Source organism: Thermohalobaculum xanthum (assembly GCF_016623495.1).
GTDB lineage: Bacteria > Pseudomonadota > Alphaproteobacteria > Rhodobacterales > Rhodobacteraceae > Thermohalobaculum > Thermohalobaculum xanthum.
On record NZ_JAEHHL010000008.1, the window covers coordinates 168403 to 224462 of the forward strand.

The 56060-nt window shown below is 70.6% G+C and carries 51 protein-coding genes and 1 riboswitch (1 of these 52 running past the window's edge); of the genes, 20 read left to right on the forward strand and 31 right to left on the reverse strand.

The genetic code is table 11. From position 1 onward, the window contains the following. Positions 1–131 precede the first annotated feature (131 nt). A complete protein-coding gene (locus tag H0I76_RS14070; RefSeq protein WP_200610944.1) occupies positions 132–884 on the forward strand; it encodes a DUF1028 domain-containing protein in 753 nt (250 codons plus the stop codon). A 16-nt stretch (positions 885–900) separates the two neighbouring features. On the opposite strand, the gene H0I76_RS14075 is transcribed toward H0I76_RS14070, so the two are convergent. From H0I76_RS14075 to H0I76_RS14115, 9 genes are all read right to left on the reverse strand, one after another. After that, positions 901–1656, reverse strand: coding sequence for an ABC transporter permease (locus tag H0I76_RS14075; RefSeq protein ID WP_200610947.1), 756 nt, complete (start codon positions 1654–1656; stop codon positions 901–903). Continuing rightward, positions 1653–2399, reverse strand: a complete 747-nt coding sequence (locus H0I76_RS14080) for an ABC transporter ATP-binding protein (protein ID WP_407704273.1) — start codon at positions 2397–2399, stop codon at positions 1653–1655. The genes H0I76_RS14075 and H0I76_RS14080 overlap by 4 nt, the downstream gene beginning before the upstream one ends. Next, positions 2396–3082 (reverse strand): thiaminase II, encoded by a 687-nt coding sequence (tenA, locus tag H0I76_RS14085; protein WP_200610949.1) that lies wholly within the window; start codon positions 3080–3082, stop codon positions 2396–2398. The genes H0I76_RS14080 and tenA overlap by 4 nt, the downstream gene beginning before the upstream one ends. Beyond that, complete coding sequence (locus tag H0I76_RS14090) at positions 3079–4014, reverse strand: ABC transporter substrate-binding protein (RefSeq protein WP_200610952.1); 936 nt, start codon at positions 4012–4014, stop codon at positions 3079–3081. The genes tenA and H0I76_RS14090 overlap by 4 nt, the downstream gene beginning before the upstream one ends. An 11-nt stretch (positions 4015–4025) precedes the next feature. Then, on the reverse strand, positions 4026–4649 hold the full coding sequence (locus tag H0I76_RS14095) for a thiamine phosphate synthase (protein WP_200611248.1): 624 nt from the start codon (positions 4647–4649) through the stop codon (positions 4026–4028). A gap of 11 nt (positions 4650–4660) precedes the next feature. Next, positions 4661–5434, reverse strand: a complete 774-nt coding sequence (locus H0I76_RS14100) for a thiazole synthase (protein ID WP_200610956.1) — start codon at positions 5432–5434, stop codon at positions 4661–4663. 4 nt (positions 5435–5438) lie between these two features. Beyond that, positions 5439–5636, reverse strand: coding sequence for a sulfur carrier protein ThiS (gene thiS / locus H0I76_RS14105; RefSeq protein WP_200610957.1), 198 nt, complete (start codon positions 5634–5636; stop codon positions 5439–5441). Continuing rightward, positions 5614–6660, reverse strand: coding sequence for an FAD-dependent oxidoreductase (locus H0I76_RS14110; RefSeq protein WP_200610959.1), 1047 nt, complete (start codon positions 6658–6660; stop codon positions 5614–5616). Before H0I76_RS14110 ends, thiS begins: the two co-directional genes overlap by 23 nt. A 54-nt stretch (positions 6661–6714) precedes the next feature. Next, positions 6715–6815: riboswitch (TPP riboswitch) on the reverse strand. A gap of 136 nt (positions 6816–6951) precedes the next feature. Continuing rightward, positions 6952–8919 (reverse strand): elongation factor G, encoded by a 1968-nt coding sequence (locus tag H0I76_RS14115; RefSeq protein WP_200610962.1) that lies wholly within the window; start codon positions 8917–8919, stop codon positions 6952–6954. Positions 8920–9237: 318 nt separating this feature from the next. Here H0I76_RS14115 and H0I76_RS14120 point away from each other — a divergent pair, with 318 nt between their 5' ends. After that, positions 9238–10713, forward strand: coding sequence for an NAD-dependent succinate-semialdehyde dehydrogenase (locus tag H0I76_RS14120; protein ID WP_200610965.1), 1476 nt, complete (start codon positions 9238–9240; stop codon positions 10711–10713). 48 nt (positions 10714–10761) lie between these two features. Here the strand turns inward: H0I76_RS14120 and H0I76_RS14125 are convergent, their stop codons facing one another. Both H0I76_RS14125 and H0I76_RS14130 read right to left on the reverse strand, forming a co-directional pair. Beyond that, complete coding sequence (locus H0I76_RS14125; protein WP_200610967.1) at positions 10762–11634, reverse strand: class I SAM-dependent methyltransferase; 873 nt, start codon at positions 11632–11634, stop codon at positions 10762–10764. A gap of 57 nt (positions 11635–11691) precedes the next feature. Further along, on the reverse strand, positions 11692–12300 hold the full coding sequence (locus tag H0I76_RS14130) for a hypothetical protein (protein WP_200610970.1): 609 nt from the start codon (positions 12298–12300) through the stop codon (positions 11692–11694). A gap of 47 nt (positions 12301–12347) precedes the next feature. Between H0I76_RS14130 and H0I76_RS14135 the strand changes: the two genes are divergently transcribed. Further along, positions 12348–12812, forward strand: coding sequence for a VOC family protein (locus H0I76_RS14135; RefSeq protein ID WP_200610973.1), 465 nt, complete (start codon positions 12348–12350; stop codon positions 12810–12812). A 26-nt stretch (positions 12813–12838) separates the two neighbouring features. Here H0I76_RS14135 and H0I76_RS14140 read toward each other — a convergent pair whose 3' ends face one another. From H0I76_RS14140 to H0I76_RS14150, 3 genes are all read right to left on the reverse strand, one after another. After that, complete coding sequence (locus tag H0I76_RS14140; RefSeq protein ID WP_200610976.1) at positions 12839–13687, reverse strand: mechanosensitive ion channel family protein; 849 nt, start codon at positions 13685–13687, stop codon at positions 12839–12841. 5 nt (positions 13688–13692) lie between these two features. Then, positions 13693–14910 carry a 23S rRNA (adenine(2503)-C(2))-methyltransferase RlmN gene (gene rlmN / locus H0I76_RS14145; RefSeq protein WP_407704274.1) on the reverse strand — a complete coding sequence of 406 codons (1218 nt, stop codon included), beginning with the start codon at positions 14908–14910 and terminating at the stop codon, positions 13693–13695. 134 nt (positions 14911–15044) lie between these two features. Further along, positions 15045–15578 (reverse strand): invasion associated locus B family protein, encoded by a 534-nt coding sequence (locus H0I76_RS14150; RefSeq protein WP_234455321.1) that lies wholly within the window; start codon positions 15576–15578, stop codon positions 15045–15047. Positions 15579–15797: 219 nt separating this feature from the next. Here H0I76_RS14150 and H0I76_RS14155 point away from each other — a divergent pair, with 219 nt between their 5' ends. Then, the gene (locus H0I76_RS14155) at positions 15798–16436 is read left to right on the forward strand and encodes a sigma-70 family RNA polymerase sigma factor (protein WP_325166456.1); all 639 of its coding nucleotides are present in this window, start codon (positions 15798–15800) and stop codon (positions 16434–16436) included. A gap of 58 nt (positions 16437–16494) precedes the next feature. Further along, entirely contained in the window at positions 16495–17496 is a 1002-nt protein-coding gene (locus H0I76_RS14160) for an asparaginase (RefSeq protein WP_200611257.1), read from the forward strand. Between the two features lie 184 nt (positions 17497–17680). Here H0I76_RS14160 and H0I76_RS14165 read toward each other — a convergent pair whose 3' ends face one another. From H0I76_RS14165 to H0I76_RS14185, 5 genes are all read right to left on the reverse strand, one after another. Continuing rightward, positions 17681–18601: a DMT family transporter gene (locus H0I76_RS14165; protein WP_325166457.1), complete on the reverse strand. Its 921-nt coding sequence runs from the start codon at positions 18599–18601 to the stop codon at positions 17681–17683. Then, a complete protein-coding gene (locus H0I76_RS14170; protein WP_200610981.1) occupies positions 18598–19773 on the reverse strand; it encodes a CaiB/BaiF CoA transferase family protein in 1176 nt (391 codons plus the stop codon). The genes H0I76_RS14165 and H0I76_RS14170 overlap by 4 nt, the downstream gene beginning before the upstream one ends. Positions 19774–19783: 10 nt before the next feature. Further along, positions 19784–21436, reverse strand: a complete 1653-nt coding sequence (locus H0I76_RS14175; RefSeq protein ID WP_325166458.1) for a flavin monoamine oxidase family protein — start codon at positions 21434–21436, stop codon at positions 19784–19786. Further along, complete coding sequence (locus tag H0I76_RS14180) at positions 21433–22224, reverse strand: carbon-nitrogen hydrolase family protein (protein ID WP_200610983.1); 792 nt, start codon at positions 22222–22224, stop codon at positions 21433–21435. The genes H0I76_RS14175 and H0I76_RS14180 overlap by 4 nt, the downstream gene beginning before the upstream one ends. A gap of 70 nt (positions 22225–22294) precedes the next feature. Continuing rightward, the gene (locus H0I76_RS14185; RefSeq protein ID WP_200610984.1) at positions 22295–23506 is read right to left on the reverse strand and encodes an acyl-CoA dehydrogenase; all 1212 of its coding nucleotides are present in this window, start codon (positions 23504–23506) and stop codon (positions 22295–22297) included. A 143-nt stretch (positions 23507–23649) separates the two neighbouring features. On the opposite strand from H0I76_RS14185, the gene H0I76_RS14190 reads away from it, so the two are divergent. Then, positions 23650–24087, forward strand: coding sequence for a hypothetical protein (locus H0I76_RS14190; RefSeq protein ID WP_200610986.1), 438 nt, complete (start codon positions 23650–23652; stop codon positions 24085–24087). On the opposite strand, the gene H0I76_RS14195 is transcribed toward H0I76_RS14190, so the two are convergent. Together H0I76_RS14195 and H0I76_RS14200 are read right to left on the reverse strand one after the other, a co-directional pair. Continuing rightward, complete coding sequence (locus H0I76_RS14195) at positions 24074–24622, reverse strand: hypothetical protein (RefSeq protein WP_200610988.1); 549 nt, start codon at positions 24620–24622, stop codon at positions 24074–24076. The two genes, H0I76_RS14190 and H0I76_RS14195, sit on opposite strands and share 14 nt — an antisense overlap. Continuing rightward, positions 24619–25356 carry a 16S rRNA (uracil(1498)-N(3))-methyltransferase gene (locus H0I76_RS14200; RefSeq protein ID WP_234455322.1) on the reverse strand — a complete coding sequence of 246 codons (738 nt, stop codon included), beginning with the start codon at positions 25354–25356 and terminating at the stop codon, positions 24619–24621. Before H0I76_RS14200 ends, H0I76_RS14195 begins: the two co-directional genes overlap by 4 nt. A 10-nt stretch (positions 25357–25366) precedes the next feature. Here H0I76_RS14200 and ubiA point away from each other — a divergent pair, with 10 nt between their 5' ends. Both ubiA and H0I76_RS14210 read left to right on the forward strand, forming a co-directional pair. After that, positions 25367–26317, forward strand: coding sequence for a 4-hydroxybenzoate octaprenyltransferase (gene ubiA, locus H0I76_RS14205; RefSeq protein WP_200610992.1), 951 nt, complete (start codon positions 25367–25369; stop codon positions 26315–26317). 9 nt (positions 26318–26326) lie between these two features. Then, entirely contained in the window at positions 26327–27340 is a 1014-nt protein-coding gene (locus tag H0I76_RS14210; protein WP_200610994.1) for a TIGR00341 family protein, read from the forward strand. A gap of 48 nt (positions 27341–27388) precedes the next feature. Here H0I76_RS14210 and H0I76_RS14215 read toward each other — a convergent pair whose 3' ends face one another. The 3 genes from H0I76_RS14215 to H0I76_RS14225 all read right to left on the reverse strand — a co-directional run bounded on the left by H0I76_RS14215 (position 27389) and on the right by H0I76_RS14225 (position 31568). After that, positions 27389–28705, reverse strand: coding sequence for a DUF3422 family protein (locus tag H0I76_RS14215; protein WP_200610997.1), 1317 nt, complete (start codon positions 28703–28705; stop codon positions 27389–27391). 90 nt (positions 28706–28795) lie between these two features. Then, positions 28796–29620 (reverse strand): methyltransferase domain-containing protein, encoded by an 825-nt coding sequence (locus tag H0I76_RS14220; RefSeq protein ID WP_200611008.1) that lies wholly within the window; start codon positions 29618–29620, stop codon positions 28796–28798. 259 nt (positions 29621–29879) lie between these two features. Next, on the reverse strand, positions 29880–31568 hold the full coding sequence (locus tag H0I76_RS14225; protein WP_200611009.1) for an electron transfer flavoprotein-ubiquinone oxidoreductase: 1689 nt from the start codon (positions 31566–31568) through the stop codon (positions 29880–29882). A gap of 173 nt (positions 31569–31741) precedes the next feature. Here H0I76_RS14225 and H0I76_RS14230 point away from each other — a divergent pair, with 173 nt between their 5' ends. The 12 genes from H0I76_RS14230 (at position 31742) to H0I76_RS14285 (ending at position 45966) form a co-directional block, all read left to right on the forward strand. Next, complete coding sequence (locus H0I76_RS14230; RefSeq protein ID WP_200611010.1) at positions 31742–33388, forward strand: B12-binding domain-containing radical SAM protein; 1647 nt, start codon at positions 31742–31744, stop codon at positions 33386–33388. A gap of 102 nt (positions 33389–33490) precedes the next feature. Continuing rightward, on the forward strand, positions 33491–34915 hold the full coding sequence (locus H0I76_RS14235) for an amidase (protein WP_200611011.1): 1425 nt from the start codon (positions 33491–33493) through the stop codon (positions 34913–34915). 62 nt (positions 34916–34977) lie between these two features. Next, positions 34978–35868: a uracil-DNA glycosylase gene (locus H0I76_RS14240; RefSeq protein WP_200611012.1), complete on the forward strand. Its 891-nt coding sequence runs from the start codon at positions 34978–34980 to the stop codon at positions 35866–35868. A 30-nt stretch (positions 35869–35898) separates the two neighbouring features. Then, the gene (gene moaB, locus H0I76_RS14245) at positions 35899–36441 is read left to right on the forward strand and encodes a molybdenum cofactor biosynthesis protein B (RefSeq protein WP_200611013.1); all 543 of its coding nucleotides are present in this window, start codon (positions 35899–35901) and stop codon (positions 36439–36441) included. Positions 36442–36591: 150 nt separating this feature from the next. Next, a complete protein-coding gene (locus H0I76_RS14250) occupies positions 36592–36993 on the forward strand; it encodes a hypothetical protein (RefSeq protein ID WP_200611015.1) in 402 nt (133 codons plus the stop codon). Positions 36994–37232: 239 nt separating this feature from the next. Next, a complete protein-coding gene (locus tag H0I76_RS14255; protein ID WP_200611018.1) occupies positions 37233–38657 on the forward strand; it encodes a leucyl aminopeptidase family protein in 1425 nt (474 codons plus the stop codon). Further along, entirely contained in the window at positions 38654–39532 is an 879-nt protein-coding gene (locus H0I76_RS14260; RefSeq protein WP_200611022.1) for a C40 family peptidase, read from the forward strand. The genes H0I76_RS14255 and H0I76_RS14260 overlap by 4 nt, the downstream gene beginning before the upstream one ends. A gap of 37 nt (positions 39533–39569) precedes the next feature. Beyond that, a complete protein-coding gene (locus H0I76_RS14265; protein ID WP_200611025.1) occupies positions 39570–40844 on the forward strand; it encodes a lytic murein transglycosylase in 1275 nt (424 codons plus the stop codon). Between the two features lie 7 nt (positions 40845–40851). Further along, positions 40852–41733 (forward strand): cation diffusion facilitator family transporter, encoded by an 882-nt coding sequence (locus tag H0I76_RS14270; RefSeq protein ID WP_200611028.1) that lies wholly within the window; start codon positions 40852–40854, stop codon positions 41731–41733. 178 nt (positions 41734–41911) lie between these two features. Next, positions 41912–42319 (forward strand): hypothetical protein, encoded by a 408-nt coding sequence (locus H0I76_RS14275; RefSeq protein WP_200611030.1) that lies wholly within the window; start codon positions 41912–41914, stop codon positions 42317–42319. A 244-nt stretch (positions 42320–42563) separates the two neighbouring features. After that, positions 42564–45056, forward strand: coding sequence for a GcvT family protein (locus tag H0I76_RS14280; protein ID WP_200611032.1), 2493 nt, complete (start codon positions 42564–42566; stop codon positions 45054–45056). Positions 45057–45126: 70 nt separating this feature from the next. Beyond that, on the forward strand, positions 45127–45966 hold the full coding sequence (locus H0I76_RS14285; protein ID WP_200611035.1) for an META domain-containing protein: 840 nt from the start codon (positions 45127–45129) through the stop codon (positions 45964–45966). An 8-nt stretch (positions 45967–45974) separates the two neighbouring features. On the opposite strand, the gene H0I76_RS14290 is transcribed toward H0I76_RS14285, so the two are convergent. The 7 genes from H0I76_RS14290 to H0I76_RS14320 all read right to left on the reverse strand — a co-directional run. Then, on the reverse strand, positions 45975–46352 hold the full coding sequence (locus H0I76_RS14290; protein ID WP_200611037.1) for a YybH family protein: 378 nt from the start codon (positions 46350–46352) through the stop codon (positions 45975–45977). A 158-nt stretch (positions 46353–46510) separates the two neighbouring features. Then, positions 46511–48658: a polyribonucleotide nucleotidyltransferase gene (gene pnp, locus H0I76_RS14295; protein ID WP_200611039.1), complete on the reverse strand. Its 2148-nt coding sequence runs from the start codon at positions 48656–48658 to the stop codon at positions 46511–46513. Positions 48659–49014: 356 nt separating this feature from the next. Beyond that, positions 49015–49284, reverse strand: coding sequence for a 30S ribosomal protein S15 (gene rpsO / locus H0I76_RS14300; RefSeq protein WP_200611045.1), 270 nt, complete (start codon positions 49282–49284; stop codon positions 49015–49017). 280 nt (positions 49285–49564) lie between these two features. Then, positions 49565–50521, reverse strand: a complete 957-nt coding sequence (gene truB, locus H0I76_RS14305; RefSeq protein WP_200611048.1) for a tRNA pseudouridine(55) synthase TruB — start codon at positions 50519–50521, stop codon at positions 49565–49567. A 101-nt stretch (positions 50522–50622) separates the two neighbouring features. Next, positions 50623–52710 (reverse strand): hypothetical protein, encoded by a 2088-nt coding sequence (locus H0I76_RS14310; protein ID WP_200611051.1) that lies wholly within the window; start codon positions 52708–52710, stop codon positions 50623–50625. Positions 52711–52722: 12 nt separating this feature from the next. Further along, a complete protein-coding gene (locus tag H0I76_RS14315; protein WP_200611054.1) occupies positions 52723–55608 on the reverse strand; it encodes a DUF4159 domain-containing protein in 2886 nt (961 codons plus the stop codon). Next, positions 55605–56060: the 3' portion of a DUF58 domain-containing protein gene (locus tag H0I76_RS14320; RefSeq protein ID WP_200611057.1), read on the reverse strand. The gene runs 456 nt beyond the window's last position; 456 of the gene's 912 nt are visible here — the last part of the coding sequence; its start codon lies off the right edge, out of view; the stop codon is at positions 55605–55607. The genes H0I76_RS14315 and H0I76_RS14320 overlap by 4 nt, the downstream gene beginning before the upstream one ends.

Here is a 56060-nt window from a genome sequence, read left to right on the forward strand (position 1 = left end):
GGCCCGGACGGAAGCCCCCGAAATCCCTGCACCCCCGCGGTTGCGCAAGCCTCGCGCCCCTTTCCAAGACCCGCGCGATGATGGCAGTCTGCCCCCCGGTCGCGGTCGGCCGGCATGCGAGGGAGGCCCCGATGACATTCTCGATCGTTGCGCGCGACCCGGTCTCGGGCCAGTTCGGCGTCGCCGTGGCCAGCCGATTCTTTGCGGTCGGCGCCTTGGTCCCGCATATCCGGCCCGGCCGGGCCGCGGTCGCGACGCAGGCCTTCATCAGCCCGTTCTGGGGGATCGAGGCCGCCGACCGGGTCGCCGCGGGCGAGGCGCCCGGGCCCGTGCTCGCCGATCTCGCGGCGCGCGACGCGGGCGCCGAGAACCGCCAGATCCACGCCATCGACGCCGACGGCCGGACCGCGCAGTTCACCGGCGGCAAATGCGTCGACTGGGCCGGGCACATGGCGGGCGAGAACGTCTCGGTCGCGGGCAACATGCTGGCGGGCCCGCAGGTCCTGGCCGCCATGCTCGCTGCGTGGCGCGATGCGGCCGCCCTGCCCCTCCCCGAGCGCCTCTTGGCGTCGATGGAAGCGGCGGAGGCCGCTGGCGGCGACAAGCGGGGCCGCCAGTCTGCGGCGCTCAGGATCCACCGCGCCGAGGTCTATCCCTGGATCGACCTGCGCGCCGACGACCACCCCGACCCGCTGGCCGAGCTGCGCCGCCTGTGGGACGTCGCGCACGAGCGTTTCCTGCACTTCGCCGAGAACATGCCGACCGCCGCGAATTTCTCGGGAACCACCGACCGCACCGACCTCGACCGCCGCATCATCGAGGAGGAAAGGCGCCGCGCCGCCGACGGGATCCCTTCGCGATCGTTCGCGACCCCGCTGGTCTGACGCCCCCGGCGCGGGGTCAGACCGCCTCCCGACGCCCCGCCGCGTAAGCGTCGAGCCGCCGGCCCAGCGCGCCCACGCCCGCATGCAGCGCGACCGTCATCAGCGCCAGCACGATCAGGGCGGCGAACATCAGGTCGGTCTTGGCCCGGCCATTTGCCAGCAGCATCAGGTAGCCCAGGCCCTGCGAGGCCCCGACCCACTCGCCGATCACCGCCCCGATCGGCGCATAGACCGCCGCAAGCCGCAGGCCCGAGGCAAAGGCCGGCAGCGCCGCAGGCAGCCGGAGGAACAAAAGCGTGCGCCCGCGCCCCGCCCCCATCGTCCGCGCGAGATCGAGCAGCCCGGGATCGGTGCGCCCGAGCCCGTCGAGAAAGGCCGAGGCCACCGGGAAATAGATGATCAGCAAGGTCATCGCGATCTTCGACCACACGCCGTAGCCCAGCCACAGCGTCAGCAGCGGCGCCAGCGCGAAGACCGGCACCGCCTGCGTGAAGACGAGAAGCGGCATCACCGCACGGCCCAGCCGCGGCGCCGCGACCAACTGCACCGCCGTCAGCGCGCCAAGGACCGAACCCAGCGCAATCCCCGCCAAGACCTCGGCCGCAGTCACCACGAAATGCTGCGCAAGCAGAGCCCGGGCCTCCCACAGGGCGGTGGCGACCCGGCCCGGGCCGGGCAGGATGAAGGGCGGCACGCCGGTCGCCCAGACCAAGACCTGCCAGAAGGCGATGGCGCAGGCCACGACCACCGCGACGCTGGCCACGCGGGTCATGACACGCCCTCAATCACGGCGCCAGGCGCGCGCAGCGCCGCCAGCAGCGCGGCCTGCGCCTCGAGCGTCTCGCGCGCGCCGGCCGGCCTGATCGGCGGCGCCGCGGGCGCGGGAAACGGGCTCAGCCCAATCTCGGTCATGACGTGGATCTGGTGGCCCAGCCGCGCCGCCTCGGCCGGGTCGTGGGTCACGATCAGCACGGTCCGCCCGGCCAGCACCCGGAAGGCAAGCTCCTGCATCTCGGCCCGGGTGCGGGCGTCGAGGGCCGAGAACGGCTCGTCCAGCAGCGCCACCGGCCGGTCCTCCATCAGCGTGCGCGCCAGCGCCACGCGCTGGCGCATGCCGCCCGACAGCGCCGGCGGCCGCTTGGCCTTGTGGCCCGCAAGCCCGACCTCGGCGATCAGACCCTCGATCCGAGCGGGATCTGCTCTCTCACCCCGCAGCCGGGCGCCGAGCCCCACATTGCCCGCGACGTCGAGCCAGGGGGCGAGCAGGTCGCTCTGCCCCATCCAGGCGATCCGCCCGGCCAGCGCGCGCCCGTCGCTCGCCGCGATCTCGCCCTCGAGCGCGCCGCCCGCGTCGAGCCCCGCGATCAGCCGCAGCAGCGTCGACTTGCCGACGCCCGACGGCCCCAGCAGGCAGGTCCACTGCCCCGCGGGCACGTCGAGATCGAGCCCGGGGATGCGATAGCCGTCCCCGAAGTCCAGCGTGCCGCGGATGCGGATGCCCGGTGCCGGCGTCACGCCCCGCCCCTCAGCCCCATGTCCCAGAAGCCGACCTCGAGCCGCGTCGCCGTGGCGAAGCGGCGGCAGAGCCTGTCCCAGCGGGGCGAGCGCTCGGGCTCGGCGCCCAGCCGCGCGGCCGCGGCCGCGTCGATCAGCCCGCCCACCTCGGCGCAGACCCCTTGATACTCCTCGCCCGCATAGGTGCCGATCCAGTCGGCGTAGACGTCCGAGGTGGCCTCGCGACCCAGCCGCGCGCCGATCTCGCCATAGCCCAGCACGCACGGCGCGAGCGCCGCCATCAGGTCGAGGAAATCACCCGACAGCCCCGCGTCCATCACGTAGCGGGTATAGGCGAGGTTCTCGGGCTCCTCGGCCGCGGAATAAAGCGCCGCCTCGGTGATGCCGGCCTTGGCGCAGACCTCGACGTGCAGCCGCATCTCGTGGTTCACCAGCGCGTCCACCGTGGCCGCGGCGGTGCGCATCTCGGCCAGGCTCTCGGCCTTGACCACGCCCATCGCCCAGGCCCGCGAGAAATGCACGAGGAAGACGTAGTCCTGCACCAGGTAGTGCAGGAAGGCCGGGCGCGGCAGTTGGCCCGTGCGCATCCCCTCGACGAAGGCGTGGCGTGTATAGGCGTCCCACGCGGGCGCGGCCGCGCGCCAGCCCGCGAAGACGCGGCTGCCAAAGTCGGGCGGGCTCACGGCGCACCCACGTCGATCGCGATCTCAGCGACCGGGCGCGCGTCCTCGATCAGCCCGGCCTCCAGCAAGAACGCCTCGAAGCGCGCATAGCGCCCGGCGTCGAGCGCCGCCGGCCGCAGGGCGAAGCGCGGCAGCGTGTCGATCCAGGCGCGGCGGTTCAGCTCGTCGTCGAGTTCGGCGGCGGTGCCCTTGAAGATCTCCCACGACGCCTCCGGGTTGTTGATGATGTACTGCGTCGCCAGCTCGGTCGCGGCCAGGAAGCGGGCCATCAGCTCGCGGTCGAGACCTTCAGCGCGGGCGACGTAGATCAGTTCGTCATAGGCCGGCACGCCCTCCTCCTCGATGAAGAAGCAGCGGCCCGCAACACCCTCGATATCCATCTGGTTGAGCTCAAAATTGCGGTAGGCGCCGATCACCGCATCCACCTGCCCCGACATCAGCGAGGGCGAGAGCGACCAGTTGACGTTGACCAGCTCGATATCCGCCGTGCTCAGCCCATGGCGGCCGAGCACCGCGCCCAGAAGCGCCTCCTCGACCCCGGCGACCGAGAAGCCGATCTTGCCGCCCTTGAGATCGGCGATCGACTTGACCGGGCCGTCCGCCAGCACCAGCAGGCAGTTGAGCGGCGTCGCCACCAGCGTGCCCACGCGCACCAGGCCCAGCCCCTCGTGCACCTGCAGGTGCAGCTGCGGCTGGTACGAGACCGCAATGTCAGCCTTGCCCGCCGCCACCAGCTTGGGCGGATCCGAGGGGTCGGCCGGCGGAATGATCTCGACCTCGAGGCCCTGTGCGGCGAAGAAGCCCTTCTCCTGCGCCACGATGATCGGACCGTGATCAGGGTTCACGAACCAGTCGAGGATCAGCGTCACCTTGTCCGCCGCCGCGGCGGGCGTGGCGATCAGAAGGGCGGCGATCAGGGGTATCAGGCGCATGCGTGTCTCCGTCATGTTGCGGCGTGGCGGGTGGCTGCAGGGCGGGTGGCGGCGACCCACTCGCGGGTGCGCGCCTCGGGATCGGGGTTGAGCAGGATGTCGGTGACGACCGAGACGACGTCGGCACCCGCGGCCAGCACGCCGGGCGCGCGCGCGACCGTGAGCCCGCCGATGGCGACCAGCGGGACCGCGCCCACGCGGCGCTTCCACTCGGCGACGCGGTCGAGCCCCTGCTCGGCCCATTTCATCTTCTTGAGGATGGTGGGGTAGACCGGCCCCAGCGCCACGTAGTCGGGCGCCAGCGCCAGCGCGCGCTCGAGCTCGGCATCGTCATGGGTCGACACGCCAAGCCGCATCCCGGCGCGGCGGATCGCGGGCACGTCGGCCGTGTCGAGATCCTCCTGCCCCAGATGGACGAAGTCGCAGCCCGCCTCGATCGCCAGCTGCCAGTAATCGTTCACGACCAGCGTGCAGCCCGCGGCCCGGCACAGGTCGCGCGCGGTGGCGATCTGCTGGCGCAGCTCGTCCTCGGGCCGGTCCTTCACCCGCAGCTGCACAAGCCGCACGCCCTGCGGCAGCAGCCGCGGCAGCCAGCCCGCGTCGTCGACGATCGGGTAGAACGGGTCGAGGGTCATGGCCTGCGCGCTCATCCCAGGAACGCCTTTCCCATCACCGGGGTCGAGGGCGCGGCCATGTCGCGCGGCTCCATCGGGTCGGCCTCGAAGGCGACCCGCCCGGCCTCGACGGCCAGCGCGAAGGCCCGCGCCATGGCCGCGGGATCACCCGCCTTGGCGACGGCGGTGTTGAGCAGCACCGCGTCGTAACCCATCTCCATCGCGCGGGCGGCATGCGAGGGCACGCCGATGCCCGCATCGACCACCAGCGTCACGTCCGGGAAATGCGACCGCATCGCGCGCAGGCCATAAGGGTTAACCAGCCCCTGCCCCGAGCCGATCGGCGCGCCCCAGGGCATCAGCACCTCGCAGCCGGCATCCACCAGCCTGCCGGCGGCGACCAGGTCCTCGGTGGTGTAGGGAAAGACCTTGAAGCCCTCGGCGACCAGGATCCGCGCGGCCTCGATCAGCCCGAACAGGTCGGGCTGCAGCGTGTCGTCCTCGCCGATCACCTCGAGCTTGATCCAGTCGGTGCCGAAGACCTCGCGCGCCATCTGCGCCGTGGTCACCGCCTCGCGCACCGTGTGGCAGCCGGCGGTGTTCGGCAATACCTGCGCGCCGAGTCCACGGATCATCTCCCAGAAGGCCTGGCCTGATCGCCCCTCGGCCGACTCGCGGCGCAGCGAGACAGTGACGATGCCCGCGCCCGACGCGCTGACCGCCTCGGCCATGACCGCGGGCGAAGGGTAGAGCGCGGTGCCCAGCAGCAGCCGGCTCGCGACCTCGGTGCCGTAGAAATTGACCATGGTTTCAGCCTCCCTGAAGGGGTGCGAGAACTTCCAGCCGGTCGCCGTCGTTGAGTTCGACGCCCGCCCGAGCGCCGCGCGGCACGAAGTCGCCGTTCACGGCGGTGGCGACATGCGCGCCGCCATAGCCAAGCTCGGCCAGCGCCGCGTCGAGCGCGCGCGCCGCGATCTCGCGCGGCTCACCGTTGAGAATGATCGTCATCGATCCACTCCGATCCGTGGTTCGCGCCCATCGCGGCCGCCGCGGCCTCGGCCCCGACCGTGGGCCCCAGCAGGAAGCCGTGGCGGTAGAGCCCGTTGACGTGCAGCCGGCCGTCGCGGCGGACGACGCGGGGCAGATTGTCGGCGAAGGCCGGACGCGCATCGACGCCGATCTCCAGCACCTCGGCCTCGGCGAAGGCGGGATGCAGCGCATAGGCCGCGCCAAGAAGCTCGAGCATCGAGCGCGCGGTGATCCGGTTGCGGTCGTCGCTCTCGATCATCGTCGCGCCCAGCATGTAGACGCCATCGCCGCGCGGCACGATGTAGATCGGCCAGCGCGGATGCAGGAGCCGCACGGGACGCGACAGGCGCAACTCGCGGCTGCGGATCACCAGCATCTCGCCCTTGACGCCGCGCAACCCCGGCAGCGTGTCGGCGGCGGCGAGGCCGCGGCAGTCGATCACCTGTCCGGCGGAAGGCGCGTCCTCCATCGAGGTGCCCCACAGGACCCGCGCGCCCCCCGCCTCGAGCCAGCCGAGCAATGCCGCGGTCGCCGCGCGCGGGTCGAGATGCGCCTCGTCGGGGAAAAACAGGCCGCGGCCGAAGCGGCCCTCGAGATCAGGTTCGAGCTCGGTAATCCGCGCGCCCGTCACCTCCTCGAAGCCTGACGTGCGACGCGCGAAACGCGCAAGCTCGGCCCGGTCGCGCCCGGGCGCGACCACCAGGGTGCCCGCGCGCGTGACACCGCCCGCGTGGCGCTCCCACCAGTCGGCGGCGAGGCGGCCGAAGCGCAGCACCGGCTCCTCGGCGCTCTCGCGCTCGCAATAGGGCGCGAGCATTCCCCCCGCCCACCACGAGCACGAGGCAGGCCCCGGTCCCGGCGCGCGGTCGACAACCGTCACGCGCGCCCCGCGCGCCATCAGCTCGGTCGCCGTGCACAGCCCGGCAACGCCCGCGCCGACGACCAGCACGTCGCCATGGCCGTCTACGGGGCCGTCGCTCGCGATCGTTCCTGCCTGCGCCATGCGCGTATTCGCCCTTCGCCTCCGGCGCCACGGGAGCGGGCAATGCCACGAGACTGTCTGGCGAAACCCGTTCCCTACGCCGGTCTTATCCGGATCAGGTTCGATGGGTTCGCGCGTTTCCGCGCATCTCAGCCGAAGCACCCCAACGGTAAGGCCCGATTATCATCGCGCGGCGGGTGGACGCAAGGGCAACGGGCGGCGACGCGCAGGATCGCCGCCCGGTTTTCAGGCACGCTGAAGAGGTGAGGCCCCGCCAATTCGGCGAAGCCCGAAAGGCGCTCGGCGTCGGCCTCAGTGGGCCGCGCGCGCCTCGGCACGCTCGGCGCTGATCTTGTCTGCCTCCTTGCCGTAAAGCTCCTGGTAGTGGTCGAAGCTGTGGTCGAAATGCCCGACCCCCTGCGTGACCGACCTGAGCTGCCCGGCCAGGTCCCCCAGCGCCGCGCCGGGCAGCAGGGCGCGGAACACGTCCCAGCCCTTGGCCCCGGGATCGCGGTCGAAGCCCAGCACCTGCCCCTTGAGCGAGGAGACCACCGGCACCAGCGCCCCCGAGAAGATCGAGGGCACGTGGAAGCGCACCTCGTGGAACGGTTGCAGCAGCACCGGCACCCCGTCGGCCAGCCCCTCGGCCACGCCCGCGCGGCCGGCGATGCGGAAGGCCATGTCCGAGCTGTCGACCGAGTGGTGCTGGCCGTCGGTCAAGGTCACCCGGACATCGACCACCGGGAAGCCCAGCGGCCCGCGCGCGGTAGCATCTTCTGCCCCCGCCGCCACGGCGGGGATGTAGTTGCGCGGCACGGCGCCGCCCTTGACCACCTCGTCGAAGGCGAAGCCCGCGCCGCGGGCGTTGGGTTCGATCACCAGTTTCACATCGGCGAACTGCCCCGCCCCGCCGGTCTGCTTGCGGTGGCGGTGATGCACCTCGGCGCGCCGCGTGATGGTCTCGCGATAGACCGGGGGCACGGGCTGCTCGACCGTCTCGACGCCGAAAACCCCGGCCAGCGTCTCGCGCAGGCAGCGCAGATGGATCGGCCCCTGCGACTCGACCCGCTGCCCGCCGCTCTCGGCGTCCTGGGAGACATGGACCGACCGGTCGTCCGCGGCGATCCGGCCCAGCGCCGTCGACAGCTTGACGTCGTCGCGGTCGCTCGTGGGCGCCAGGATGCAGAAAATCTGCCCCGGCGAGGGCGCCGACCAGGCCGGCGCGGGAAGGATCTCGTCCCGCGTCAGCATTCCGGCGGCCGGCAGGTGATCGGACTTGACCGCGGCGGCCAGCCCGCCGGCGGGCACCTCGGATACCGCTCCGGCCTTGTCCGACCCCGCATCGACCAGCGAGCCCAGCGCGTGCCCGCCCAGCATGGCCGAGCCCTTGAGCCCCTCGTCCAGCGCGCGCAGCCAGATGGTGCGGCCGACATGGCGGCGATGGCGGGCATGGAAGGCCGCGGCCATGAGCGGGGCCTTCGCCCCCGACGCCTCGGCCAGCCGCTCGCGCAGCGCCCCGACGGGCGGCGCCTCGTGGCGCAGGGCCTTGGCCAGGCGCACCATCCCATTGCCATGCCCGGCCGAGCCGAACAGGCAGGGGATCACCTTGTTCTCGGCCAGGACCCGCGCGGCGATGCCGAAGACCGGCCCGCCCTCGGGCTCGTGATCCTCGATGATCTGCTCGAGCAGCCAGTCGTCGAAATCGGCCAGGTGCTCGAGAAGCTCGCCGCGCGCCTCGTGCTCGCGCTCCTCGACATCGGGCGGCAGCGCGATCAGCGCCGAGGGCTCGCCCTCGCGATACTTCCACGCCCGCTCCGAGATCAGATCGACCGCGCCCACGACCTTGTCGCCGTCGCGGATCGGCACCTGCCGCAGGCAGATGACGTGGTTGGCGTAGTCCTGCAGCGCGGCAACGATCTCGCGCACCCGCGCGGACGCCTCGTCCATCCGGTTGATGAACAGGATCGCGGGCGTACCCGACGCCTCGACGGCGCGAAGGTAGGGCGCGGCCAGCACCGCCTGCGCCGGATCGGGCGAGACGCAGACGATCGCGGCATCCGCGACCGTCAGGGCGTTCACGCTCTCCTGCAGGAACTCGATCGAGCCGGGGCAGTCGATCGCCCACCAGGGCTCGTCCGACCAGGTGAAACCGACGATGCGCGGGTCGGCCGGCGAGGCCGCGGCGCCAGGCGGGCTCTGGCCCTCGAGCCGGCAGAAGCGATCGACCAATGTCGACTTGCCGGTGCCGGGCGCACCGATGACCGCTACGCATCGCGCCATGACGTCTCCCCCTGTCTTGTCTGTTTTGTTTGTTGTGCTTGTCCGGTGTCTTGGTCGTGCAGGCCCCGTCCGATTACCCCATTGCTCGCCGCGCCGAAGCCCGGTCGGGAAACCAGTAAAGCGCGGCCTGCGGCGGTTGAACACCCCCATTGGCGGCCGAGCCCGCTTGATCCCGGCCCGGTGCCGGGTCTATGTCCTGAGTGGACGGCGGGCGCGCTCCGTGATGGATCGCCCGCAGCCCGGCACGCGCGCCCGCCGGGGCCGGCGGGCGGCGCGGACCGGACCGACCCCACATCGAAAACCCACGAGGAGACCTCCATGCTGGACCGCACAGACCTCAAGCAGTCGCTCGGCGACCCATCGCTGCTGACCGACAAGGCGTTCGTCGCGGGCGAATGGGTCGGCGCGGGATCGGGTCCGACCTTCCCGGTCCACAATCCCTCGACCGGCGCGAAGATCGTCGACCTGCCCGACCTCGGCTTCGCCGATGCGCGCCGCGCGATCGACGCGGCCGAGGAGGCGCAGAAGGCCTGGGCCGCCAGGACCGGCAAGGAGCGCGCCGCCGTGCTGCGCAAGTGGTACGACCTGATGATCGCCCATGCCGACGACCTGGCCGCGATCCTGACCGCCGAGATGGGCAAGCCCTTCGCCGAGGCCAAGGGCGAGATCATGTACGGCGCGAGCTTCATCGAGTGGTTCGCCGAGGAGGCCAAGCGCGTCTACGGCGACGTGATCCCCGGCCACCAGCCCGACAAGCGCATCGTGGTGGTCAAGCAGCCGGTGGGCGTCGTCGCCTCGATCACGCCGTGGAACTTCCCCAATGCGATGATCGCGCGCAAAGTCGGCCCCGCGCTGGCGGTGGGCTGCGCCTTCGTCTCGAAGCCGGCCAAGCAGACGCCGCTCTCGGCGCTGGCCATGGCCGTGCTGGCCGAGCGCGCGGGCGTGCCCAAGGGCGTCCTGTCGGTGGTGACCTCGGCCTCGTCTTCGAAGATCGGCGAGGAGTTCTGCTCGAACCCCAAGGTGCGCAAGATCACCTTCACCGGCTCGACCGAGGTGGGCCGCATCCTGATGCGCCAGTCGGCCGAGCAGATCAAGAAGACCTCGATGGAGCTGGGCGGCAACGCACCCTTCATCGTCTTCGACGACGCCGATCTCGACGCCGCGGTCGAGGGCGCAATGATGTCCAAGTACCGCAACAACGGCCAGACCTGCGTCTGCGCCAACCGCATCTACGTCCAGGCCGGCGTCTATGACGCCTTCGCCGAGAAGCTGGTGGCGGCGGTGAACAAGATGAAGGTCGGCGACGGCTTCGAGGACGGCGTGACCACCGGCCCGCTGATCGACATGGCCGCGGTCGAGAAGGTCGAGGAGCACATCGCCGACGCAACCGGCAAGGGCGCCAAAATCGCCACCGGCGGCAAGCGTCACGCGCTGGGCGGCACCTTCTTCGAGCCGACCGTGCTGACCGGCGTCACCCCCGCCATGGCCGTGACGCAGGAGGAGACCTTCGGCCCGGTCGCCCCCCTCTTCCGCTTCGAGGACGAGGCTGACGTGATCGCCCAGGCCAACGACACGATCTTCGGTCTCGCCTCGTATTTCTATGCAAAGGACATGGGCCGCGTCTGGCGCGTGGCCGAGGCGCTGGAATACGGCATCGTCGGCATCAACACCGGCATCATCTCGACCGAGGTCGCGCCGTTCGGCGGCGTCAAGCAGTCGGGCACGGGCCGCGAGGGCTCGAAATACGGCTGCGACGACTACCTCGAGATCAAGTACATGTGCATGTCGATCTGATCGACGCACCGAAGACCGCCGGCCGCCCCACGGGGCGGCCGCTTTCCCTCAGCCCGGGTTGCGGGCCGAAATCACCCACGAGCTCGAGCCCATCCACACCCCGTCCCCGGTGACGTGGGGGCGCAGCAGCTCCCGCAGGTCGGCCCGGATGGCGCCGTCTCGCTGCACCGCCAGTTCGCCCGCCTCTCGCACCACCTCGCCCGCCGGGCCGAGCGCGATCTGGAAGCCGATCGAATCCTCGACATCGTTGCCCATGCGCACCTCGGCATCGACCCGTTCGAAGGTGATGTCGTCGAAGCCCGCGGCGCGCATCTGACCCTCGACCAGCTCGCGGCTGGCCATCGAGAAGGGGCCCGGCCCGCAGGTCTCGGCATCCTCGCCCGGCGCCGGCAGGTGGCGCAGCACCACGTCCTTGGCGGCCGAGAGCCACGGGTTGTCGGCCCGGTCGCGCCAGACGATATGCGTGAGCCGCCCGCCCGGCTTCAGCGCCCGGCGCATGTTCTTCAATGCTGCCACCGGGTTCGAGAAGAACATCGTCCCGAAGCGCGAGAACACGAGGTCGAAATCGCCCTCGAAGGGGTGACGCTCGACATCCGCTACCACGAAATCGATGTTCGCAAGCCCGCGCCTCGCGGCATCCTTGCGCCCGAAATCGAGGAAGGCGTCGCAGCAATCCATCGCCACCACGCGCCCCTCCGGGCCGACGCGCTCGGCCAGCATGCAGGCGGTGTCGCCAAAGCCCGCGCCGGCATCCAGCACGCGCTCGCCCGGCCGCACGTCGAGCCGTGGAAAGATCGCATCCGAATGCTGCGAGAGGCCGCCCACCAGAACGTGTTTCCACGCGATGAACTTGGGAACAAGGACGCTGTTCCAGAACTTCACGAACTCGGAATCGTCTTGAGTTTCATGCGTCAAGGTCATGCCGGCCCCCCTGTTCGCGGTCATGGCGCCGCAGTGGGCCCGAGGTCCCGGATCGAGTCAACCCCTGGTTGAAAAGGCTGGGGATAACTCGTATCCCGCACGTAAAACAGCAACCACCGGCACGGGCGTCAGCACCTCGACCATGCCGTCGGGCAGTGGTGCGGGGGCGCCATAGCCACCGTCCCAGGGGATGGCCGCGCCACGCCAGGCCAGCGCCACGACCCCGTCCGCGCGAATGAACGCGCCATCGGGCACCTTGCCCGCCTCGGCCCGGTGCGTGACCTGCCGCCGGTCGCGCGTCACCCGCGCGCGGTGCAGCACGCGGTCGCGCTCGACCAGCCCCCTGCCCGGCAGACCAGCCGCCTCCCACGCCGCCATGAAGCGGCGGTAATCCGCGTGGCGGCACTCGCCGCAGGGCCGATGGCCCGCGGCCAGGGCCGCGGCCTCGTCCCAGAAGAACAGCGCGGTCCAGCGCCCCGGCGGCATGATCGGCCGCCACCGCCCGCGGAACGCCGTGAGGCAACACACCCAGTTCTGGTGGCGCCAGCGCACGGCGCCCAGCCGGCCCCCGGCATCGTGCAGGCAGCCGCGGTTGCCGGTGAAGGCGCCGCGCCAGGGGGCAGCGACGATCTCGCCGGTCGGCAGGACGCGGTTCTGGTGGGGCATCGCCGTCTCCGCTAGGCTCGCGCGGCCCGAGCCTAGGAGATCACCCCATGCCCGAAAAGTCCCCGCGCGGCTTCCGCGTCCGCACCCTTGGCGAGATTGCCATCCGCTGCGCCGACCTCGACGCGATGACGCGCTTCTACCGCGACATGATCGGGCTGCCGCTGCTGCCCGGCGGGCACCGCGGGGGGATCGTGTTCTTCGACCTTGGCGAAAGCTACGGCGGCCACACCGCCGTACTCGCCCTGTTCCGCGAGGACGCGGCAGCGCGCGCCCTGACGCCGGCCGAGGCGGGACCGCCCGTCGCCGGCGCGCGCTCGGCCCTGCATCACTTCGCCCTCGCGATCGACGCGACCGAGCAGGAGGCCGCGATCGCCTGGCTACGCGGCCAGGGCTTGCCCGTCACGATCCAGGATTTCGGCTGGATCGGCTGGCGCGGCGTCTTCACCACCGACCCCGAGGGCAACACGGTCGAGCTGGTCGCCCGCGTGGCCGACCCCGACCCGCAGGCCTGACCGGCATCCGGCGCCGACCGCGCCGCTCAGCCCCCGGCGGCGCGTGCGCCGCCCGCCGCCAGGTAGGCGCCGGTCGCGATCTGCTCCATCTCGACCGCCCGCTCCCGCGGGCAGAACAACGCGCAGCGATAGGCGATGTTGCCCAGGTCGGTCGTCCCGATCCAGACCTTGGGCTCGACCTCAGGCAATTGCAGGCCGGTGCGCTTGCCGATCATCGCGGCATAGCGATGCGCGGTCTCGGCGAAGTCCGCGGTCGCCGTGGTCAGTGCCGCGCAGATCGCGTCGCGCACCCGCTCGGCCTCCGGGTTGGGCTGCGAGTAGAGCGTGAATTCATGAAACAGGTAGCGCTTGCGGAAGTTCTCGTTGACGACCGTGTTGGTCAGGAGCAGCGCGTTCGGCACGGCGATGCTGCGGCCGGTGTAGCGCATGTTGACGGGGTCGATCTCCTGGAGCTGGGTGACCAGCATGGTCTCGTCGATCACCTCGCCGGAATGGGGCCCGATCCGCACCCAGTCACCGACGTCGAAGGCCCGCGTCGCGGCACGCCACGCGGCCCCCGAGAAGCACAGCAGCAGCTCCTTCGTGCCGATCACCAGCGCGACCGCGAAGGCCGTGATCGAGAGCGCGAACTCCTCGATCTCGAGCGACCAGAGGCCGATCAGACCAATCAGGATGACGGCCGTCGCCGAGTTGCGGACCGAGCTGATCCACCACCGCTGGCTGTCGGTCAGGACGTCCGACTGGCGCCGGATCATGCGCACCAGCAGCCAGCGCGCCAGCATCACGCCGGCGATGAAGGCCAGCGAGATGACGACCCTGATCTCGAACGCCCAGCGGTCGAGATCCCGTGTGATGCCGATATCCTCGGGGAGCATCGCGCTCAGCCCAGCCCCGCCTCCGCCGCGATGGCGGCACGCGACTTGCGCGCCCGCTCGGTCGCCGACTTGAGCTGGCCGCAGGCGGCAAGGATGTCCTCGCCGCGCGGTGTGCGCACGGGGCTGGCATAGCCCGCGCGGTTCACGATCTCGGCGAAGGCCTCGATCCGGTCCCAGTCGGACCGTTCGTAGGTCGCGCCCGGCCAGGGGTTGAACGGGATCAGGTTGATCTTGGCCGGGATGCCGGCGATCAGCTTGACCAGCCGCTTGGCATCGGCATCCGTGTCGTTCACGCCCTTGAGCATCACGTATTCGAAGGTGATGCGCTCGGCGTTCGACAGGCGCGGATAGGCCCGGCAGGCGGCCAGCAACTCCTCGATCGGCCACTTCTTGTTGATCGGCACCAGCACGTCGCGCACGTCGTTCGTGGTGGCGTGCAGGCTGATCGCCAGCAGCGTGCCCGCCTCGGCGCCCCAGCGAGGGATCTCGGGCACGACGCCGCTGGTCGACAGGGTGATGCGGCGGCGCGACAGGCTCAGCCCCTCGCCGTCCATGGCGATCAGCATGGCGTCGCGCACGTTGTCGGCGTTGTAGAGCGGCTCGCCCATCCCCATCAGCACGATGTTCGAGATCAGCCGCCGCTCGGGCGGGCGCTCGCCCGCCTTGGGCCACTCGCCAAGATCGTCGCGCGCCACCAGGATCTGGCCCACGATCTCGGCCGCGGTGAGGTTGCGGACCAGCTTCTGCGTGCCGGTATGGCAGAAGGTGCAGGTCAGCGTGCAGCCCACCTGGCTCGACACGCACAGCGTGCCGCGGTCTTCCTCGGGGATGTAGACCGCCTCGACCTCGTGCCCGCCGGCGATGCGCAGCAGGTACTTGCGCGTGCCGTCACGGCTGATCTGCCGGGTCACGATCTCGGGCCGCGCCACGGTGAAGGCTGCGGCCAGGTCGGCGCGGAAGCCCTTGCCCAGGTTGGTCATCGCGTCGAAGTCCGAGACGCCGCGCTGGTAGATCCACTGCCAGAGCTGCCCGGCCCGCATCCGCGTCTGCCGCGCCGGCACGCCCGCGTCGGCCAGCGCCTGCTCGAGGCGCTCGCGCGTCAGCCCGACCAGGTTCGCCCGGCCGTCGGCCGCGACGCGGCGCGGCAGCGTCGCGAAGTCCGGCTGGATCGCCGTGGCTGCTGGTCGTTCGCTGGCCGTGCCGGACATCTTCTCCGCGTCCATCCCGCTTGCGTCCCGTCATGCGCCTGGCGGGCCCGCCCGGCGCTCCAAAAAATAGTGGCCCTTCCCCGGAAGGGAAAGGCCGGTCGCATTACCATGCATGCGGGCCGCGCGCCAGTCGCGCAGCCGGGCCGCAGTTACTTGCAGCGCTCCTGCGCCGCCTCGAGCGCCGCGGTGAAGCCGAGCAGCGAGAAGGTGTCGACCGTCGTCGTCCCGCGCGACGAGGTTCCGCGCAGCTCGACCTGCGAGCCCGCCTTGAAGACGTTGATCGCCCGGGTGTCCTCGTCGCCGCTCTTGAACCAGGCGTTCTCGCCGTCGGTGAACATGGTCAGCGTGTTCGACCCGACCTTGGCCTCGACGTTCGACCCGGGCCGGAAGGGATAGCCCGCGATGTAGGAAACCTCGTTGCTCACGCCGTCGGCCGGGCGCACCGCGACCATCAGGAAGATGTCGCCGCGCCGGACCTCGACCTGCTGGCCGCCGCGCAGGGCAACCGTCTTCAGCGGCTGCGACACGATCCAGCAGACCTTCGCCTTCTCGCCCGCCGCCTCGAAGATCGACCAGTCGCGCTTCGCGTCGACACGGGTGTGCGTCTGAGCTTCCGCGGGCGAGGCCAGCGCCAGCCCGCACACCGCCAGCGCAAGAAACCCCACCTTCAGGAAATCCATCATGCTCGCCTCGTAGCTGTATACTCGCAGGGTCTTAACTGCCCCATCGAGGGTAAGTTTCGGATCAATGTTTGTTCCGCAGGGAGTTTCACCATACTCTAGGTGCGGTGCAGAATTCCACCCCGAGGGCGTCGCCGGCAGCACAAGTTTGCCGCGATGGCAAGCCGCGGGCCGGACGCCGCATCCGGACCTTGCACTGACGGCAGCGAGAGGCAAGCCCCTGTGAACGACGACCCTGCGACACCCGGGCCCGAAAGCGGCGCCACTGGCGCCGGTGCCGGGACGGGTGCGCAGGACCCGGCGTCGGACGAGGCCTTGCTTGCGGCCATCGCCGACAGCCGCTCGCGCGACGCCTTCGCCGAGCTGTTTCGCCGCTATGCCGGCCGGGTCAAGGCGTTCCTGCTTCGCTCGGGCGCCAGCCACGACGAGGCCGAGGAAGGCGCGCAGGAGGTGATGATCACGCTCTGGCGCCGGGCCGAGACCTTCGACCCCGCGCGCGCCGGCGCCTCGACATGGATCTTCACCATCGCCCGGAACAAACGCATCGACATGGTGCGGCGCATCCGCCGCCCCACCCCGGACCCCGAGGACCCGCATTTCCGCCCGGACGACGACGGCAGCGCCGAGACCCGCTTCTCGGGCCGCGAGCGCGACGCCCGGGTGCGCGAGGCCCTTGCCGGGCTCGGCGAGGACCAGCTGACAGTCGTGCGGCTTGCGTTTTTCGCCGGGTTGAGCCACGCCGAGATTGCCGAGCGGCTCGAAACCCCGCTGGGCACGGTCAAATCCAGGCTGCGCCTCTCGTTCCGCCGCCTGCGCGACGAGTTGGGCGACAGCTTTGCCGAGGAGCTGCGCGATGACTGAGGCCGACACCCATTCCCTGCACCGCTCCGGCAAGCTGCACGACCACCGCGCCACCGGGATGGAGGCCTCGCCGGTGCTGGCCGAGGTCTGGCGCGGGCCGGTCCTCGAATCGGTCCACCGCGGCGCGGTCGCCATCTGCCGGCCCGACGGCGAGCTGGTCGAGGCCTGGGGTGAACCCGGCCGCGTGATCCTGCCGCGCTCGTCGTGCAAGATGATCCAGGCGCTGCCGCTGGTCGAATCCGGCGCGGCCGACCGCTACGGGCTGACGGCCGAGCACCTTGCGCTGGCCTGCGCCTCGCACCAGGGGGCGACGATCCACACCGCGCTCGCCCGCGACTGGCTGGCGACACTGGGGCTTGGCGACGGCGACCTGCGCTGCGGGGCGCACGCGCCCTACGACACCGCCGCGCGGCGCGCGCTGCGCAACCGCGGCGAGCACCCCTGCCAGGTGCACAACAACTGCTCGGGCAAGCATTGCGGCTTTCTCACCGTGAACGCGCATCTGGGGGGCGATGCCGAGTACGTCGATCCCGACCACCCGGTGCAGCGCGCCGTGCGCGCCGCGACCGAGGAGGTCTGCGACGAGACTGTCACCGCCTTCGCCATCGACGGCTGCTCGGCGCCGAACTTCGCCGTGACGCTGAAGGGTCTCGCCACCGCCATGGCCCGCTTCGCCCGCCCGGCCGAGGGCTTCCGCGGCATCCGCGCCCAGGCCGCCACCCGCTTGCGGGACGCGATGGCCGCCCATCCCGAGCTCGTGGCCGGCGAGGGCCGGGCCTGCACCGCCCTGATGCGCGCCATGAACAACGGCACCGTCGTCAAGACCGGGGCCGAGGCCGTCTTCGTCGGCATCCTGCCCGAACAGGGCCTTGGCATTGCGCTCAAGATCGACGACGGCGCGACCCGCGGCTCCGAGGCCGCGATCGCGGCGCTGCTGGTCCGCCACGGCGCGCTCGATGCCCACAGCCCGGCCTTCCGCGCCTATGCCGACCACCCGATCGAGAACCGCCGGCACATCGTGCACGGCCATCTGCGCGCGGCCGAGACGCTGTTCGACTGAGGGCGGTGGTGGGCGGCCGCCCAAGGCCCGCCCCGCGCCGGCCCCGCGCCCGCCCCGGGCGCGCGCGCCACATGCCACCCGCTTTCCCCGCGCTTCCGGACAATGCGCGACGTCCCGGAAGATCAGGAAACTACATTTATTTCAAAATGATACGCCCAATTCCACACGTGAACGCCCACGCGGCTCATCCCTTCAACGATTTCTCGGCCGTCCGCGCCGCCGCCTTCGCACGCTCGATCGCGGCCCATTCGCGCCAGATCGCGTAGAGCCCCGCGCCGATGATCATCGCGCCGCCCAGCAGGGTGACCGGGTCGAAGGGCTCGCCGAACACCACCCAGCCCAGCGCCATGGTGAAGACCATCTGCAGGTAGATGAAGGGCTGGATGCGCACCGCCTCGGTCGCGTCCAGCGCGCGGATCAGGCAGTAGTGCCCGCTCATGCCGGTGACGCACAGCGCCCCCAGCCAGGCCCAGTCGGTCGCCAGCATCTCGGTCCAGAAGAACGGGCCCACCAGCGTGGCCGCCACCGCGCCGGCGATGCCGGTGTAGAAGAAGGCCGGCCGTGCCGAGCCGTCCGCCCGTGCCACCAGCCGCGTCAGCACCGAGTAGAAGGCGAACAGGAAGGCCGAGCCGACGGCGATCAGCGCGTAGGGGTCGAACACCCCCGCGCCGGGCCGCAGGATCACCAGGATGCCCAGGAAGCCCACGCCGACCGCCACCATGCGGCGCCAGCCCACCATCTCGCCCAGGATCGGGATCGCCAGCAGCGTCGCCAGCAGCGGGTGCAGGGCAAAGATCGCATGCGTCGGCCCCAGCCCGATCAGGTCGAAGCTGGTGACGATCACCCAGATCTGGAACACCAGAAGCACGCCGCGGAAGATCTGGACCAAGGGCATCTTCGTGCGCCACGCGGCGCGGATGCCTCCCTCGCTGCGCGACGCCACCACGATCACGAAGGCCGCGAAGAACCAGTAGCGGATCATCACGAAGAACGGCACCGGGTAGGACTGCGCCAGGTGCTTCGAGATGCCGTCCTGCAGCGCGAACAGCATCACCGCAATCAGGACGAAGCGTATCCCCGTCGCGGGGTCCGAGGCACGGCTCACTCGCCGCGCTCCAGCGCATCGAGTTCGACGCGCACTTCCGCGTCGTGCTGGCCCAGGCCCGGCGCCGCGCGCTCCAGCGCCAGCCCGCTCTCCGAGAACATCATCGGGCTGCGCACGCCCGGCACGCCCTCGACCTCGATCTGCATGCCGCGATGCACGATCTGGGGGTCGGCGAAGACGTCCTCGAGCCGGTTGATCGGCCCGGCCGGCACGCCCGCGGCCTCAAGCGCGGCCAGCATCGCGTCGCGCGGCCGGGTGCGGGTCGCGGCTTCGATCAGCGGCACGATCTCGGCGCGCGCGGCGACCCGCGCCGCGTTCGACGCGCAGCGCGGGTCGGCCGCCAGCGCCTCGAGGCCGAGCACCCCGCACAGCCGCCGGAACTGCCCGTCATTGCCGACCGCAATGATGATGTGGCCGTCGGCCGCCTCGAACACCTGGTAGGGTACGATGTTGGGATGCGCATTGCCCAGCCGACGCGGGCTCACGCCCGTCGCCAGGTAATTCATCGCCTGGTTGGCCAGCACACCCGTCATCGCGTCCATCAGGCTCATGTCGATATGCTGGCCTCGGCCAGTGGCGTCGCGCGTCCTGAGCGCCGCCTGCACTGCGATCACGCCATAGAGACCGGTGAAGATGTCGGCGAAGGCCACGCCGATCTTCTCGGGCGGTCCGTCGGGCTCGCCGGTCAGGTCCATGATGCCGCCCATGCCCTGGATCATGAAGTCGTAGCCCGCCTGGTGCGCGCGCGGCCCGTCCTGTCCGAAGCCGGTGACCGAGCAGTAGATCAGCCGCGGGTTCACCGCCGAGAGCGCGGCGTAGTCGAGCCCGTATTTCGTCAGCCCGCCTACCTTGAAGTTCTCAACCAGCACGTCCGCTTGCGCCGCCAGCCGGCGCACCAGCGCCGCCCCCTCCTCGGTGCGGAAATCGGCGGTGACGGAGCGCTTGCCGCGGTTAGCCGAATGGAAATAGGCGGCCGAACGGTCGAAGCCGCCGCCCGGCATCTGGCGCTCGACGAAGGGCGGGCCCCAGCCGCGGGTGTCGTCGCCCTCGGGCGCCTCGACCTTGATGACATCCGCGCCGAGATCGGCAAGCGTCTGCCCGATCCAGGGCCCGGCCAGGATGCGCGCAAGCTCGAGCACCCGAAGCCCGCGCAGCGGCGGTGTGTCGGTCATTCAGATCCCCTCATTCCGGCAATGTCACGGGCCCGCGCTGATCCCACAGGTCGCCCGGGCCCGGATTGCCGCGCGCGCTCTCGCCGCCCATGTGGCGCACCACGCCCCAGACCGCGTTGAGCGCGGTCTGCACCGCGCCCTCGACCCAGGCCGGCGTCCACGAGATGTCGTCGCCCGCCAGGAACAGGCCGCGCTCGTCCGGTGCCAGGTCCCTCTGCATGAAATGGCCGTACATGCGGTGGTTATAGCGGTAGTGCCCCGGCAGCGCGCCCTTGAACGCGCCCAGGAAATGCGGGTCGGCCTCCCAGCTCACGGTGATCGGGTCGCCGATGATATGGCCGCGGATATCGACGCCGGGATAGATCTTCTCGAGCGCCGAGAGCGCGAGCTCGACCCGCCGCTCGACCGGCAGCGGCAGCATCTTCAGCGCGTCCGACATCCACGAATAGGTCAGGCAGATCACGCCCGGATCGTCGGGCCCGGTCTCGAACAGATAGGTGCCGCGCGTCATCCGGTCGGTCAGCGTCATCGACATGACCTCGCGCCCGGTCGCGGGATCGCGGTCGCGCCAGAACGGGCGGTCGACCATGACGAAGGTCTTCGAGGACTGCATGTAGCGCGTCCGGTCCAGCGCCATCCACATCTTCTGGCTGAACAGCCGCTCCTCGGTCTCGATCGCGGTGGTCAGAAGCCAGCTCTGGCAGGTCGCCACCACCGCGCCGAAGCGCTCGGCCCTGCCCCAGCGGTCGGTCACCTCGATCCGCCCGTCGGCGGCACGCGCCAGCCGCACCACGCCGGGCCGAGGCGCGCCCGAATGCAGCGCCGACAGCGACACCTCGCCCCAGTGTCGCGCCGCTACCCGCCGGGTCCAGAGCCCGCGCGGCACCTGCTCGACCCCGCCGACGAAGAAGCGCTGGTTGTCGTCGCAGCCGGTGACGTTGACCCGCAGGATCTCGAGCATCGAGTTGGGGAAGTCGGAATCCCAGCCGCCCGTGCCGAAGCCGACCTGGCCGAACACCTCGCGATGGCGGAAGCTCAACGCCTGGAAGGCGCGCGAATGGGTCACGAAATCGTAGAAGGTGCGCTCGTCCCAGTCGCGCACGATCGGGTCCCAGATCTCCTTGATCCGCGCCCAGTCGCGCGCCCGGATCGCGGCCTGCAGGTCCGAGAACCGAGCCCCTTCCTCCAGCGCGGCGTCATAAGCCTCGGCGACCTCGCGGAACAGCGCAGGCAGGTCGTCCAGCGTCCGGGCGTAGTGCTTCTCGCCCTCGAGCTCGATCACCGTCGACCCCGCGGCGGGCGTCAGCGGGTTGGGGAACGGGCGGGTCTCGAGGCCCAGCATGTCCGCGTAGTGCCAGAACCCGGTCGAGGATTCGGGAAACCGCATCCCGCCCAGCTCGGCCACCGCGTTGCCCGCGCCCTCGAAGGGCTGCGAGCGCAGCCGCCCGCCCAGCTGCGAGGCCTCGTAGATCACCGGCCGCAGGCCCAGCTTCATCAGCTCCCAGGCGGTGACCATCCCGGCCATGCCCGCGCCGATGATCGCGACCGGCTTGCCCAGCGCCTCGCCCGGCAGCTGGCCCAGGCCCTGCGGCGCCGCCAGCCAGTGATCGTAGGCGAAGGGGAAATCCGGCCCGAACATCGTGAGCCCCGGCGCGCCGCTCACGTCAGGTCCCCGTAGAGTTCAGGCCTGCGGCAGGCCAGGTAAGGCAGCGCCGCGCGGCGTGCCGTCACCGCGTCGCGGTCGAGCGTGGCGACGAGCAACTCGGGCTCGAAGCCCGCGCGCGCGGCATCCTCGCCGTCCGGGCCGCAGACGCAAGACAGGCCGCAATAGACCTGCTTGCCCTCGGCGCCGACATAGTTGGCGTAGGCCAGGTAGACCCCGTTCTCGTCAGCCCTTGCCGGCACGATGCGGCGCGGGACCGAGCGGTACGGCTCCATGTTGGCGGTCGGCACGAGGACCAGCTCGGCGCCGCGCAGTGCCGCGATGCGCGCGACCTCGGGGAACTCGATGTCGAAGCAGATCGCCAGCGACACGCGCCAGCCGTCGAGCTCGACCACGTCGGACAAGCCGTCCCCGGCGACGAACTGCTCCCGGTCGAGCGCGCCCCACAGATGCGTCTTGGCGTAGTCGGCCAGCACGTCGCCACCGGCCGAGACCAGCGCGGCGGCGTTGCGCACACCGCCGCCCGCGGCCTCGGGGTAGCCGAAGGCAACCGCGATCCCGTGACGGCGCGCGATGGCGGCCACGGCCTCGTGATAGGCGCCCCCCTGTGGCCGGGCGAGGCGGGCGCAGGCCTCCGCCCCGATCGCGTAGCCCGTCAGCGCCATCTCGGGCGTGACCAGGAGCCGCGCGCCCCCGCCAGCCGCGGCGCGCGCGGCTTCCTCCAGCCGCGCCAGCCCCGCCTCCGGGTCCGCCGCGACCGGCGTGGTCTGCCAAACCGCGATCCGCATCTCTTGCGCTCCCCTCCGGCGCAGCCGGCGACCGTCCGGGCAGCGCGTGGCGCCCCCCGGGCCGGCCGCGTCAGAAGAATGCCTGCAGCCCCGTCTGGGCGCGGCCCAGGATCAGCGCATGGATGTCGTGGGTGCCCTCGTAGGTGTTGACCGTCTCGAGGTTCATCATGTGCCGGATCACCTGGAATTCCTGGCTGATCCCGTTACCGCCATGCATGTCGCGCGACTGCCGGGCGATGTCGAGCGCCTTGCCGCAGTTGTTGCGCTTGACGATCGAGATCATCTCGGGCGCCTCGCGGTGCTCGTCCATCAGCCGGCCCACGCGCAGCGAGCCCTGCAGCCCCAGCGCGATCTCGGTCTGCATGTCGGCCAGCTTCTTCTGGAACAGCTGCGTCTGCGCCAGCGGCTTGCCGAACTGCTTGCGGTCGAGGCCGTATTGCCGCGCGGCGTGCCAGCAGAACTCGGCCGCCCCCATCACGCCCCACGAGATACCGTAGCGCGCCCGGTTGAGGCAGCCGAACGGCCCCTTCAGGCCCTGCACGTTGGGCAGCAGCGCGTCCTCGCCGACCTCGACACCCTGCATCACGATCTCGCCGGTGATCGAGGCGCGCAGGCTCAGCTTGCCCTCGATCTTGGGCGCCGAGAGGCCCTTCATGCCCTTTTCGAGGACAAAGCCGCGGATCTCGCCGCCATGCGCCTCGGACTTGGCCCAGACCACGAACACATCGGCGATCGGCGCGTTCGAGATCCACATCTTGGACCCGTTGAGCACGTAGCCACCCGCCGTCTTCTTCGCGACCGTCTTCATCCCGCCGGGGTCCGAGCCCGCATCCGGCTCGGTCAGGCCGAAGCAGCCGATGAACTCGCCCGAGGCCAGCCTGGGCAGGTACTTCCTGCGCTGCTCCTCCGAGCCGTAGGCATGGATCGGGAACATCACCAGCGAGGATTGCACCGACATCATCGAGCGGTAGCCCGAATCGATGCGCTCCACCTCGCGCGCGATCAGGCCGTAGGAGACATAACCCACGCCCGCGCCGCCATATTCCTCGGGGATCGTCGGGCCCAGCAGCCCCATCTCGCCCATCTCGCGGAAGATGCCTGCGTCGGTCTTCTCCTGCGCGTAGGCCTCGATCACCCTCGGGGCCAGCTTCTCCTCGGCAAAGGCCCGCGCGGTGTCGCGGATCATCCGCTCCTCCTCGCTGAGCTGGTCGTCCAGCAGGAAGGGATCGTCCCAGACGAATTTCTGCCGCGTGGCGGGCCGGACCGGCGCCTCGTTGTTCATGGCGTCCTCCACTTGATCTTTGGCCGCGACACTATCCCCGCGCCACGGCCGGGGCAATCGCAACCCGTGGCCGTGGCGTCGCACGCCGACATGCAGCAATTGCGATTGCGAAGGCGCGGCATCGGCGGTTAACGTCGCCCGCCATGACCGATGCTGCGCGCTCCCTCTGGCCCGGACGGCCACGCCCGCCCTATCTGCGGCTCGCGATCGCCCTGATCGCGGCGCCCGCGATCCTCGCCGCCATCGGCACCGGGATCAGCTTCCTCATCGCCGGCGCCAGCGAGGAGACGCTCGAGGGCACGATGGCCGTGACCAACCAGGCGGGGATCGCGCTCGGCGTGCTCGGCGGGCTCCTGCTGGTGATCGCGGGGCTGCCGGGGGTCGCGACGCTCTGGGCGCTTGGCCAGCGCAGCGTGCTCGCCTGGTCGGCAACGGGCGTCGTGCTCGGGGCCGGGGCCTCGGCCATCCTGGGGATCGCCCAGCAAGGCCAGGTCTCGCAGACCTCGCTCACCGTGGGCACGGTGTTCTGCTGGCTGATGTTCCTGCTGATTCGCGCGATCGCGGGCGTCAGGACCGGCTGATCGCGGCAACGCCGGCGGGCGCCGCGGGGCGCTCCCAGACCAGCCGGCTGCCCGGCGCCTCGCGCCGCAGCGCGCCCGCCGCGGCGAGGTCGCTGAACCCCGGCAATGCCGAGAACGCGTCGATCAGCTTCTCGGCCCCCTGCGCCACCGCCGGCACCACCAGCACATGCCCGTCGGACGCCGCCAGCCGCCACAGCGCACCGACGCCGCGCGCGGGCACGACGACCTCGATCCGCACCAGCGCGTCGAGATCGACGCTGCCACCGGCGTAAGGTCCGAAGAACCGGATCTCGCGCTCGCGGATCTCGACCACGCCCGGCGCCTCACCGCCCTGCGCGCTCAGCGCCCGCACCAGAGCGACCCGCAGCCACAAGGCGGCGAGCAGCGCGGCCGCAAGCGCGATCCAGCCAAAGCCCCTGCCCGCGCCGAAGGCGATTACCGCCTCGCGCCCGGCGGCCAGCAGCAGAACCGCGGCGGCCGCGGGCTCGGCCCAGCGCCGCACGAGGGCCGCCGCCTCGGGCCGCACGAAGCTCATCGCCAGTCCCCGATGCTGGCCTGCCACAGCGCCAGCGCCGCGACCGCGGCGGTGTCGGCGCGCAAGATGCGCGGCCCCAGGCTCGCGGCATGGGCACAGGGCAAGGCGCGCAGCCGCGCCGCCTCTTCGGGCGCGAAGCCGCCCTCGGGGCCGGTCAGCACCGCCCAGGCGCCCGGCCCCGCCTCCAGCAGAACCTCGCGCGCCGGCCGCCCAGCGCCGCTCTCGTCGCAGAACAGGATCCGGCGGTTTGCGTCCCAGTCCGCCAGCAGCCGGTCGAGCGCCACCGGCTCGGCCACCTCGGGCACGGTGAGGATGCCGCATTGCTCGGCCGCCTCGACCGCGTGAGCACGCAGCCGATCGACATTCACGCGCTCGGAATTGGTGTGGCGGGTGAAGACGGGGACGATGCGCCGGCAGCCCATCTCGCAGGCCTTCTCGGCGATGAAGTCGGTGCGCGCCTTCTTGACCGGCGCGAACATCAGCCACAGGTCGGGCGGTCTGTCCTGTGGCCGGGTCTGCTCGACCAGCCGCAGCTGCCCGCCGCGCTTGCCGGCCTCGGCGACCTCGGCCAGCCATTCGCCGTCCGTGCCGTTGAACACCAAGAGGCGAGCCCCCACCGCCTGGCGCATCACCACGAACAGGTAATGCGCCTGCTCGCGCGCAAGATCCACGACGCCGTCCGCGGCCAGCGGAGCGTCGAGATAAAGCCTGATTTTCGCGCCGTCCTGTGCCATAGCTCGCCCCATGAACGAGGCATCAGCTAACACCCCCCGCGGCGCCGCGCAAACGGTAGCCGATGCCGTCAGCGGCAACTGGGTCGACACGATCGCGCCGACGGCCTGGCGCCCCTACCTGCGGCTGAGCCGGGCCGACCGGCCGATCGGCACCTGGCTGCTCTACATCCCCTGCCTGTGGGCCGTGGCGCTGGCGGCGGGCGCGACCGGCTGGCGGCTGCTCGACCTGTGGCTGATCGTCGGCTCGGGCATCGGCGCTTTCCTGATGCGCGGCGCGGGCTGTACCTGGAACGACATACAGGATCGCGACATCGACGCGAAGGTCACCCGCACCCGCTCGCGCCCGATCCCCTCGGGCGCGGTCAGCCCGGCGCAGGCGGCGGCCTGGATGGTGGCGCAGGCGCTCGCGGCCTTCCTGATCCTGCTCACCTTCAACGCGACCGCGATCATGTGGGGCGTGGCCTCGCTCGGCTTCGTGGCCATCTACCCCTTCGCCAAGCGCTTCACGTGGTGGCCGCAGGTGTTCCTGGGCCTCGCCTTCAACTGGGGGGCGCTGCTGCTGTGGGTCGCGCATACCGGCCAGATCGGGCTGCCCGCGGTGCTGCTCTACTTGGCGGGCATCGCCTGGACGCTGCATTACGACACGATCTACGCCCACCAGGACCGCGAGGACGACGCGCTGATCGGCGTCAAATCCACGGCGCGGCTCTTCGGTGCCTCGACGCCCGCCTGGCTGTGGGGCTTCGCCAATGCCGCGATCGTGCTGGCGGCCGCTTCGGTGCTGGCGGCCGGGGGCGGCCCGCTCGCGTTCATCGGTGTGGCGGCCTTCGGCGCGCATATGTCCTGGCAGATCCTGCGCCTCAAGATCGACGACCCCGCGCGCTGCCTGATGCTGTTCCGCGCGACCCGGTGGGGCGGACTAGCGCTGTTCGCCGGGCTCGTCCTCGACGCGATGACCTGAGGCGCGCGCATGGCCTTCGTCTGGGTCGAGATCGTCGCGCCGCAAGACCAGCTCGGAGCCCTCGACGCCGCGGCCGAGGAGGCCGGCGCCTCCGAGATCGTGCAGGGTCCGGCCGGGCCCGACGGGCGGCAAAGCCTGCGGGTCCTGCTTGGCGAGGTCGACCGCCAGGCTTTCCTCGACCGCGTGCAGAGCCAGCTCAACGGGACCGAGGGCTGGCGCGTCGTCCTCACGCCCACCCTCGCCGTGATTCCGCGGACCGAGGACGAGGAGACCCGCGAGGCCGAGGAGGCCGACCGGCGCAAGCGCCACTCGATCTCGGCATCGCGCGAGGAGCTCTACACCTCGATCTCGAGCGGCGCGAAGCTCGACCGCACCTATCTGCTGCTGGTCCTGCTCTCGACCGTCGTGGCCGCGATCGGGCTCGTCAGCAGCAATGTCGCGGTGGTGATCGGGGCGATGGTGATCGCGCCGCTCCTGGGCCCGCACCTCGCGCTGTCCTTCGGCATCGCGGTTGGCGACCGGCAACTCGTCATGCGGGCGCTCAGGACCTCGGCGGTGGGGCTGGGGCTCGCGATCCTGCTCTCGGCCCTCGTGCCCCTGCTGGTCGAGGTCGACCTAGACCATGGCGAGCTGGCCGCGCGAACCACGGTCAGCTACGCGTCGGTCGCGCTGGCGCTCGCATCAGGGGCGGCGGCGTCGCTCTCGGTCACGACGGGGCTCTCGACGACCCTGGTCGGGGTCATGGTCGCCGTCGCCCTGCTGCCGCCAGCCGCGACGCTCGGCATCTCGCTTTCGGAAGGCGAGTGGCGCGACCTCGCCAGCGCCACCATGCTGCTTGCGGTCAACATCGTCTCGGTCAACCTGGCGGCCAACATCGTGTTCCTGGCCAAGGGCATCCGGCCGCACAGCTGGTGGGAGCACGAAAGCGCGCGCCAGTCCGTCCGGCTCACCATCCTCGCGCTGACGGCGGCATTGCTGGTGCTGATCGCGCTGATCGCCTTCAGCCACCGGACCGGGATCTGACAGGGCAAACCCCCGCGACCCAGCGCCTCTCGACCAAGGCCCCCGCGTTCAGTCGCCCCGGCGGGTGATGCGCTTGCGGATGCGCCTCATCGACCAGCCGACCGCGATCACCACCGGCAGCGCGACCAGCGCAAGCAGCGTCGTCTTGTCGACCCCCAGCGGCTTTGCCAGCGGCGCCAGCGCATAGCCCAGCAGGCTCACCGCGTAGTAGCTGATCGCCACGACGGACAGGCCCTCGACCGTCTCCTGCAGGCGCAGCTGCGTGTCGGCGCGCGCGTTCATCGAGGCCAGCAGTTTCTGGTTCTGCGCCTCGACCGCGACATCGACCCGTGTGCGCAGCAGGTCGCCGATCCGGCTCGCGCGCGTCGCCATGTCGGCAAGCCGCCCCGCCGTCGAGTGGCAGGTGCGCATCGCCGGATCGTAGCGGCGCATCATGAATTCCGAGAAGAGCTGCCGGCCCATCATGCGCTCCTCGCGCAGGTTGGCGATGCGCTGGTGGACGATCGCCTCGTAGGCCGTCGCGGCCCCGAAGCGGAAGGCGGTGGCCGCCGACATCGCCTCGATCTCGGCCGAAAGTGCGGTCAGCTGGTCGAGGATCGCCTGTTCGGACGCCGTGCGCTCGGACGAGGCGACCAGCCGGATCAGGCTGGTCAGCTCGCGGTCAATCTCGTTCAGCCGCCGCGCCGCGTCGCGGGCGATCGGCAGCGCCAGCATCGACAGGATGCGGTAGTTCTCGACCTCGATCAGCCGCTGCACCGCGCGCCCGATGCGGCGGTCGCCGACGTCGTCATGCACGACAAGGGCAAAGCGCGTGAAGCCGCCCTCGTGAATGCGGAAATCGCCGATCGCCACGGCCGCGCCGTCAAGCACGCGCGCCACGACCATGCTCTCGCGCGCGAACTGCCGTCCCAGCGCGCCGTCGATCAGCGCCGCCGCGGCTTCGAAATCGCGCGCGCGGATCAGTTCGATCTCGACCGCGGCCACGACCTTTCCCGGCGCCTGGGCCAGCCATTCGCCTGGTAGATGCTGGAACAGCGTGCCAGCGAAGAGCGTGTCGCTCGGGCCGCTCTCGAACAGCGTGTAGCTCACGAACTCGGTGTGACGCTCCCATTTCAGGCGGAAGCGGCCGAAATCCGCGAAGTAGTGGTTCGCGTCCGGCGCGGGGTGCGGACCGCCATGCCGGTCGATCAGCGCCGTCAGATGCGCATGATCCCGTGCCGGGTCGCGCTCGGCGGCGTTCTCGGTCTCCTTGAACGCCACCATCAGGACACGCCCCGGCGCGTCGGTCGGCGTGAACGGGCGGGCGTGCAGCTCGTTGGTCAGCGCAAAGCGGCGCGGGTGGTTGTCGAGCACGCTCTTGATCATCGTTCCCTCCGGCCCGAGGGCGGGCAATCTTCGCGTGCAGGATAACGGCGTGCGGCCTCACCGCCAGCGCGGGCTTGTCGCAGGGCGGTGTCAGCCGGCAAGGTGCGCGACCATGAGGTGGCCGGGCACCGGGGCCCCTTCCTCGAAACGCACGGTGATCGGCTCGGCCTCGTCGACCGCGAAACCCGCCGCCGCAAGCGCCGCCTGCAGATACGCCAGATCATGGGCATAGCGATGCCGCGGCCCGACCTTCCACGGCCGTCCGCCGAACGAGGCGGCGGCCAGGGTCTCGGTCGAGAAGACCAGCAGCCCGCCGGGCTCGAGGTTCTGCGCCGCTCCCTCGAAGAGCGCCTCGACGCCGCCCAGGTAGGGCAGCACGTCGGCGGCCACGATCAGGTCAAAGGGCGCGCCGTCCTCGGCGTCCTCGGCGGCCAGGAACTCGGCCACGTCGCCGAGATAGAGGTCGTCATAGAGCCCCTTGTCGTCGGCGACGCCAAGCATGCCCTCGGAAAGGTCCACGCCCGCGATATAGCCGACCGACTCCGGCAACCCCTCGGCAAGCGCCTCGGCCACCAGCCCGGTGCCGCAGCCAAGGTCGAGCACCCGCGCGAAGCGGCGCCCCGCCAGTCGCGCGGCGATCAGGCCCGGCACGCCATAGCCCAGCCGGTCGACCAGGATGCCCTCGAAGGCCTCGGCCTGCTGGTCGAACAGCGTTGCAACATAGGCGGGCGGCGCGCCGTCGGGGGCCTCGCCCCGCGCCATCGCCGCCAGCCGCACCGCCGCTCCGCCGTGATCGGCCGGGTCGAGCGCCAGCACCTCGCGATAGGCCGCCGCCGCCTCGTCGTGGCGTCCGGCCTTCTCCAGCCGCAGCGCCCGGTTGTAGGCCCGGGCAAGGGGCGTGTCGTCGTCGGTCATCTCGGCTCGTCTCCGGTCGCGCGCGGGGCCCGGGCGCCCCCTTGCGGCACGTCCGCCAGATCGCGTGCCGCAGGGTCCCGCGTCAAGCGCGATCAGGGGCGGACGGAATCTATTTTTGAACTTTTGATTTTATTTCAATGTGTTAAAATGATTTTCACACGTGAAAGCCCGCCCCGACATACACCCCGGGAACGGGAAAAGGCCCCGGCGTCGTACCGGGGCCTGCGAGTCGGGCAACTCGACTGCGCGACGCGCAGCCTCACATGTTCGGATAGTTCGGCCCGTCGCCGCCCTGCGGCACCGTCCAGGTGATGTTCTGGCTGGGGTCCTTGATGTCGCAGGTCTTGCAGTGGACGCAGTTCTGGAAATTGATCTGGAACCGCGGGTTAGACCCGTCATCCTCGCGCACGATCTCGTAGACCCCTGCAGGGCAGTAGCGCTGCGCCGGCTCGGCAAACTTCGGCAGGTTGTCCGAGATCGGGATCTCGGGATCCGTCAGCCGCAGATGCGCGGGCTGGCTCTCCTCGTGGTTGGTGAAGCTGAAGGCCACGTTGGTCAGCCGGTCGAAGCTCAGCACGCCGTCGGGCTTGGGGTAGTCGATCGGCGCGAAATGCTTGGCGCGGCCCGTGGCCTCGGCGTCGGACTTGCCGTGATGCAGCGTGCCGAGCAGGTTCAGCCCCGAACGGCCCGGCCCCAGGCCCAGCTTGCCGCCCAGATTGGCCAGCCACATGTCCAGCCCGCCCAGCCCGAGCGAGGCGAACATGCCGAACTTCGACCACAGCGGCTTGACGTTCCGCACCGGCCGCAGGTCCTGCATGATCGGCCCGGTGCGCACCGAATTCTCATAGGCCGCCAACTCGTCCGAGGCGCGTCCGGCCTGCAGCGCGTCCCACGCCGCCTCGGCAGCCGCCTTGCCCGACAGCATGGCGTTGTGGTTGCCCTTGATGCGCGGCACGTTGACCATTCCGGCCGAGCAGCCCAGCAGCGCGCCGCCAGGGAAGGTCAGCTTCGGCAGAGACTGCCAGCCACCCTCCGAGATCGCGCGGGCGCCATAGGCCACGCGCTTGCCCCCCTCCAGCACCTCGGCGATCAGCGGGTGATGCTTGAAGCGCTGGAACTCCATGTAGGGATAGAGATGGGGGTTCGCGTAGTTCAGGTGGACGACGAAGCCGACATACACCTGGTTGTTCTCGAGGTGGTACATGAACGAGCCGCCGCCCGCGTTCCCGCCCAGCGGCCAGCCCATGGTGTGGGTCACCTGCCCGGGGCGGTGATGCTCGGGCTTGACCTCCCACAGCTCCTTCATGCCGATCCCGTATTTCTGGACGTCGCAGTCCCGGGCCAGCTCGTATTTCGCGATGATCTGCTTGGCGAGCGAGCCGCGCACGCCCTCGGCGATCATCACGTACTTGCCGTGCAGCTCCATCCCCGGCTCGTAGCTCGGGCCCGGCTTGCCGTCCTTGTCGAGGCCGAACTCGCCGGCCACGACGCCCTTGACCTCGCCGCCATCGCCATAGACCAGCGCCGAGGCCGCCATGCCGGGGAAGATCTCGACGCCCAGTTCCTCGGCCTGCTCGGCCAGCCATCGGCAGACATTGCCCATCGACACGATGTAGGTGCCGTGGTTCGACATCAGCGGCGGCATCATGAAGTTCGGAAGCCGCAGCTGGCCGGCCTCGCCCAGAACGTAGAAGCGGTCCTCGGTCACGGGCGTGTTGAGCGGCGCGCCCTTCTCCTTCCAGTCGGGGATCAGCGCGTCCAGCCCCGAGGGATCGAGCACCGCTCCCGACAGGATATGCGCGCCGACCTCGGAGCCCTTCTCGAGCACCACCACCGACACGTCGTCGCCGCCGAGCTGCTTGAGACGGATCGCCGCCGAGAGGCCAGCAGGGCCCGCGCCGACGATCACCACGTCGTATTCCATGCTCTCGCGTTCGATCTCGGTCATCTGGCGGTCCACTCTCTCTGTGCGTAGGGAACGTCCGGGCTCAGCGCATCGAGATATCCGCCGCCCCGCGGCAGGTCAATGCGATCCGCCCGCCCTCGGCAATCATGCGGCCAATGGTGGTGGCCCGAGCGCAATATCCGTGCAATTGTGCCTCAGCCACGAGGGGGGATGCGATGACCGCCGATCGATGCCGCGTGCTTCTGGTGCATGCGTGGTTCGCAGACGACAGCTTCTGGAACTACCGCGCCACCTGCACCCTGGTGGGCGCGAAGTATCCCGCGCCCCCGCTGAACCTGATCACGGTGGCCGCCATGCTGCCGCAGGACTGGGAATTCCGCCTGATCGACGAGAATGTCGAGGCGCTGACGGACGAGGCGATCGACTGGGCCGACCTCGTGATGTGCGGCGGGATGCTGCCGCAGCGTCCGCGAACGCTGCGCGCGATCGAGCGCGCGCAGGCGCGCGGCAAGCCCGTGCTGATCGGCGGGCCCGACACGACCTCGAGCCCCGGCGTCTACGCGCATTGCGAGTTCCAGCTGATCGGCGAGGCCGAGGGCACGCTCGAGCGCTTCGTCGCCGACTGGCGCTCGGGCGTCCGCGAGGGCGTCTACGAGGCGCCGAAGCACACGGTCGACATCACCACCACGCCGGTGCCGCGCTACGACCTGCTGAGGAAGGGCGCCTATATCGAGCTCAGCCTCCAGTTCTCGCGCGGCTGCCCGTTCCTGTGCGAGTTCTGCGACATCATCGAGCTCTTCGGCCGCAAGCCGAGGACCAAGACGACCGCCCAGGTGCTGGCCGAACTCGACGCGATCCACGCGACCGGCCACAGGGGCATCGTCGATTTCGTCGACGACAACCTGATCGGCAACAAGAAGGCCGTGAAGGCCGTGCTGCCCGAAATCATCGCGTGGCAGAAGGCGAAGGGCTATCCCTTCCAGTTCACGACGGAGGCGTCGCTGAACCTCGCCGACGACACCGAGTTCCTCGAGTTGATGCGCCAGGCCAAGTTCATGGCCATCTTCGTAGGCATCGAGAGCCCGGACCCCGACGTCCTGACGGCAATGCAGAAAAAGCAGAACACCAAGCGGAACATCGCCGAGAGCATCCACCGGATCTATGCCGCCGGCATCGCGGTGGTGGGCGGCTTCATCGTCGGCTTCGACAACGAGAAGCAAAGCGTGGCCGACGACCTCATCGAGCTGATCGAGGACGCGGCGATCTCGGTGGCGATGATCGGTCTTCTGGTCGCGCTGCCGAGCACGCAGCTCGAGCGCAGGCTGGCGCGCGAGGGGCGGCTGCACACGATCGACGACACCGCGATCGAGCACGAATTCCTGCAGGGCGACCAGTGTACGCTGGGCCTGAACTTCGACACGCTGCGCCCGCGCGAGGAGGTGCTGGGCGATTTCCGCTCGGTCGTCGCGCGCGCCTACACGCCGGATGCCTTCTTCGGGCGCATGCGCCGGATGGTCGACCTTCTCGACATGTCGGGGCCCAACGGCAAGCTGCATCGCGCAAGCCTGGTGCACGAGACCCGACAGTTCCTGTCGCTGATGTGGAACGTCACCTGGAAACGGCCCGACATGCGGGCGCAGTTCTGGGGTCTGCTGGGCTACACCCTGCGCCGCAATCCAGGCGCACTGACGCCCGCGATCTCGCTTGCGTCGATGTATGCGCATCTGGGGCCGTTCTCGGCCTATGTGGTCGAGACGATCGGCGCGCGGATCGAGAACGAGGCCGGCACCGACGGGCGGTCCGAGCGCGAGAAGGAACTCCAGCAGCGCATGCTGACCCAGCAGCGAGCGGCGGCCGGCTGAACCGCCAACCGCACGGAGCCGCCGCGGCGATTGCGGCGCGCGCAAGCCACGCCTAAAGCTGTCGGACGGGAGACGGACCGACACGCCGGGAGGGGCGACGCCATGCACGAACTGATCCGGGCGACGGCACGCGAGGTGCTGGCGCGACTGAACTCGGGCGAGATCAGCCACGGAGAGCTGCTCGACGTGCTCGAGGCGCGCGTGGCCGATGTCGACGGCGCGGTCAACGCGTTGCCGACGCTTTGCTTCGAGCGCGCGCGCGAGCGGGCGGCGTCCATCGCCACCCGCCCCGCAACCGCGCGCGGCGTTCTTGGCGGGCTGCCGGTTCCGATCAAGGACCTCTCGGACGTGGCCGGGGTGCGCTCGACCCACGGCTCGCCGATCTATGCCGATCACGTGCCCGCGCAGTCCGCCCATGTGGTCGAACGCATCGAGGCCGCGGGCGGCCTGGTCTATGCCAAGTCCAATACCCCGGAGTTCGGCGCCGGCGGCTCGACCTTCAACGAGGTCTTCGGGCGCACCTGCAACCCGTGGAACCTCGCGCGCTCGGCCGCGGGCTCGTCGGGCGGCGCCGCGGCGGCGCTCGCCTCGGGCACCGCCTGGGTCGCGCAGGGCTCGGACATGGGCGGCTCGCTCCGCAACCCCGCCAGCTTTTGCGGCGTGGCGGGGATGCGGCCGTCGCCCGGGCGGGTCCCCCGTGGGCCAACGGCGGACCTCTTCGGTTCGCTGTCGGTCGAAGGGCCGATGGCGCGCAACCTGGGCGATCTGGGGCTGCTGCTCGACGCCATGGCAGGCGCCGACCCGCGCGAGCCGCTGGCTCAGCCTGCCCCGAATGTGAGCTTCCGCGCGGCGGCCGAGGCGCCCCAGGTTCCACGCCGCGTGGCCTTCACACCCGATCTCGGCGGCCTGACCCCGGTCGACCCGGAGGTCGCCGCGATCTGCGAGGCGGCGGCGCGGCGCTACGAGGCGCTCGGCGCCGAGGTGGTCGAGGCCTCGCCCGATTTCACGGGCGCGCATGAAGCGTTCCAGACGCTGCGAGCCGTGGCCTTCGCGACCGGGCACGCCGCGCACTACGCCGAGAAGCGCGGTCTCCTCAAGCCGGACGTGATCTGGAACATCGAGAAGGGCCATGCCCTGCGCGGCGAGGACGTGGCGCGCGCCAGCCTGATCAGGACCCGGATCACCGCCGGGCTCGTCGACTTCCTCGGCGAGTTCGACCTGTTGCTGAGCCCGGCGACCTGCGTGGCCCCGTTCCCGGTCGAATCGCGCACCGTGACGGAGTGCGCGGGCGTCACCTTCGACACCTATATCGACTGGCTCGCGATGGCCTACGCGATCACGCTCACCTCGGCGCCGGCACTCTCGCTGCCATGCGGCTTTACCCGCGCGGGCCTGCCCGTCGGCCTGCAGATCGTGGCGCCGCTGCGGGCCGAGGCGCGGCTTCTGTCGCTGGCGGCGTCGCTCGAGCGCGAACTCGCGGTCGAGACCGGCCCGATCGACCCGCGTCCGGGCGCGGCCAGCGGCTGACACGAAGCGAAGGGGTGCGCAGAGATCTCGACCGGCGCGGCAAGAGCCCCTAGGGTCGCGGCATGAGCGCCCGCGAGTCCCTGCATGACAGCCTTGCCGCCGCCCTCGCCTGGCAGATCGAGCTGGGCGCGGACGAAGCCATTCTCGATGCGCCGCAGGATCGCTTTGCCACCGCGCAGGGCGCCGCCGGTGCGTCGCAGGCTCCGGCCGCGCTCCCTGCCGCGCCCCCGAGCACGAGCAACCGACGCGCCGAGGCTCGCCCACCCGAGCAATCGAAGGCGGGCGCCAGACCCGCGCCCTCCGCGAGCGCACCGATCGACGGCGCGGATGCCGAGGCGGACGCGACGGCGATCGCCGCCACCGCGAACACGCTGGAGGAACTGGCCGAGGTGATGCGCCGGTTCGAGGGATCGGACCTGCGGCTGGGCGCGAAAAACCTCGTCTTCTCCGACGGCACGCCGGGCGCGCGGGTCATGGTGATCGGCGAGGCACCCGGGGCCGAGGAAGACCGCGTCGGCCGCCCCTTCGTGGGCCGCGCGGGCCAGCTGCTCGACCGCATGCTCGGGGCGATCGGCCTGGCGCGCACGGCGCCCGACCCGGGCGAGGCGGCCTACATCACCAACGTGCTGCCGTGGCGCCCACCGGGGAACCGCACGCCCTCGTCGGCCGAGGCGGCGCTGTTCATGCCGTTCCTGATGCGGCACATCGAGCTCGCGGCGCCCGACTTCATCCTCGCCCTGGGCAACACCCCGGTGCAGGCGCTGCTGGCCACCACCACCGGGATCACGCGCATGCGCGGACGATGGCGTCGGCACGAGGCGTCGGGCTGCCTGGTGCTGCCGAGCTTCCACCCCGCCTATCTGCTGCGCAGCCCCGAGCGCAAGCGCGAGGCCTGGCGCGACCTGCTGGCGCTGCGCGCCGCGCTTGACGGCGCCCCCGTCGCGCCCGAGTAAGCGCTGATCCGAAGCCCGCCGAGGACCATCATGAGCCGCATAGACGAAAAGCGCCCCTTCATCCCGGTCAACATCGCGATCCTCACGGTCTCGGACAGCCGCACGCCCGAGGACGACCGGTCAGGCTACCTGCTGGTCGAGCGGCTGGAAGCCGCCGGACACAAACTCGCGGCGCGGGCCATCGTCACTGACGACCGCGACGCGATCGAGGCGCAGCTTGGCAACTGGATCGCCGACCCCGGGATCGACGTGGTGATCTCGACCGGCGGCACCGGCCTCACCGGGCGCGACGTCACGGTCGAGGCGCACCGCGCGGTTTACGAGAAGGAGATCGACGCCTTCGCGACTGTTTTCACCCATGTCTCGATGGCCAAGATCGGCACCTCGGCGGTGCAGAGCCGGGCCTGCGGGGGCGTGGCGCACGGGACCTACCTCTTCGCCCTGCCCGGGTCGCCCGGCGCCTGCCGCGACGGCTGGGACGAGATCCTGAAGTGGCAGCTCGACTATCGCCACATGCCGTGCAACTTCGTCGAGATCATGCCCCGGCTCGAGGAACACCGCCGCCGGAAGTGACGCTGCGCACGGCGCAGGACGCTCCAACCCCGTCACTGCCACCACAATTCGGCCCCGAATCGGCGTCATCCTGCACTGTGGTGATGGATGCGGGATCGTGCGGCCATCGAGATGGTGAACCGGTCCCGAGGGATGGGAGCGGTTCGTCCGATGGCACGTTCCGGTGCGAGCGCGACTAGCCAGCGCGCCCTGATCGACGTTGGCTACCTTGACCGGCTCGAGTCGACGCTGGGCGCCGACAGCCTGGCGGAGCTCCTGGCCGACGGCATGCTCGAACTCTCCGACCGGATCGACACGCTTCAGAAGCTCGCAATGGCGGGCGACAGGGTCGCGGTCGCGGCGCTTGCGCACGACATCGTCGCAGTTTCGGGCCACATGGGACTTGGCGCGCTGTCGGCGGCAACGGCCGAACTGTCGCGCGCCCTGCGCGAGAAGGCCGATATCGGCACCGAGCGCGGCCTGACCGGCGTCGTTGCACCGGTCATCGCGATCGCCCAGCCATCGATCGACGCCCTGGCCAAACGCCACGGCGGCGGTGCCGCGAGCGCCTGAGCGGCGTACACTTCCCACATGCCACGAGATTGCGTGGGCCGACGGGACACTGGCCCCGGCCACTACGCCTCGCGCGCACATCTTGCGCTTCGCGACAGTGCGGCAGCGCTTTGCCCGGGCGAGCGCGCATTTCTGGGCGCGCCATGTGCGCAGGTGTCTTGCCGTATCGCCGCTCCTGCCCCTAGGCTCGCGTCCCAGACCCGAGGCGGGCGCAGAACAAGACCACAGGAGAGAGCAGGATGACCGACGAGAGCGTGGAGATCTCCTCCGGAGCCGCGGCGGAGACCTCGGACGAGGAGCAGGCTTCGGTTCCGATCACGCTCGTGGCGTCCGACAAGCTGGAAGAGGCGCTCGCCAGGCTCGCCCCCGCCGAAGCCGCGTGGGCGCGCGCCAACGGGTTTCGCGGCGCGCTTGGTGCGTCGCTCGCGCTGCCGGACGCTGAAGGTGGCATCGCGCGCGTGCTCGTCGGCTGGGGCACGCCCGCCGAGCGGCGGCGGACGCGCTTCGGGCTGGGCCGCTTCGCCGACACGGCGCCATCGGGCATCTACCGGCTGGAGACCCCGCTCGATCCGGCCGAGGCCGAGGAGGCGGCGCTGGGCTGGCTGCTCGCGCGCTACCGCTTCGACCGCTACCGCAAGGCATCGGAACGGGGCGAGGCGCATCTCGCGGTGCCCGAGGGCGTCGATGGCGAGAGGCTGGGCAAGATTGCCGAGGGGGTGTTCCTCGCGCGCGACCTGATCAACGCGCCGGCCAACGAGATGGGCCCCGCGGCGCTCGAGGCGGCCGCGCATAAGCTGTCCGAGCGCCACGGCGCCGAGATCGGCGTCACGTCGGGCGACGCCTTGCTGGACGCGAACTTTCCGCTGATCCACGCCGTGGGCCGCGCCAGCGCCGAGGCGCCGCGGCTGATCGACATGACCTGGGGCGACGCGGACGCGCCACTGGTGACGCTGGTGGGCAAGGGTGTGTGCTTCGACACCGGCGGGCTCGACATCAAGCCCGCATCGTCCATGGGCCTGATGAAGAAGGACATGGGCGGCGCGGCGACCGTGCTGGGGCTTGCGCACATGATCATGTCGCTGGGGCTGAAGCTGCGCCTCAGGGTCCTGATCCCGGCGGTCGAGAACGCGGTCTCGGGCGCAAGCTTCCGGCCCGGCGACATCCTGCGCTCGCGCAAGGGGCTGACGGTCGAGGTCAACAACACCGATGCCGAGGGGCGGCTGGTGCTGGCCGACGCGCTGGCGCTGGCCTCGGAGGAGGCGCCCGGCCTGATCATCGACATGGCGACGCTGACCGGCGCCGCGCGCGTCGCACTGGGACCGGAGGTCGTGCCCTTCTACACCGACGACGACACGCTGGCCGCAGACCTCGCGCGCGCGGCGGTGAGGGTCTCCGACCCGATGTGGCGCATGCCGCTCTGGCCCGGCTACGAGGCCGATATCGAGCCCGGCATCGCCGATCTCGACAATGCGCCGGCGGGTGGAATGGCGGGCTCGATCACCGCGGCCCTGTTCCTGCGGCGCTTCGTCGACCAGACGGCCTGGGCGCATTTCGACATCTACGCCTGGACGCCGAAGCCCAAGCCCGGCCGCCCCAAGGGCGCCGAGGCCCAGGCGGCGCGCGCCATCCTTGCGGTTCTCGAACAGCGGTACGGGCGGTCATGAGCGGCAAGGACACCCGGCTGGCGCTGTCGCAACCCGGCGCCTCGGCGGTAGACGCGCCCGACATCGCGGCACCCGATGCCGGCCCGACCCCGATGCGCGTCATCGCCCCGACCGCGCCGCTGATGCGCGAGGCCGGCGGTGGCCGTCGCGGGCTGGATACCGAGCTCCTGCTGGGCGAGAGCTTCGTGGTCGAGGAGGTCACCGGCGAATGGTGCCGTGGGCGATCCGCACTAGACTGCTATCGCGGCCATGTCCCGGCGAAACTGCTGGGCCAGCCCGGGGCCGAGCCCACCCATCGCGTGGCGCGGCTGATGACGCATCTCTATGCCGAGCCCGACATCAAGACCCGGCCCCTTGCGACGTTGTCCTACGGCTCGCGGCTCGCCGTGGTCGATACGACCGACGCCAAGGGAACGCGCGCGCCGATGGCGCGGCTCGCGCGGGGGGGGCTCGTGATCGCCGACCACCTCGAGCCGCTGGTGCAGCCGGCGCAGGACTGGGTTGCCGAGGCCGAAAGGCTGCTCGGCGTGCCCTATCTGTGGGGTGGGCGCAGCAGCTTCGGGATCGACTGCTCGGCGCTGGTGCAGCTTGCCCGGCAGGCGGCCGGCGCCGAATGCCCGCGCGATTCGGGTGATCAGGAGCAGGCGCTGGGTGCGACTCTCGCGCCGGGAACCACCCCTGCCCGCGGCGACCTGATCTTCTGGCGTGGCCATGTCGGGATCATGCTGGACGCGGTGCGCCTGCTGCACGCCAATGCCCATCACATGGCGGCGGCGATCGAGCCGCTGGCCGAGGCCGTCGCCCGGATCGAGGCCGCGGGCGGCGGGCCCGTGACACGACATGCCCGGCTCGACGGCGGGGCCCGCGACCGGTAGGATCGCGCGAAAATCCCGATGGCAGGGAGCAGATGGAATGACTCGCATCCGGCGCGGTCTGAGGGCCGTGACGCTACTTCTTTCGGTTGCCGCATCGGCGGGCTGCGCCGCGCAGGCGAACACTGCCGCCGCGCCCACGCCGCAGACCAAGCCCGTGGCGCCTGAGCCCCCGCAGATGCCGCAGGTGAGCTTCGCCGAGTGGCGCGTGGCGTTCCGGGGACGCGCGCTCGCCCAAGGCATTCGGCCCGAGGTCTTCGACAGCGCCTTCGCCGGGGTCGAGCCCAACATGCGGGTGGTCGAGCTCGACCGCTATCAGCCCGAGTTCGCGCGCCCGATATGGGAGTACCTGGACAGCGCCGTCTCGGACAGCCGCATCTCGACCGGCCGGCGGCTGGCAGCCGAGCGCGCCGCCATGCTGGGCCAGATCGAGGTGCGCTATGGCGTCGACCGCGAGGTGGTGCTGGCGATCTGGGGGCTCGAAAGCGCCTATGGCGCCAATTACGGATCGATCCCGGTGATCGAGAGCCTCGCGACGCTGGCCTACGAGGGGCGCCGGCGCGACTTCGCCGAAGCGCAGCTGGTCGCGGCGCTACGCATCCTGCAATCGGGCGACATCGTGCCCGCGCGCATGGTCGGCTCGTGGGCGGGCGCAATGGGCCACACCCAGTTCATCCCGACCAGCTTTCTCGACTACGCCGTCGACTTCACCGGAGACGGCCGGCGCGACATCTGGGCGGCGGACGCGGGCGACGCGCTTGCGTCGACGGCCAATTACCTCTCGCGCTTTGGCTGGACGAAGGGCGCGCCAGTCGCGGTCGAGGTGCGGCTGCCCGCGAGCTTCGATTTCCTTGCCGCCGACGAATCGACCCGCCGGCCGGCTGCCGCCTGGTCGGCGCTGGGAGTGTCGACCATCGGCGGCGGCGCGCTGCCTGCCGGCGACGACGTTTCGATCCTGTTGCCCGCCGGCGCGGCGGGACCGGCCTTCGCCGCCTATCCGAATTTCGGCGTGATCCGCCGCTACAACAACGCGACCTCCTACGCCCTAGCGGTTGGGCATCTGGCCGAGCGCATTCGGGGCGCCGGGCCCTATGTCACCCCATGGCCGCGCGGCGACCGGCCCCTGTCACGCAACGAGACCATCGAGTTGCAGGAGCGTCTCACCGCGCTTGGCCACGACACGCAGGGCGTAGACGGCATCGTGGGGCCAAACACCCGCGCCGCGATCCGCGCCTTCCAGGTCTCGCAGGGCATGACGCCGGACGGCTATCTCTCCGCTGCGCTGCTCACGCGGGTCCGGGCGAGTGGTGGCTGAGGACCAAATGGCACGGGTCACCGACCCGGCCGCGGCCCATCGGCTCAACCGGATTGCCGGAGTGGCGGCGATCGCCACAGCGATCGTGCTGATCTGCATCAAGGGCTGGGCCTGGTTCGCGACGGGGTCGCTTTCGGTCGCCGCCAGCGTCGTCGATTCGGCGCTCGATCTTCTGACCTCGGCGGCGAATCTGGCCGCGATCCTCTATGCCGCCCGCCCGCCCGATGCCGAGCACCGGTTCGGCCATGACGCGATCGAGGATGTCGCCGCGCTTGGCCAGGCGCTGATCGTCGCGGGCTCGGCCCTCGCCATCGGCTGGAACGGGGCCCAGCGCCTGATCGAACCCGTCCCGTTGGCGGCCGAGGGGGCGGGCATCGTCGTCATGCTGGTCTCGCTCGCGCTGACGGCTGCCCTCGTGCTGTTCCAGCGCCACGTCGCGCGCCGGACGGGCTCGCGCGTCGTGGCGGCCGATGCGCTGCACTACCTGTCGGATGCCTTGCCGGCGGGGGCCGCGATCGCCGCGCTGGGCGCGTCGGCCTGGTTCGGCGTCCTGTGGCTCGACCCCGTGCTATCGATGCTCGCGGCGGCAGTGCTGCTGCATGGGGCATGGAGCATCGCGGCGGGGGCCTTCGCGGGCCTTCTCGACCGCGAACTCGAGCCCGAGCAGATCGACCGGATCGCCCGGATCGCGCGCGAGACCGAGGGCCTGCAGGGATTTCACGACCTGAAAACGCGGCGCTCGGGCTCGCGCGTCTACATCCAGATCCATGTCGAGATCGATGGCAGCCGGACGTTGAGCGAAGCCCATGCGGTGGGCGCGACCCTGCGCCATCATCTGCTTCGAGAATTCCCCCGCGCCGAGGTGATCGTCCACAAGGATCCTGTCTGAGATGTGAATTGGCCTTGCAACCTCTCTCGCAACCCGCGCGTTTAATACATAGCTTGTGACTGCGCCCGCCGCCCTTCGGCGGCGCGAGCGAGCGATGGTGATCGCCCGGACGCCAGCGCAAGCAAGGCCCGTCGCACTGCGCCGGGTCATCATCTCCGGGCAACACATGAGGTCATACATGCACAAAGCGCTATTCCGCAGTATTGCCGCCGGCGCGATCGGACTGGGCCTCTTTGCAGCACAACCGTCCGCGCTTGCGCAGAACACCCTGATCGAGAAGACGACCGTGGACGCCGCCGCCAGCAAGGCGGACCAGGAGCGCCAGATCGTGGCGATCATCGAAGATGCATATGGTCGCAACGCCGTGGTCAACACCGGCAGCGGGCTTCCACCCGAGATCGACGACCGCATCTATGCCGGCGGCACCCTGCCGACCGAGGCGCAGGCGCGTCCCCTGCCGGACAAGATCGCGGGCAAGCTTCCCCAGGTCACGCCCGGCGCACGTTGGGTCGGTGTCGGCAAGCACCTTGTCGAGCTGGGATCCGCGGACCGGATCGAGACGGTCATCTACTACGCCCTGCCCTGACGCAGGCGCCGACGCGGGGCAATCGCCCCGCGTCACCCTCCCCCCGACACCATGTCACGCCGCGCCGGCCACCGAGAACACAGTCAGGTGCCGATGCCCGCGGCTGGCCCGAACGGGTTCTGCTGCGCCGCGGAGGCCCGCGCAGGTCGGAAACCCATCGCGCCGCGTCGCATCCCCCCAAGCCGGTTGCCCGGTGATCCGCCATGGTCGCGCTCGAATTCGCGTCGACCGGGAGGAATAGGCGATGAAAACGCATGCGCGTGCGGTTGTGGTGGGCGGCGGTGCCGTCGGCTGTTCGATTGCCTATCACCTGGCCAAGGCCGGGTGGACCGACACGGTCCTGCTGGAGCGCGACGAGCTGACCAGCGGCTCGACCTGGCATGCCGCGGGCCTGCTGCCGCTCTTCAACATGAGCTACGCGACCACCCACATCCACGACTACTCGGTGAAGTTCTACAAGACGCTCGAGGCCGAGACCGGGCTCAACGCGGGCTTCAGCGTGGTCGGCAACCTGCGCATGGCGCAGACCCAGGCGCGCATGGACGAGTACATGCTCTACGCCTCGACCGCCGAGACGGTGGGCATCCCCTTCGAGTGGCTCAAGCCCGGCGACATCAAGGACCGCTGGCCGCTTGTCCGGACCGACGACCTCCTCGGTGCGATCTACCACCCCACCGACGGCTACATTAACCCCGCCGACGTGACCCAGGCGATGGCCAAGGGCGCGCGCCAGCGTGGCGTCGAGATCGTGCGCAAGGCGCAGGTCGACAGTTTCCACCGCGAGGGCGGCGAGTGGGTCGTGCGCGGCCGGATCATGGGCGACAGGGGCGGCAATCTCATCGCCACCGACGAGCCTTTCGAGATCCGCTGCGAGCATGTCATCACCGCGACCGGCAACCATGCCCAGCGCACCGCGGCGATGATTGGCTGCTACATCCCGGCCGTTCCCGTCGAGCACCAGTACATCGTGACCGAGCCTGACCCGGCCCTGGTCGAGTTCCGCAAGGCCCATGGCGAGCACCCGGTCCTGCGCGACGCCGATGCCAAGTGGTACGTCCGCGAGGAGCGCGGCGGCTGGATCCTCGGGCCCTACGAATGGGGCGCGCCCGCCTGCTTCAAGTTCGGCGTGCCCGACAGCTTCCGCGCCGATCTCTTCCCGCTCGATCTGGAACGGATCGAGGAAGAGTACATGTCGATGATCCACCGCATCCCCTCGTCCGAGCATGTGGGGCTCAAGGACGACTTCAACGGGCCGATCTGCTACACGCCCGACGGCAACCCGCTGGTCGGGCCCGCCCCGGGGGTCGAGAACTTCTGGTTCGCGGAAGGCTTCAGCTTCGGCATCACCGCCGCCGGCGGCACCGGCCACTATCTCGCCCAGCTGATCACCGAGGGCGAGGCCGAGATCGACATGTGGGCGCTCGACCCGCGCCGTTACGGCAAGTGGGTCAACCGCGAATACGCCACCAAGAAGAACGAGGAGTGCTACGCGCACGTCTTCATCCTTCACCACCCCGACGAGGAGCGCGAGGCGGCACGCCCGCTGAGGACCGCGCCCAGCTACGACCGGATGAAGGCGCGCAACGCCCAGTTCGGGCAGGTGAACGGATGGGAGCGGCCGATCTACTTCGCCAACACGCCGGACTTCGACGACCACGCTGCGCGCTCGTTCCGCCGCGGCGGCTGGTGGAAGTTCGCCGAGGCCGAGGCCCGTGCGGTGCGCGAGGGCGTGGGCCTCTTCGACGCGACCGCTTTCACCAAGCACATCATCAAGGGCCCCGGCGCAACGGCCTTCCTCGACTGGCTGACCTGCAACAGGCTGCCCAAGGTCGGGCGCATCAACCTGACCTACGCGCTGACCGATGCGGGCACCGTGCGGACCGAGTTGACGATCGTGCGCCTGGCCGAGGACGAGTACTACTGCGTCACCGCGGGCGCCGCGCAGGCCTATGACCACGACTACCTCGTCAAGGAGGCCGCGAAGAAGCGCGAGGAGTTCGGCTGGATCGAGATCCAGGACGTCTCGACCCAGTGGGGTGTCTTTGCCATTGCCGGGCCCAAAACCCGCGAGGTTCTGCGCCCTCTGGTGGTCGATACCGACCCGGCGAGCGCATTGTCGAACAAGCGGTTTCCCTGGCTCTCGGCCAAGACGATCGATCTTGGCATGTGCCCCACGCTCGCGATCCGGGTGGCCTATGTCGGCGAGCTGGGCTGGGAGCTGCACCACCCGATCGAGATGCAGAACTACCTCTTCGACCGGCTGATGGAGGCGGGCGAGCCGCACGGCCTAAAGCTGTGCGGATCGCGCTCGATGAACTGGCTGCGGCAGGAGAAGTCCTACCGCGCGTTCGGATCGGATCTCGGCCGCGACGCGACGCCGCTCGAGTCGGGGCTGCACCGCTTTGTCGATACCGAGAAGGACTTCCGCGGCAAGGCGGCGATGGAGAGGACCGGCATCCGTGCCGCCTGCATCACCGTGCTGATCGACGGGCCCGACGACACCGACCCCTGGGGCAAGGAGGCGCTGCTCGCCGACGGCCGCAAGGTCGGCCGCCTCACATCGGGCGGCTACTCGGTCCATTTCGGCAAGCAGATCGGCATCGGCTATGTCGAGCCGGGCTATGCGACGGTGGGCCAGAAGCTCAAGGTGCGCATGCTCAACGAGCTCTGGGACGCCGAGGTGGTCGAGGAAAGCCCCTACGACCCGACCAACGCCACCATCCGCAAGGACGGCTGAGCGCGGCGCCCCCTCGCGCTGTGCGCCCGGCCGGGTTAGGCTGGCCGGGCACCGGAGGGAGGGGATGCAGATGAGGCTATCGGCTCGACGCCCGGGCCACGGCGACCGCCGCTGCCACTTGATGCCCGAGGGTGAGGCGTGGTGGCCGGGATGGGCGGCCTGGCGGGGCGTGCACCGGCTTCTGGCGGCGGCATCCGTGGTTCTTCTCTCGGCCCTGCCCGGCCTTGCAGGCACTTCCGAGATCGCCGGCACCGTGAACTGGACCGACGGAACCCGCGTACCCCCCGGGGCGCTGGTAACCGTGAAACTGCTCGATGTCGGCCAGCCCGAGGGAGCGGTCGAGCTTGCATCGATCGTGCTCAAGCCCGGGGACGAGGCGCCGCTCGGTTTCCGCCTGCTTTATGACGAGGCGCTGATCGCACCAAGGGGCAGCTACCGCCTGACCGCCCGCATGGCCGTCGGCAAGCTCGCGCTGATGGAAAGCCTGCGCTCGACGCCCGTGCTGACCGTCGGCGGCACGGCCGATCCCGAGATCCTGCTCGAACGGATCAGGATCGCCGCCGGCGCACCGGAACGCAGCCCCGTCGGCCGCGAATGGGTCGTGGCCTCGATCCTCGACGAGCCGGTCACCGGCGCGGTCCGGGTGACCATGATGCTCGGCGACAACGGCACGGCACAAGGCTCATCGGGCTGCAACACCTTCACGGCAAGCTACGAGCTTTCACCGGAGGTGCTCGATCTCGGGTCGATCAAGCTGACCAAGCGCGGCTGCTCGACACCGATCATGCGCATCGAGCGAGGCTTTCTCAAAGCGCTCAGGGACGTCCGCGGCTGGCGCATCAACGACCAGCAACTCCTGCTGCTCGACGCGGCGGGAACGGTGATGATGCGCCTCGACGAAGGGCGCTGATCGGCGCCCTATTGGTCGGGGATCAGGGCCGTTCGGGTGATCAGCCACTCACCCTGGCGGCATTCCAAGATATTGAGCGAACATCCGCCCTCCTGGGTCGGCAACCCGTCCGGACCATCGACGATCACCGACCAGTGCAGCAGGCAGTGGGCGTAGAAGCCGTCCGAGTGGTACTCGACGATGTCGATCCGCTTTTCGCGTTCCGAATCGTCGAACCAGTCCCGGTGGACGCTCTGGATCGCCGGGCGCCCGGTCACGATCGGCTCGAACGGGGTCATGATCACACCGTCGGGTGCATAGACCGCGGCGCAGCCGTGCGCGTCATGCGCGGCATAGGCGCTGAGATAGTCCTCGATCAGGCCCTTGAGCTGGGTCTCGAATCTCATGAGCGAGTTCCCCGCATTGATTTCCCGTCATACGGGAATATCGCATGGAATCACCACGCTCGCCAAGATGCCAGAACAATAAGAAGAAGCCCCGCAGGTGGCCTGCGGGGCTTTCGGGGATCGCGACAGGCCGAGTCGGCCCGGGCAGACTGCCGAACTCAGTTCTCGGCAGTCTCCTCCTTTTCGCGAACGATCTCCTTGCCGGTCTCCTGGTCGACGACCTTCATCGACAGGCGGGTCTTGCCGCGATCGTCGAAGCCCATGAGCTTGACCTTCACGGACTGGCCTTCCTTCACGAGGTCCTTGGGGTTCGCGCCGCGCTCGTTCGTCATCTGGCTGATGTGCACGAGCCCGTCACGCTTGCCGAAGTAGTTCACGAAGGCGCCGAAATCCATGATCTTGACGACCTTGCCGGTGTAGATCTTGCCGACTTCGGGCTCGGCCACGATCGAGTTGATCATCTCGCGGGCCCGCTCGATGCACTCGGCGTCGGGCGAGGCGATCTTGATGACGCCGTCGTCGTTGATGTCGACCTTCGCGCCCGACTCCTCGACGATCCCGCGGATGACCTTGCCGCCCGAGCCGATCACTTCACGGATCTTGTCGGGGTTGATCTGCATGGTCTCGATGCGCGGGGCATGGACCGAGAACTCGGAACGGCCCTCGGTCAGCGCGTTCGCCATCTCGCCGAGGATGTGCATCCGCGCATCCTTGGCCTGCGCCAGCGCCTGCTTCATGATCGCCGGCGTGATGCCGGCGACCTTGATGTCCATCTGCAGCGAGGTCACGCCGCTCGAGGTGCCCGCGACCTTGAAGTCCATGTCGCCGAGGTGATCCTCGTCGCCCAGGATGTCGGTCAGGACCGCGAACCGGCCGTCCTCCTCCAGCACCAGGCCCATGGCGACGCCGGCGACGGGCGCCTTGAGGGGCACGCCCGCGTCCATCATCGACAGCGACGAGCCGCAGACCGTGGCCATCGAGGACGAGCCGTTCGACTCGGTGATCTCGGACACGATGCGGATGGTGTAGGGGAAGTCCGTCGCCGCCGGCAGAACCGCCTGCAGCGCGCGCCAGGCAAGCTTGCCGTGGCCGACCTCGCGCCGTCCCGGAGGGCCCATGCGGCCCGCTTCACCGACCGAGTAGGGCGGGAAGTTGTAGTGGAGCAGGAAGCGCTCGCGCCAGTCGCCTTCGAGGCTGTCGATGATCTGCTCGTCGTCGCCGGTGCCCAGCGTGGTGACCACCAGGCCCTGGGTCTCGCCGCGGGTGAACAGCGACGAGCCATGGGTGCGCGGCAGGATGCCGACCTCGCACTCGATCGGGCGGACGGTGAACAGATCGCGCCCGTCGATGCGCACGCCCTTGTCCACCAGGTCGCCGCGCAGCACCGAGGCCTCGAGCTTCTTGAACGCGCCCGAGACGGCGTTCTCGTTCTCGAGCTCTTCCTCCGAGAGGCCCGCGAGGACCTTTTCCTTGGCGGCCGAGATGGCGGCTTGGCGCTCCTGCTTGTCGCGGATCGCGTATGCCGCGCGCACATCCGCCTCTCCCAGCGACTTGACCTTCGCCTCGATCGCCGAGTTGTCCTCGGGCTGGAAGTCGAACGGCTCCTTCGCCGCGTCTTCGGCCATCGCGACGATCAGGTCGATCACCGGCTGCATCTGCTCGTGGCCGAACTGGACGGCGCCCAGCATCTCGTCTTCCGACAGCTCGTAGGCCTCGGACTCGACCATCATCACCGCGTCCTTGGTGCCGGCGACGACGAGGTTGAGGCGCTGGTCGGGGTTGTCGCACAGCTTCTGCATGTCCTCGACCTTGGGGTTGAGGACGTAGCCGCCATTGGCGAAGCCGACGCGCGCCGCGCCGATCGGGCCGCGGAACGGCACGCCCGAGAGCGTCAGCGCGGCCGAGGCCGCGATCATCCCGACGACATCGGGATCGTTCTCGAGGTCATGGCTGAGGACCGTGACGATGACCTGGGTCTCGTGCTTGAAGCCCGGGACGAAGAGGGGGCGGATCGGCCGGTCGATCAGGCGCGACGTCAGCACCTCCTTCTCGGTCGGCTTCGCCTCGCGCTTGAAGAAGCCGCCCGGGATCTTGCCGGCGGCGTAGTAGCGCTCCTGATAGTGGACCGTAAGGGGGAAGAAATCGAGGCCGGCCTTCGGCTTCTTCTCGAAGACGACGGTGGCCAGCACCGTGGTCTCGCCGAGGCTCGCCACGACGGCGCCATCGGCCTGGCGGGCCATCTTGCCCGTCTCGAGGACGAGCGTCTCGCCGCCCCACTGCATTTCCTTGCGTACGATATCGAACATTCCGTTTCCTGTTCCCGGCCGGCGCCCGTATGGCCCGGCCCGTCTGTCGCGCCCAGACGGCGCGGCCCCTTGCGTTTCATCCTGACGCGTCCTGCCGGGGCGTGACAGGGGCGTCGTCGGACATGAGTGTCCGCGCTTCGGGACGGGCGCTGGGCCCTGGTGTCCCCGGGCGTCGGACGCGCCCGTCTCGGTCATGGCGGGCGGCGACACTGCCGACGCCCGTCCTTCCAGCTTCGTCGCCAGCGCGGCGCGCCGCCCGGCGTCGTGCAAAGCCCGATCCGCTGCCACGCGGTGCGCCTTGCCTCTAAGTGGTGCGGCGCGGCCCTGTCGGGACCGCGCCGCAACGTCGCATGGGCTCAGCGGCGGATGCCGAGGCGCCCGATGAGGTCGCGATAGCGCGCCTCGTCCTTGCCCTTGACGTAGTCCAGCAGCTTGCGGCGCTGGCTCACGAGCTTCAGGAGGCCACGCCGCGAATGCTTGTCCTTGGCGTGGGTCTTGAAGTGCTCGGTGAGGTTCGAGATGCGTTCGGTCAGGATCGCGACCTGCACCTCGGGCGAACCGGTGTCGCTTTCCTTCGTCGCATATTCCTTGATGAGCGCTTCCTTGCGCTCGGGCGTTATCGACATCTGCCGACTCCTTCTTCAACGTCGAAAGCCCGCGTCCCTCGGGCCAGAGCCGGGATGTCGTCCAGCACGGTCTGGGGGGGCGGGCAACCGCGCCCTTTTGCGCGGTGCGCGCTGTATGCCGCCCTTTCGCGCGAAAATCCAGAGAAAATCGCCGCGAGGAACCGCTCTAGGGTCGGGGGCCGTCACGTTGCTCGCACGAACCAGCCCGCGTGTGCGCAGGGAACGCTGGCTCATTGAGAGCGAACGGTGGCAAGCCACCTGCTTCGGGCGCTTTGTCCGATCAGGCTTTATGGCCTTCGGGCGTCCCACCAGCGGCCGGTGCCTGCGGCCGGTCGTCCTCGAAGTTGAAGACGCGCACCGGCTGAAGGAATGGGCCGCGCCGCTCGACGATGGCGCGGGGCCGGCGCTCATGCTCGACCCAGGCGAGATCGCTCTCCGCGATGTCGAGCCCGCCCAGAGCAATCGCCTGGCCATTGGCAAGACGTGCCGCATCGGCGGCGTCGGCGCGGCGGCAGGGAAACTCGGAAAGCCCCGCCTCGACCCGGAGGAGTGGCGCCGGCGCACCATCGCGGATCGCATCGAGCTGGTCGAACGGGATTGCGTCCTCGACCCTGAACGCCCCGCTCGCGATGCGCCTCAGGGCCGACACATGCCCGTGACAACCGAGCGCCTCGCCAAGATCGCGGGCGACCGAGCGGACATAGCCGCCCTTGCCGCAGGTCATCTCGATCTCGGCATGATCCGCATCGGGCCGCGCCACCATCACGATGCGATGGACCCTGAGCGGGCGCGCCACGAGCGCGAATTCCTCCCCCTCGCGCGCCAGGTCATAGGCACGCTCGCCGGCGACCTTGATGGCCGAGAAGCGCGGCGGCGTCTGCATGATGTCGCCCTCGAACGCAGCAAGCGCCGCGCGGATCTCGGCATCCGTCGGGCGGGCATCGCTCTCGGCGATCACCGCACCCTCGGCGTCATCCGTCGCGGTGGCCTGTCCGAGCCGCACGGTGAAGCGGTAGGTCTTCACCCCTTCCTGAGCCAGCGCGACCGTCTTGGTCGCCTCGCCGAAGGCCACTGCCAGCACGCCGGTCGCAAGCGGGTCGAGCGTGCCCGCATGGCCCGCCTTGCGGGCATCGAGCGCCCAGCGCGCCTTGTTCACGACCGCCGCCGAGGTCACGCCCAGCGGCTTGTCGATCACCAGCCAGCCATGGACCGGGTTGCCCTTTCGCCGCCGCGCCATGCTCTCCGCCGTTCGCTCGTTGCTTGCCGGGCGGCTCTCCTAGCGCGGACGGCGCCGCGGCGAAACCCCAAGCCGCACGCTGCGGCGGCCCGCGGCCGCCCTCAGCGGCCCTCGCGCCGCCAGGCGCCGAGGAACAGCAGGCCCGTCATCAGGGCCGCCAGCCACACCGGCAGCAGCGGCGTGAGGCGGATCCCCGTGACCCTGTAGGCCTCGCGGTCGACCATTCCGACCCACGAGCGGCCATGCGTGCGGCGCCCCTCGTCCACGAACCGCAGATCGGGGGTGCCGTCGGCGAGCCAGCGGGCGTCGCCGCCGGTCGTCTCGGCCAGCGGCGCCAGAAGCTCCTCGCTGGCCAGCGGCATCTCGTACTCCTTCGGGCTGGGAGGGCCGACCGCCGCGACGGCCCTGCGCGCGCCGTCGCTGAAGCGCCACAGCCCCTCCTCGGCGTCCTCGATCACCGCCTGCCAGCGCCCCGGCCCTGCCGGTCGCAACGTGATCTCGAGCCGCTCGCCCGACGGTGTCACCGCGCCGACGGTCTCGGGCGGCGTCTCGGCCAGGGTGCGGCGCTCGATCAGGACGCGCGTGCCCTCGGTCCGGGCGAACAGCGCCTCCTCCTCCAGTTCGGGCTCGCGCATCAACCAGTGGGCGGTGCGGCGCAACAGATCCGCCTGCGGCCCGCCTCCCTCGTAGCCCCGGCTCCAGAGCCAGGCGTGGTCCGACGCCAGCAACGCGACGCGCCCCTCGCCCACCCGGTCGAGGATCAGCAGCGGCCTGCCGTCGATCCCGTCCATGACGGCGTCACCGCTGGTCTGCGCGACATCGACATGCCTCAGCCAGCGGCCCCAGCGCGGACCGCCATCCTCGGCGATCCCGGCGGTGGCCTCGAGGCCAGCGGTCACCGGATGGCGCTCGCCCAGCGCGCTCACACGCGGCAGGAACGGGCGCTCGAAGACCTCCATGGTCGGGTCTCCGGGCAGGATCTCGCCCAGTGGCGTGCGCGCCAGGCTCTGTGGACCCGAGAACGCCGCTCCCGAGGCAACCAGGACCGCCCCGCCGTCGCGCACATAGCGCGCGATGTTCGCCAGGTAGGCGCTGGCGAGGACACCCCGCCAGCGGTAGCGGTCGAACACGATCAGGTCGAAGTTCGAGATCTTCTCGAGGAACAGCTCGCGCGTCGGGAAGGCGATCAGCGACAGCTCCGAGACCGGTGTGCCGTCCTGCTTGGCCGGAGGCCGCAGGATGGTGAAGTGGATCAGGTCGACCGTGGGATCGGACTTGAGAAGATCGCGCCATGTCCGCCCACCCGGATGCGGCTCGCCCGAGACCAGCAGCACCCGCAGCCGGTCGCGCACGCCGTTGACCGTGGCGATCAGCCGGTTGTTTCGGTCGGTGAGTTCCTCGGTCAGCACCGGCAGCTGAACGTCGACCACGGTGGGCCCGCCATGCGTGATCGGGATCTCGAGCTCGGTCTCGCCGCTCAGCATCATGCGCAGCGGGCGCGGAGCCCCGCCGTCGATCGAGACCTGGGCCGTGACGGCCCCGCCCAGCCCCGCGGGCCGTTCGCCCAGCGCCAGCGCGCGCATGCGGAAGGTCACGCTCTCGCCGACGATGCCGAAGGCCGGACCGTTGGTCAGTTCGAGCCGCAGGTCGAAGCCCTCGCGCGCACCGGCGATCAGCGGGTGGACGGGGGCGGGAAAGCCAGTAATCCGGCCTGCGTCATGGATCTGCCCGTCGGTCACGAGGACCGCGCCGGCGATGCGATCTGCCGACACCCGCGACGCCGCGTCGTCGAGCGCCGAGAGGAGCCGCGTCCCGCGGTTCCTGCCCGTCGTATCCGGGCCGACCTCGATGACGCGCAGATCGAGCGGCGTTCCCGCCGCCTCCAGCTCGGCCGCCGCGGCGGTCAGGTGCTCGACCGCGGCATCGATCTGGGCCCGTCGGTCCTCGAGATCGGCGCTTTCAGTCCGGTCGACCACGAGGAAGCCGATGTTTCCAAGCGAATCGCGCTCCTCTCGCTTGAGCTGCGGCCCGCACAGCGCCGCCAGCAGCACGCCGAGCGCCAGAGCCCGCAGCCACCATCCGGTCAGGCCGCGCCACATCGCGGCCCCCACGCAGAAGACGGCGAGCCCGGTGGCCAACGCAATCAGCGGCCAGGGCAGCAGGGGGTCGAAGGCGATGGTCGTCTGCATGGCCCCCCGCCCCTATTGACCCAGCCGTTCCAGCACCGCGGGGGCGTGGACCTGGTCCGACTTGTAGTTTCCGGTCAGTGCGTACATCACCACGTTGATGCCGAAGCGCATCGCCATCTCGCGCTGTCGATCGCCGGCGCGCCCGACCGGTACCAGCGGCCGACCGCTCTCGTCCACCGCCCAGGCCGCCGCCCAGTCGGCCGAGCCCACGATCACCGGCGAGACGTCGTCGTCGACCCGGTCGAACTGCGGCAGGTCCCCGTCCTCGACCGTCGGCCGGCTGCCCGGGCGCGGTGCCTCGGCCCAGACGCGACCGCCGCGCCATCGGCCGGGAAAGTCGTTGAGCAGGTAGAAAGTCCGGCTTAGGACATGGTCGCCATCCACCGGCGCCAGCGGCGGCAGGTTCAGGGACCGCGCGATCTGGCGCATCTCGGCCGCCGAAGCCGCGCCGAAACCCGAGACGCCGTTCTGCGTGTCGATCACCAGCATACCGCCATGGGAGATGTAATGCGCGAGGCGCTCGAGCGCGGCCTCGCTCGGCTGCACAGACTCGGTCAGCGGAAAGTAGATCACCGGGATCAGGCTCAGCTCGTCGGTCTCGGGGTCGACGCCGCGCGGCGGGCCCGGCTCGACCGCCGTGCGGCGCATCAGTTCGTCGCCCAGCCCGACCATCGCGCGCTCGGATAGCTGGTCGAGCCGCGCGTCCCCCGTCAGCACGTAGCCCAGCGTCGTCTCGGCGGCCACCGACACGTCGTTCGGGCCCGGCTGGGGCCGCGGGGCTTCCGATGCGACGCCCTCTGCCCGCGCGTGACCCGACCCGGGCAGGCCGGGCGAAATCCCCAGCGCGACCACCGCCAGCACCGCAGCCACGGACTGGCGTGTCGAAGGCCCGAACCCGGGCAACCGACCCGAGAGCCACAGCGTGGCAAGCGTGTCGAGGGCCGCGAGCACGATCGCGAGCATGAGGAAGGCGGGCGCAAGATCGCGCGTCTCGGCGCCCCCTAGCGTCTCCGACACGACCCCTGCCGGTGCCGAAGGCATCGGCGCGAGGCGGTCGCCGCCAAGGTGGAGATTGAGCGCCAGGCTCTCGGCGGCGCCCGCCGCGCGCGGCCCGGCATCGGCGCGCGCGTAAAGCCCCGGCGGCAGCCCCGGGCCCGCACGTCCACCGGCCAGCGACTCGCCCGGAACCGGGTCGAGCCCGCCGGGCGCCGACAATGGCTCGCCTTCAGGTCCGATCACCCGCTCGAGGCGCCACTGCGTGCCCTGCAGCTCTTCGGCCGAAGGCACCGTGGCCGCCTGGCCGGGTGCAAGTGCCACCAGCCGGCCCAGCATCTCGACGAAAAGGCCCGAGATCGGAAGCGACGACCACTCGGGGTCCGCCGATACGTGGAACAGCACCACGCGGCCCTCGCCCAGCTGCGACGCCGTCACAAGCGGGGTCCCGTCATCCAGGGTCGCCCAGACCTTGCCCACCAGATCGGGGCTCGGCTCGGCCAGGACCTGGGTGCGGACGTCGACCTCGGACGGCACGACCAGTCGCCTGAACGGCCCGCGCGCGTCCAGCGGGCCCAGCGTTCGCGGCGCACCCCACGCCAGCGCGCCCCCGAGCACCCGTCCGCCGCGCCGCAGCGTCACAGGCAGAAGCGGGTCCTCCCCGGGTGCCGCGGCGCCCGCCACGGGCTCGCCGATCGCAGCCGCGAGGCGCGGCCCGGCGAAGCGCACAAGCAGGCCGCCCGCCTCGACCCATTCGACAAGGGCCGCGCGCTCGCCGGGCGCGAAGGCACCCTGGTCGGCCAGGAAGATCGCGGCGGGATCACGGCCCAGCGCCTCGGCCAAGGACGCTTCGGTGACGTCGGCCCAGGGCTCGAGCCCCTCGATCAGGTAGCGCCGCGCCGAGGTAAGCGTGGCGACCTCGCCCTCGGTCGCCGGGTCGATCACCGCCACGGGCACGCGCCGGATCGCGGCATCCGCGAGCGCGGCTCCGCCAGCCGAGGCGCGCTCGGCAAGCACGACGCGGGTCACCCGCGCGATCAGTTCGGGCGGCAGATCGAAGGTCGCGCGGGCGTAATCCGCGTCCGTTTCGAATTCCGCCCGCCCCACGGCGATGCGGCGCTCGGGCCCCTCGGGCGTCGTGGCCATTGCCACCACGGCAGCCTCCGCAGGCGCGGCATCCGCCCGCAGCACGTCGACCACCATCCGCCCGTCGGCGAGGGCGGGCGGCGTCAGGGCGCGCGCCGGCATGTGCGGTCCGATCATCCGCATCGGCGCAAGACCGGCCAACCGCCCGATCAGCGTTGCCGTCGCGTCGTCGTAGGAGAGCCCGTCATGCAGCCACAGGACCTGCGCCAGACCCTCCGGACGCTCCGCCTCGAGCGCGGCCAGCATCGCCGCGTGGTCGGCCGGCACGGGCTGCGGGCGCGCCGCCTCCAGCTGGCGCCGTGCCACCGCGGCTGCGACCGGCGGCGGCACCGTGTCCGGCGTCGCGGCGACGAGCCAAAGCATGACCTGCCGCCCGGACTGCGCCGCCTCGTCCAGCGTGGCCTCCGACAGGGCCACGCGCTCGTCCCAGTCGGGCGCGCTGGCCCAGCCCTGGTCGATGACGATCAGCACCGGCCCCTCGCCCGCCTCCACCAAGCGGGCCGAGGGGTTCAGCACGGGTTGCGCAAATCCGATGATGACCGCGGCGATCATCACCGCGCGCAAAAGCAACAGCCACCACGGCGTCTTCGCCGCCTGGCGCTCGGGGTCCTCGAGCCCCAGCAGCAGGCGCACGCCGGGAAAGATCTGGGTTTTCGGGCTGGGCGGGATCGCGCGCAGAAGCCACCACAGCAGCGGGATCGCCACAAGCCCGGCCAGCACCCAGGGGCTCAGGAAGCCGAGTGCGCCAAAGGTGGTCATCGCCCGCCACCAATGAAGGCGTGGAGCCGCAGCAGCGCCCTGCGCGGGCTCTCGTCGGTGCGGTGCAGCAGCAGCTGCCAGCCCGCCGCGCGCGCGACGCGGTCGAGCTCGTCACGCCGCTCGGCAAGGCGCTGGCGATAGCGATCCTTCAGCGCGGCTGCCTGGTCCGTCTCGTGCCGCACCGCGCGCGCCACGCTCTCGAACCGGGTTCGGCCGATGAAGGGGAATTCTTCCTCAACAGGATCGAGGATCTGGACATAGACCCCGCCGATACCCTGGCCCGCGGCGCGTCTCAGCGCCGGCAGGACCTGCTCGCGCGGTCCCATGAAGTCCGAGAAGAAGATGATCCGTCCCGAGCGCGGCAGCGCGAATTCGACCGGCGCGCCGTAGTCGGGCGCATCCGGCTCCACCGGCGCGGTCAAAAGCCCCGCCATGCGCTGCAACTGACGCTC

Coding starts and splice junctions, on each gene's coding strand:
- H0I76_RS14070 (WP_200610944.1), top strand. CDS start 132: ATGACATTCTCGATCGTTGCGCGCGACCCGGTCTCGGGCCAGTTCGGC.
- H0I76_RS14075 (WP_200610947.1), bottom strand. CDS start 1,656: ATGACCCGCGTGGCCAGCGTCGCGGTGGTCGTGGCCTGCGCCATCGCC.
- H0I76_RS14090 (WP_200610952.1), bottom strand. CDS start 4,014: ATGCGCCTGATACCCCTGATCGCCGCCCTTCTGATCGCCACGCCCGCC.
- H0I76_RS14095 (WP_200611248.1), bottom strand. CDS start 4,649: ATGACCCTCGACCCGTTCTACCCGATCGTCGACGACGCGGGCTGGCTG.
- H0I76_RS14100 (WP_200610956.1), bottom strand. CDS start 5,434: ATGGTCAATTTCTACGGCACCGAGGTCGCGAGCCGGCTGCTGCTGGGC.
- thiS (WP_200610957.1), bottom strand. CDS start 5,636: ATGACGATCATTCTCAACGGTGAGCCGCGCGAGATCGCGGCGCGCGCG.
- H0I76_RS14110 (WP_200610959.1), bottom strand. CDS start 6,660: ATGGCGCAGGCAGGAACGATCGCGAGCGACGGCCCCGTAGACGGCCAT.
- H0I76_RS14115 (WP_200610962.1), bottom strand. CDS start 8,919: ATGGCGCGATGCGTAGCGGTCATCGGTGCGCCCGGCACCGGCAAGTCG.
- H0I76_RS14120 (WP_200610965.1), top strand. CDS start 9,238: ATGCTGGACCGCACAGACCTCAAGCAGTCGCTCGGCGACCCATCGCTG.
- H0I76_RS14125 (WP_200610967.1), bottom strand. CDS start 11,634: ATGACCTTGACGCATGAAACTCAAGACGATTCCGAGTTCGTGAAGTTC.
- H0I76_RS14130 (WP_200610970.1), bottom strand. CDS start 12,300: ATGCCCCACCAGAACCGCGTCCTGCCGACCGGCGAGATCGTCGCTGCC.
- H0I76_RS14135 (WP_200610973.1), top strand. CDS start 12,348: ATGCCCGAAAAGTCCCCGCGCGGCTTCCGCGTCCGCACCCTTGGCGAG.
- H0I76_RS14140 (WP_200610976.1), bottom strand. CDS start 13,687: ATGCTCCCCGAGGATATCGGCATCACACGGGATCTCGACCGCTGGGCG.
- rlmN (WP_407704274.1), bottom strand. CDS start 14,910: ATGGACGCGGAGAAGATGTCCGGCACGGCCAGCGAACGACCAGCAGCC.
- H0I76_RS14150 (WP_234455321.1), bottom strand. CDS start 15,578: ATGATGGATTTCCTGAAGGTGGGGTTTCTTGCGCTGGCGGTGTGCGGG.
- H0I76_RS14160 (WP_200611257.1), top strand. CDS start 16,495: ATGGAGGCCTCGCCGGTGCTGGCCGAGGTCTGGCGCGGGCCGGTCCTC.
- H0I76_RS14170 (WP_200610981.1), bottom strand. CDS start 19,773: ATGACCGACACACCGCCGCTGCGCGGGCTTCGGGTGCTCGAGCTTGCG.
- H0I76_RS14180 (WP_200610983.1), bottom strand. CDS start 22,224: ATGCGGATCGCGGTTTGGCAGACCACGCCGGTCGCGGCGGACCCGGAG.
- H0I76_RS14185 (WP_200610984.1), bottom strand. CDS start 23,506: ATGAACAACGAGGCGCCGGTCCGGCCCGCCACGCGGCAGAAATTCGTC.
- H0I76_RS14190 (WP_200610986.1), top strand. CDS start 23,650: ATGACCGATGCTGCGCGCTCCCTCTGGCCCGGACGGCCACGCCCGCCC.
- H0I76_RS14195 (WP_200610988.1), bottom strand. CDS start 24,622: ATGAGCTTCGTGCGGCCCGAGGCGGCGGCCCTCGTGCGGCGCTGGGCC.
- H0I76_RS14200 (WP_234455322.1), bottom strand. CDS start 25,356: ATGGCACAGGACGGCGCGAAAATCAGGCTTTATCTCGACGCTCCGCTG.
- ubiA (WP_200610992.1), top strand. CDS start 25,367: ATGAACGAGGCATCAGCTAACACCCCCCGCGGCGCCGCGCAAACGGTA.
- H0I76_RS14210 (WP_200610994.1), top strand. CDS start 26,327: ATGGCCTTCGTCTGGGTCGAGATCGTCGCGCCGCAAGACCAGCTCGGA.
- H0I76_RS14215 (WP_200610997.1), bottom strand. CDS start 28,705: ATGATCAAGAGCGTGCTCGACAACCACCCGCGCCGCTTTGCGCTGACC.
- H0I76_RS14220 (WP_200611008.1), bottom strand. CDS start 29,620: ATGACCGACGACGACACGCCCCTTGCCCGGGCCTACAACCGGGCGCTG.
- H0I76_RS14225 (WP_200611009.1), bottom strand. CDS start 31,568: ATGACCGAGATCGAACGCGAGAGCATGGAATACGACGTGGTGATCGTC.
- H0I76_RS14230 (WP_200611010.1), top strand. CDS start 31,742: ATGACCGCCGATCGATGCCGCGTGCTTCTGGTGCATGCGTGGTTCGCA.
- H0I76_RS14235 (WP_200611011.1), top strand. CDS start 33,491: ATGCACGAACTGATCCGGGCGACGGCACGCGAGGTGCTGGCGCGACTG.
- H0I76_RS14240 (WP_200611012.1), top strand. CDS start 34,978: ATGAGCGCCCGCGAGTCCCTGCATGACAGCCTTGCCGCCGCCCTCGCC.
- moaB (WP_200611013.1), top strand. CDS start 35,899: ATGAGCCGCATAGACGAAAAGCGCCCCTTCATCCCGGTCAACATCGCG.
- H0I76_RS14250 (WP_200611015.1), top strand. CDS start 36,592: ATGGCACGTTCCGGTGCGAGCGCGACTAGCCAGCGCGCCCTGATCGAC.
- H0I76_RS14255 (WP_200611018.1), top strand. CDS start 37,233: ATGACCGACGAGAGCGTGGAGATCTCCTCCGGAGCCGCGGCGGAGACC.
- H0I76_RS14260 (WP_200611022.1), top strand. CDS start 38,654: ATGAGCGGCAAGGACACCCGGCTGGCGCTGTCGCAACCCGGCGCCTCG.
- H0I76_RS14265 (WP_200611025.1), top strand. CDS start 39,570: ATGACTCGCATCCGGCGCGGTCTGAGGGCCGTGACGCTACTTCTTTCG.
- H0I76_RS14270 (WP_200611028.1), top strand. CDS start 40,852: ATGGCACGGGTCACCGACCCGGCCGCGGCCCATCGGCTCAACCGGATT.
- H0I76_RS14275 (WP_200611030.1), top strand. CDS start 41,912: ATGCACAAAGCGCTATTCCGCAGTATTGCCGCCGGCGCGATCGGACTG.
- H0I76_RS14280 (WP_200611032.1), top strand. CDS start 42,564: ATGAAAACGCATGCGCGTGCGGTTGTGGTGGGCGGCGGTGCCGTCGGC.
- H0I76_RS14285 (WP_200611035.1), top strand. CDS start 45,127: ATGAGGCTATCGGCTCGACGCCCGGGCCACGGCGACCGCCGCTGCCAC.
- H0I76_RS14290 (WP_200611037.1), bottom strand. CDS start 46,352: ATGAGATTCGAGACCCAGCTCAAGGGCCTGATCGAGGACTATCTCAGC.
- pnp (WP_200611039.1), bottom strand. CDS start 48,658: ATGTTCGATATCGTACGCAAGGAAATGCAGTGGGGCGGCGAGACGCTC.
- rpsO (WP_200611045.1), bottom strand. CDS start 49,284: ATGTCGATAACGCCCGAGCGCAAGGAAGCGCTCATCAAGGAATATGCG.
- truB (WP_200611048.1), bottom strand. CDS start 50,521: ATGGCGCGGCGGCGAAAGGGCAACCCGGTCCATGGCTGGCTGGTGATC.
- H0I76_RS14310 (WP_200611051.1), bottom strand. CDS start 52,710: ATGCAGACGACCATCGCCTTCGACCCCCTGCTGCCCTGGCCGCTGATT.
- H0I76_RS14315 (WP_200611054.1), bottom strand. CDS start 55,608: ATGACCACCTTTGGCGCACTCGGCTTCCTGAGCCCCTGGGTGCTGGCC.